The organism is Proteus faecis, assembly GCF_030286765.1.
GTDB classification, from domain to species: domain Bacteria; phylum Pseudomonadota; class Gammaproteobacteria; order Enterobacterales; family Enterobacteriaceae; genus Proteus; species Proteus faecis.
In genome coordinates this window covers 230,686-281,093 of record NZ_JASVWV010000004.1, presented here as the reverse complement: position 1 = coordinate 281,093, position 50,408 = coordinate 230,686, and the positions used below count along the sequence as shown (strand labels likewise).

The 50,408-nt window shown below is 36.3% G+C and carries 43 protein-coding genes, 6 tRNA genes and 1 pseudogene (1 of these 50 running past the window's edge); 34 read left to right on the top strand and 16 right to left on the bottom strand.

Going from position 1 to position 50,408, the window contains the following annotated elements; translation table 11 throughout:
- Window positions 1-87, top strand: a pseudogene (locus QSH13_RS08350) (RNA-guided endonuclease InsQ/TnpB family protein); the annotation flags it as partial.
- Between the two features lie 105 nt (window positions 88-192).
- On the opposite strand, the gene QSH13_RS08345 reads toward QSH13_RS08350, so the two are convergent.
- Window positions 193-981: a glucose 1-dehydrogenase gene (locus tag QSH13_RS08345; protein WP_109398387.1), complete on the bottom strand. Its 789-nt coding sequence runs from the start codon at window positions 979-981 to the stop codon at window positions 193-195.
- 252 nt (window positions 982-1,233) lie between these two features.
- On the opposite strand from QSH13_RS08345, the gene QSH13_RS08340 reads away from it, so the two are divergent.
- Together QSH13_RS08340 and QSH13_RS08335 are read left to right on the top strand one after the other, a co-directional pair.
- The gene (locus QSH13_RS08340; RefSeq protein WP_109398386.1) at window positions 1,234-1,938 is read left to right on the top strand and encodes an RNA ligase family protein; all 705 of its coding nucleotides are present in this window, start codon (window positions 1,234-1,236) and stop codon (window positions 1,936-1,938) included.
- Window positions 1,935-3,071, top strand: a complete 1,137-nt coding sequence (locus QSH13_RS08335) for an AAA family ATPase (RefSeq protein ID WP_109398385.1) — start codon at window positions 1,935-1,937, stop codon at window positions 3,069-3,071. The genes QSH13_RS08340 and QSH13_RS08335 overlap by 4 nt, the downstream gene beginning before the upstream one ends.
- A 127-nt stretch (window positions 3,072-3,198) precedes the next feature.
- On the opposite strand, the gene QSH13_RS08330 is transcribed toward QSH13_RS08335, so the two are convergent.
- Window positions 3,199-3,690, bottom strand: a complete 492-nt coding sequence (locus tag QSH13_RS08330; RefSeq protein ID WP_109398384.1) for a DUF4822 domain-containing protein — start codon at window positions 3,688-3,690, stop codon at window positions 3,199-3,201.
- 957 nt (window positions 3,691-4,647) lie between these two features.
- On the opposite strand from QSH13_RS08330, the gene QSH13_RS08325 reads away from it, so the two are divergent.
- The 4 genes from QSH13_RS08325 (at window position 4,648) to QSH13_RS08310 (ending at window position 8,761) form a co-directional block, all read left to right on the top strand.
- Window positions 4,648-5,868, top strand: coding sequence for a PfkB family carbohydrate kinase (locus QSH13_RS08325; protein WP_109398383.1), 1,221 nt, complete (start codon window positions 4,648-4,650; stop codon window positions 5,866-5,868).
- Between the two features lie 27 nt (window positions 5,869-5,895).
- Complete coding sequence (locus tag QSH13_RS08320; protein WP_286038980.1) at window positions 5,896-6,633, top strand: glutamine amidotransferase; 738 nt, start codon at window positions 5,896-5,898, stop codon at window positions 6,631-6,633.
- A gap of 129 nt (window positions 6,634-6,762) precedes the next feature.
- On the top strand, window positions 6,763-7,719 hold the full coding sequence (locus tag QSH13_RS08315; RefSeq protein WP_109398381.1) for a DMT family transporter: 957 nt from the start codon (window positions 6,763-6,765) through the stop codon (window positions 7,717-7,719).
- 10 nt (window positions 7,720-7,729) lie between these two features.
- Window positions 7,730-8,761, top strand: coding sequence for a phosphotriesterase family protein (locus QSH13_RS08310; protein ID WP_196544744.1), 1,032 nt, complete (start codon window positions 7,730-7,732; stop codon window positions 8,759-8,761).
- A 109-nt stretch (window positions 8,762-8,870) separates the two neighbouring features.
- On the opposite strand, the gene glpX is transcribed toward QSH13_RS08310, so the two are convergent.
- Entirely contained in the window at window positions 8,871-9,851 is a 981-nt protein-coding gene (gene glpX, locus QSH13_RS08305) for a class II fructose-bisphosphatase (RefSeq protein ID WP_109398379.1), read from the bottom strand.
- 206 nt (window positions 9,852-10,057) lie between these two features.
- Between glpX and QSH13_RS08300 the strand changes: the two genes are divergently transcribed.
- The 10 genes from QSH13_RS08300 to QSH13_RS08255 all read left to right on the top strand — a co-directional run bounded on the left by QSH13_RS08300 (window position 10,058) and on the right by QSH13_RS08255 (window position 17,706).
- A complete protein-coding gene (locus QSH13_RS08300) occupies window positions 10,058-13,108 on the top strand; it encodes a DUF2339 domain-containing protein (protein WP_196544745.1) in 3,051 nt (1,016 codons plus the stop codon).
- Window positions 13,109-13,204: 96 nt separating this feature from the next.
- A complete protein-coding gene (locus QSH13_RS08295; RefSeq protein WP_109398377.1) occupies window positions 13,205-13,609 on the top strand; it encodes a GFA family protein in 405 nt (134 codons plus the stop codon).
- Window positions 13,610-13,846: 237 nt separating this feature from the next.
- Window positions 13,847-14,410, top strand: a complete 564-nt coding sequence (locus QSH13_RS08290; RefSeq protein WP_286038981.1) for a LuxR C-terminal-related transcriptional regulator — start codon at window positions 13,847-13,849, stop codon at window positions 14,408-14,410.
- On the top strand, window positions 14,394-16,226 hold the full coding sequence (uvrC, locus tag QSH13_RS08285; RefSeq protein WP_109398375.1) for an excinuclease ABC subunit UvrC: 1,833 nt from the start codon (window positions 14,394-14,396) through the stop codon (window positions 16,224-16,226). Before QSH13_RS08290 ends, uvrC begins: the two co-directional genes overlap by 17 nt.
- A 55-nt stretch (window positions 16,227-16,281) precedes the next feature.
- Complete coding sequence (gene pgsA, locus QSH13_RS08280) at window positions 16,282-16,830, top strand: CDP-diacylglycerol--glycerol-3-phosphate 3-phosphatidyltransferase (protein ID WP_075674025.1); 549 nt, start codon at window positions 16,282-16,284, stop codon at window positions 16,828-16,830.
- Window positions 16,831-16,971: 141 nt separating this feature from the next.
- A tRNA-Gly gene (locus tag QSH13_RS08275) sits at window positions 16,972-17,047 on the top strand.
- Between the two features lie 25 nt (window positions 17,048-17,072).
- Window positions 17,073-17,146: transfer RNA gene (locus tag QSH13_RS08270), tRNA-Cys, on the top strand.
- 5 nt (window positions 17,147-17,151) lie between these two features.
- Window positions 17,152-17,238, top strand: a tRNA-Leu gene (locus tag QSH13_RS08265).
- Between the two features lie 126 nt (window positions 17,239-17,364).
- A tRNA-Leu gene (locus tag QSH13_RS08260) sits at window positions 17,365-17,451 on the top strand.
- Between the two features lie 168 nt (window positions 17,452-17,619).
- Window positions 17,620-17,706 (top strand) — tRNA-Leu (locus QSH13_RS08255).
- A gap of 119 nt (window positions 17,707-17,825) precedes the next feature.
- Here QSH13_RS08255 and QSH13_RS08250 read toward each other — a convergent pair.
- A complete protein-coding gene (locus QSH13_RS08250; RefSeq protein ID WP_194294884.1) occupies window positions 17,826-18,857 on the bottom strand; it encodes a glycosyltransferase family 9 protein in 1,032 nt (343 codons plus the stop codon).
- Between the two features lie 273 nt (window positions 18,858-19,130).
- Window positions 19,131-20,300 (bottom strand): iron-containing alcohol dehydrogenase, encoded by a 1,170-nt coding sequence (locus QSH13_RS08245; RefSeq protein WP_286038982.1) that lies wholly within the window; start codon window positions 20,298-20,300, stop codon window positions 19,131-19,133.
- A gap of 629 nt (window positions 20,301-20,929) precedes the next feature.
- Between QSH13_RS08245 and QSH13_RS08240 the strand changes: the two genes are divergently transcribed.
- The 4 genes from QSH13_RS08240 (at window position 20,930) to QSH13_RS08225 (ending at window position 23,850) form a co-directional block, all read left to right on the top strand.
- Complete coding sequence (locus tag QSH13_RS08240) at window positions 20,930-21,349, top strand: hypothetical protein (RefSeq protein ID WP_286038983.1); 420 nt, start codon at window positions 20,930-20,932, stop codon at window positions 21,347-21,349.
- 462 nt (window positions 21,350-21,811) lie between these two features.
- Window positions 21,812-23,041 carry a sugar transporter gene (locus QSH13_RS08235; protein ID WP_109398372.1) on the top strand — a complete coding sequence of 410 codons (1,230 nt, stop codon included), beginning with the start codon at window positions 21,812-21,814 and terminating at the stop codon, window positions 23,039-23,041.
- A gap of 134 nt (window positions 23,042-23,175) precedes the next feature.
- Complete coding sequence (locus tag QSH13_RS08230) at window positions 23,176-23,508, top strand: SMR family transporter (RefSeq protein ID WP_006532970.1); 333 nt, start codon at window positions 23,176-23,178, stop codon at window positions 23,506-23,508.
- A 33-nt stretch (window positions 23,509-23,541) separates the two neighbouring features.
- Complete coding sequence (locus QSH13_RS08225) at window positions 23,542-23,850, top strand: putative hemolysin (protein ID WP_109397689.1); 309 nt, start codon at window positions 23,542-23,544, stop codon at window positions 23,848-23,850.
- A gap of 84 nt (window positions 23,851-23,934) precedes the next feature.
- Here the strand turns inward: QSH13_RS08225 and dsbB are convergent, their stop codons facing one another.
- Together dsbB and nhaB are read right to left on the bottom strand one after the other, a co-directional pair.
- Complete coding sequence (gene dsbB / locus QSH13_RS08220) at window positions 23,935-24,459, bottom strand: disulfide bond formation protein DsbB (protein WP_286038984.1); 525 nt, start codon at window positions 24,457-24,459, stop codon at window positions 23,935-23,937.
- Window positions 24,460-24,637: 178 nt separating this feature from the next.
- Entirely contained in the window at window positions 24,638-26,182 is a 1,545-nt protein-coding gene (gene nhaB, locus QSH13_RS08215) for a sodium/proton antiporter NhaB (RefSeq protein ID WP_109397687.1), read from the bottom strand.
- Window positions 26,183-26,415: 233 nt separating this feature from the next.
- Here nhaB and fadR point away from each other — a divergent pair, with 233 nt between their 5' ends.
- The 5 genes from fadR to QSH13_RS08190 all read left to right on the top strand — a co-directional run bounded on the left by fadR (window position 26,416) and on the right by QSH13_RS08190 (window position 33,240).
- A complete protein-coding gene (fadR, locus tag QSH13_RS08210; RefSeq protein WP_072064116.1) occupies window positions 26,416-27,135 on the top strand; it encodes a fatty acid metabolism transcriptional regulator FadR in 720 nt (239 codons plus the stop codon).
- 474 nt (window positions 27,136-27,609) lie between these two features.
- A complete protein-coding gene (locus QSH13_RS08205) occupies window positions 27,610-28,914 on the top strand; it encodes a D-amino acid dehydrogenase (RefSeq protein ID WP_109397686.1) in 1,305 nt (434 codons plus the stop codon).
- Window positions 28,915-28,927: 13 nt separating this feature from the next.
- On the top strand, window positions 28,928-30,040 hold the full coding sequence (gene alr / locus QSH13_RS08200) for an alanine racemase (RefSeq protein ID WP_109397685.1): 1,113 nt from the start codon (window positions 28,928-28,930) through the stop codon (window positions 30,038-30,040).
- A 49-nt stretch (window positions 30,041-30,089) separates the two neighbouring features.
- Window positions 30,090-32,393 (top strand): carbamoyltransferase HypF, encoded by a 2,304-nt coding sequence (gene hypF / locus QSH13_RS08195; protein WP_109406187.1) that lies wholly within the window; start codon window positions 30,090-30,092, stop codon window positions 32,391-32,393.
- Window positions 32,394-32,487: 94 nt separating this feature from the next.
- Window positions 32,488-33,240: a MipA/OmpV family protein gene (locus tag QSH13_RS08190; RefSeq protein WP_109406188.1), complete on the top strand. Its 753-nt coding sequence runs from the start codon at window positions 32,488-32,490 to the stop codon at window positions 33,238-33,240.
- A gap of 99 nt (window positions 33,241-33,339) precedes the next feature.
- Here the strand turns inward: QSH13_RS08190 and QSH13_RS08185 are convergent, their stop codons facing one another.
- A complete protein-coding gene (locus QSH13_RS08185) occupies window positions 33,340-34,224 on the bottom strand; it encodes a D-hexose-6-phosphate mutarotase (protein ID WP_286038985.1) in 885 nt (294 codons plus the stop codon).
- Window positions 34,225-34,338: 114 nt separating this feature from the next.
- Window positions 34,339-35,334 carry a glyceraldehyde-3-phosphate dehydrogenase gene (gene gapA / locus QSH13_RS08180; protein ID WP_072064109.1) on the bottom strand — a complete coding sequence of 332 codons (996 nt, stop codon included), beginning with the start codon at window positions 35,332-35,334 and terminating at the stop codon, window positions 34,339-34,341.
- Between the two features lie 343 nt (window positions 35,335-35,677).
- Here gapA and msrB point away from each other — a divergent pair, with 343 nt between their 5' ends.
- A complete protein-coding gene (msrB, locus tag QSH13_RS08175) occupies window positions 35,678-36,115 on the top strand; it encodes a peptide-methionine (R)-S-oxide reductase MsrB (RefSeq protein WP_109397681.1) in 438 nt (145 codons plus the stop codon).
- 80 nt (window positions 36,116-36,195) lie between these two features.
- Window positions 36,196-36,477, top strand: coding sequence for a YeaC family protein (locus tag QSH13_RS08170; RefSeq protein ID WP_109397680.1), 282 nt, complete (start codon window positions 36,196-36,198; stop codon window positions 36,475-36,477).
- A 113-nt stretch (window positions 36,478-36,590) separates the two neighbouring features.
- On the opposite strand, the gene pncA is transcribed toward QSH13_RS08170, so the two are convergent.
- The 3 genes from pncA to sppA all read right to left on the bottom strand — a co-directional run bounded on the left by pncA (window position 36,591) and on the right by sppA (window position 40,381).
- Entirely contained in the window at window positions 36,591-37,235 is a 645-nt protein-coding gene (gene pncA, locus QSH13_RS08165) for a bifunctional nicotinamidase/pyrazinamidase (protein ID WP_286038986.1), read from the bottom strand.
- Window positions 37,236-37,257: 22 nt separating this feature from the next.
- Entirely contained in the window at window positions 37,258-38,280 is a 1,023-nt protein-coding gene (gene ansA, locus QSH13_RS08160; RefSeq protein ID WP_109397678.1) for an asparaginase, read from the bottom strand.
- Between the two features lie 244 nt (window positions 38,281-38,524).
- Entirely contained in the window at window positions 38,525-40,381 is a 1,857-nt protein-coding gene (sppA, locus tag QSH13_RS08155) for a signal peptide peptidase SppA (protein ID WP_286038987.1), read from the bottom strand.
- 533 nt (window positions 40,382-40,914) lie between these two features.
- On the opposite strand from sppA, the gene QSH13_RS08150 reads away from it, so the two are divergent.
- Genes QSH13_RS08150 through QSH13_RS08140 form a run of 3 tightly spaced genes read left to right on the top strand, consistent with a single transcriptional unit; the run spans window position 40,915 to window position 44,493 of the window.
- Entirely contained in the window at window positions 40,915-41,466 is a 552-nt protein-coding gene (locus tag QSH13_RS08150; protein WP_072064103.1) for an NAD(P)H nitroreductase, read from the top strand.
- Between the two features lie 17 nt (window positions 41,467-41,483).
- Entirely contained in the window at window positions 41,484-42,527 is a 1,044-nt protein-coding gene (gene selD / locus QSH13_RS08145) for a selenide, water dikinase SelD (protein WP_109397676.1), read from the top strand.
- A gap of 4 nt (window positions 42,528-42,531) precedes the next feature.
- Window positions 42,532-44,493, top strand: a complete 1,962-nt coding sequence (locus QSH13_RS08140) for a DNA topoisomerase III (RefSeq protein ID WP_286038988.1) — start codon at window positions 42,532-42,534, stop codon at window positions 44,491-44,493.
- Window positions 44,494-44,560: 67 nt separating this feature from the next.
- Here the strand turns inward: QSH13_RS08140 and xthA are convergent, their stop codons facing one another.
- Entirely contained in the window at window positions 44,561-45,367 is an 807-nt protein-coding gene (gene xthA / locus QSH13_RS08135) for an exodeoxyribonuclease III (RefSeq protein WP_286038989.1), read from the bottom strand.
- A 436-nt stretch (window positions 45,368-45,803) separates the two neighbouring features.
- Here xthA and QSH13_RS08130 point away from each other — a divergent pair, with 436 nt between their 5' ends.
- Window positions 45,804-46,667, top strand: a complete 864-nt coding sequence (locus QSH13_RS08130) for a helix-turn-helix domain-containing protein (protein WP_109406203.1) — start codon at window positions 45,804-45,806, stop codon at window positions 46,665-46,667.
- Between the two features lie 33 nt (window positions 46,668-46,700).
- Here QSH13_RS08130 and QSH13_RS08125 read toward each other — a convergent pair.
- From QSH13_RS08125 to QSH13_RS08115, 3 genes are all read right to left on the bottom strand, one after another.
- A tRNA-Tyr gene (locus QSH13_RS08125) sits at window positions 46,701-46,785 on the bottom strand.
- A gap of 254 nt (window positions 46,786-47,039) precedes the next feature.
- Window positions 47,040-47,888, bottom strand: coding sequence for a formyltetrahydrofolate deformylase (purU, locus tag QSH13_RS08120; RefSeq protein ID WP_072064098.1), 849 nt, complete (start codon window positions 47,886-47,888; stop codon window positions 47,040-47,042).
- 38 nt (window positions 47,889-47,926) lie between these two features.
- On the bottom strand, window positions 47,927-48,400 hold the full coding sequence (locus QSH13_RS08115) for a YchJ family protein (protein ID WP_109406204.1): 474 nt from the start codon (window positions 48,398-48,400) through the stop codon (window positions 47,927-47,929).
- Between the two features lie 149 nt (window positions 48,401-48,549).
- Between QSH13_RS08115 and rssB the strand changes: the two genes are divergently transcribed.
- Window positions 48,550-49,569 (top strand): two-component system response regulator RssB, encoded by a 1,020-nt coding sequence (gene rssB, locus QSH13_RS08110; RefSeq protein ID WP_286038990.1) that lies wholly within the window; start codon window positions 48,550-48,552, stop codon window positions 49,567-49,569.
- 179 nt (window positions 49,570-49,748) lie between these two features.
- Window positions 49,749-50,408, top strand: the 5' portion of a protein-coding gene (gene galU / locus QSH13_RS08105) for a UTP--glucose-1-phosphate uridylyltransferase GalU (protein ID WP_006536427.1). It continues 249 nt past the right edge of the window; only the first 660 of its 909 coding nucleotides appear in the window; the start codon lies at window positions 49,749-49,751; its stop codon lies beyond the right edge, outside the window.

The window sequence follows — 50,408 nt, the reverse complement described above, 5'->3', positions numbered from 1 at the left end:
GGCATGCTGGAATTACAAGCGGCGGGACTCGTCGTTTCTGCCCATGGAGGCCAGCGTAAATCCGTCACACAGACGGTTGCGGTCTAAGAAGTGGGAAGCCTCGCCCGACAGGGCGGGGAGCAGTCACAACGAGAATAATTAATGATGTATCCCACTTTCTAGTAATAAAGAAAGTGGGAACTTTATTGTCAATTAACCTTTACCAGATTGAAAAGAGGAATAAAGTGTCATCCCTCCATCAATAAAAATAGTTTGTCCGGTGATATAGGTTGATTGTTCAGATGCTAACCAAGCGGCTACATTGGCAACGACTTCTGGCTCAGCAGCATATTTCATGGGGATCATCTCTTCTAATTCTTCACGAAGCGTATCATCTTGCATTTTTTCTTGGTTGATTGGGGTATTTATTGCTCCAGGCCCAATTGAATTAATTCTAATACCCTTACTTGCATATTCAAGAGCGAGAGATTGAGTCAGCATTCTTACTCCACCTTTACTTGCTGCGTAACTTGCAAACGTGGGCCAAGGGATAATTTCATGAACTGAAGACATATTAATGATATTGCCTTGAATTTTATTTTCTACAAAATATCTTAACGCGGAGCGGGCGGTAAGAAAGTAACTAGTTAAATTCACATCTATAATTTTACGCCAATCAGCTAAATCAACGGCATGAGAAGGTGTTTGTGTTTCAATACCAGCATTATTAATAAGAAGGTCGAGCTTGCCAAAATGGTTGATGGCACAATAAATAAAATTATGAGCAACATCTTCGTTGCTAATATCACCCCCAAAAATAATGGCTTTACCTAAATTTAATTTATTTAAATCATCGGCAAGGCATTGAGCCTCTTTTTTATCAGAATGATAGTTAATCACGACATTCATTCCTTCAGCGACTAATCGTGACACAACAGCAGCACCAATTCCTCTTGATGATCCTGTAACGACTGCGACTTTTCCTTGAAGATCGTTGTACATACTTCCTCCGATATTCGATTTGAAAATTAAGCAAAAAGTAATATAAGAGATAAAAAGGATTATTTATCTAGCACTCTACTAATCTTATGGTTAATATAGCCACTTATTTATTTTTCACTTCTCTTTATTGTAGGTTGTTATTATGTAATACGCATTAAGGCACTGAAGGAATCGTGCAAATACAGAAAAATTAACGTACCGAGTTTATTTTAAAATTTGGTAGAGATTCTGTTACTTAATGAGTATTAAATAATGAATAATCAATCACAAAAATATGATAGAACCTATCACTATCCTTTTTCACCTGGCACAACAAATGACGATCGTATAAATGCGCAATGGTGGCAGGATATTTGTCAAATAAAACAACTTATCCATACAGAAAAACTAGATGGAGAAAATAATTGCCTAAATAAAATGGGGGTTTTTGCACGCTCGCATGCAACCCCAACACAATCAGCATGGACATCTCAATTACGCCAACGTTGGCAAATGATGAAAAATGATTTAGGTGAATTAGATATTTTCGGTGAGAATCTATATGCCATTCATTCTATTGAATATGCACACTTAGAAGAATATTTTTATGTATTTGCAGTTCGTTATAAAGATAAATGGCTAAGTTGGGAAGAAGTACAGTTTTATGCTTCTTTGTTTGATCTTCCCACTGTACCAGAAATTAAACTGCCTAAGTGTCAGGATAAAACCGATTTTGAAAAAATGATTGTTTCACAAGCCAAACAGGCAAGTTTTTTTCAATCGCATGATGTTTTAACGCAAAAACCAAGTCCAATGGAAGGTATTGTTACACGAGATGCACAGTCATTTTCGTTAGAGGATTTTTCACATCGTGTTTTTAAATATGTTAGAAAAGACCATGTTAAAACAGATGTTCATTGGAAAAAAAATTGGCGACGAGCCCCTTTAATTTGGGAAAAAACACAGGAGTCTCAATGATGCTTCATAAGAAACTACATACTGAAATGTCATGGGAACACCTTTGTGAACTGTATGATGAAATAAATGATATGGCTGGTGTTATGCAAGATCCAATTCATCATGCAGAAGGCGATGTGGCGATACATACACAAAGAGTAATCAATTCAGTTAAATCATTGCCAGAATATACAATGTTAACTGAAAGAGAACAGCAAATTTTATGGATCTCGGCACTACTTCATGATGTAGAAAAACGCTCTACAACTCGGGAAGAGGAGGGACGTATCGTTTCACCAGGTCATGCGCGTAAAGGTGAATTAACAGCACGTCTTTTTCTGTATAAAAAAGTACCTTTAAGCTTTGCTGATAGAGAGCAAATAGCAGCTTTAGTTCGTTTTCACGGTTTACCGTTGTGGGTGATGGATAAACCTGATCCTAAAAAAGCCTTGCTTGCTGCATCACTGAGAGTAGATTGCTATTTGTTGGCATTATTGGCTAAAGCAGATGTTTTAGGGCGAGATTGTGAAGATAAACCCGCTCTTTTTGATAAAATCGCGTTATTTACACTTTATTGTGAAGAGTTAAATTGTTGGCGTAGGGCTGCTCCATTTCCATCAAGTGATGCTCGTTTTCACTATTTTTATACAGAAAATAGTACAGATTGTAATTATGAGCCTTATCCTGAAAAAGGAAGTGAAGTGACCGTGTTATGTGGATTACCTGGTATGGGAAAAGATACTTTTATTCGCCAACATTGTGCAGACTTTCCGATTGTGAGTTTAGATGATCTCCGTCGCCAACATAATATTAAACCTGATAACAGAGATGCTAATGGTTGGATAGCACAGCAAGCAAAAGAACAAGCTCGTATTTATTTACGAGAGCATAAACCTTTTGTTTGGAATGCCACCAATATTACAAGAAAAATGCGAGATCAACTTATCTCTTTATTTTATCGCTATAATGCAAAAGTGACATTGATTTATATTGAAGTCCCTTATGTGCAATGGCAGAGGCAAAATAATGCAAGAAACGAAGCTGTGCCAGCTAAAGTAATGGAACGCATGTTGAGTAAATTGGAAGTACCAACACCAGAAGAAGCGCATAAAGTGATTTATTGGATTGAAGGTCAATCTCAGACCATATTTTAATTATTTGATTAAATTCGGTGAAATGATAATCCGGTTATAAAATAAAATGAGGGTTACTTATAAAAATAAGTAACCCTTTTTTATTTATTGGATAGGACTAATTTACAGGTAAAACAACGTATTAAATTTACTTTTTAACGTGATGGATAATATCGAAATAGACATTACGATCATCAGCATTTGGATAAATACGATAGGTATACTCATCATTTTTAACTGTGATATTTTCTACATCTCGGGTAAATAGCGTTTTACCTTCAGTATCTTTGGCAACTAAGGTACGTATTTTACCATCGTCTGACATTGACCAGTCACCTTGCATCTTTTGTTTTCCTTCTGGCGTAAACATAATAAATGTGCCATTAGGGTAGTATTCTGCAAGTCCAAAATAGTTGCTAACTTGGGCATTATCTGGAGATGTTTTATTTCCTTTTTCATCGATAGCATCAGTTGTTATCCAAACTTTTTCTATCATGACTTTTTCATAGTCGTTAAGTTCTTTTTGAGCCTGAATAACACCTTGAGTTTGAATATTAGTAGTAGTTGATGAACTCTCTGCAGCAAAAAGAGAAAAACTAGCGCTTAGTAATGAGATTGCGATAAGTGATTTTATTTTCATTGATATATCCTTATTGTACGTTGTGCTTTTTGTCAGTAATTTATGTTATGTCTGACGGTATGAATAAATTTAAGTATAAAATGGGAAAAGTGCGAGGAAAGAAGTATGTCTAAATGTTTCGTATAAAAAGACTTTTTGACAAAAATAAAGGGTTTAAAATATCAAGTGATCTATATTTATTGGTATTATTATCTGCTTTTATCCTTGTTCTAGATATAATTGCTATGAATAGAGTAATTAAAAAAACAAATGCTATTTATAGAGAGTATGGAAAATAGATAAAAAACTTTATTGATTTACAATATGAACTCAAAGATTGACTCATTGGTGAACTAAATAGACAAGATGATGACATTTTTATCTAACATAAATGTTATTTAGATCACAAAAATGAAAGATGAGAATTGAGTGTGTTTTAAGCATTGCTTTTGCATTACTTAAGTAATTTATGTTCTTTGTTAAAAGGGTATCGTTCTCTTTGGTCTTTAATGATCAAAAATTCTTTATGATAAATGTGTTTTAGAAATCGACGGCGATAAAAATAATTAATGCATTACTCGATTCAATTCGATTGTATTTTATTTAAGCATTATTACTAATACTTTATAGGAATATAAAGTGTTTTTTTATAATTCCTTATTTATAAAAGCGAATTCTATTTTTAAATTTCATCTTTTAATATTATTTATCGAGTGTAAATAAAAAGTAATATTAAATTTACTTATGGTAAATAAGTTGAAATGGCGTTATAAGTTGATTCCTCCTTTTCTAAAAAAGAAATAAATCTTAAATTTATTTATTAAATAATCTTACTGTTATCATTGTTTATTTCTGCTTTTTTTGTTTTTTTATTTTTGTATTTCTGCTTTTTTTTGCTTTTAATAAATAACATATGATTGTAATCACAATCCCATAACAACTAATAAACTAAAGTTGTTGCCATAGAGGTAACATTAAATGAAAGCAGAACGTCATAAAAAAATAATTAATCTGATCAAAGGTCATGGTGCAGTAAAAGTTTCTGTTTTGGCTAAAGAACTTGATGTTACCAAAGAAACAATACGATCAGATTTAAATACACTCGCAGAAAAAGGAATTATAAAAAGATGCCATGGAGGCGCTTTTATAGAATTTGAAACATTAGACAAAGTAGCTAAGAAAGAAATTATACAATTTCTAGAATGTAATGATCAAATTGATAAAAACGATTTAGCAAATAAAACAGCAATAAATAAGGTGTGCGTACTGGGTTCATTTAATGTTGATATGATTAGTTATCTTCCTAGACTGCCAGAAGCCGGGGAATCCTTATTATCGAATAAATTTATCTTTTCACCAGGAGGTAAAGGTTGTAATCAAGCATTGGCAGCGAGTTATGCTGATGCACAGGTGCATTTTATAACGAAGATAGGTACTGATCAATTTAGTGATTATGCAGTTAATTTTATATCGTCATCAAGAATAAAAACATCAACGATATATCAAACTGAAAATTATCAAACAGGAACTGCATCTATTTTTGTTTCGGAAGAGAGTGGAGAAAATATTATCTCTATTTACTCTGGTTCTAATATGGATATTTCTGCTGATGAAGTCAAAATACAAAAAGATAAAATTATTGATGCAGATATAATTTTACTTCAATTAGAAACGAATATTGAAGCATTAAAAGAAATTATTGCTATTGGAAACGAAAATAATATACCTATTATTCTTAATCCAGCACCTTATAACAAAATAGTTAATGAATTACTTCCAATGATAGATGTATTAACACCTAATGAAACGGAAGCTAGTTTATTATCTGGAATAGAAGTACTTGATTTAGAATCTGCAAAAAATGCTGCAGTTTCTATTTATCAACAAGGCGTAAATAAAGTGGTTATTACGCTGGGTAGTAAAGGTTCGTTAGCTTATGACGGATATAAGTATATTTATTCGCCAGCATATCCGGCAGTTGTAAAAAATACAGCAGGGGCAGGTGATGCTTTTAATGGTGCGCTCGCTGCCTCGTTGGCAAAAGGAAAGCAGTTTTCTTATGCGTTACGCTATGCATCAGCTTTTTCATCACTAGCTGTTGAGACGAGTAATGCTTCAGAAATGCCTGAAGATATTAATGTCATGCATCGCATCAATCAAACAACATATTCACAGATTGTCACCCAATCCCCTGAATAAATAGTCTTTTTTGAAAGAGGAATAAAAATGAAAATCTTATTTATTGGTGAGTCATGGCACATTCATATGATCCACTCCAAAGGCTACGACAGTTTCACTTCCAGCAAATATGAAGAAGGTTCAACGTTCTTATTAAGTTGCTTAAGAGAAAAGGGTGTTGAAGTTGATTATATGCCTGCTCATACCGTTCAGGTTGCATTTCCACAAACGGCTGAAGCATTGGCTAAATACGATGTCATTGTTATTAGTGATATTGGTGCAAATACGTTCCTTCTGCAAAACGATACTTTCTATAACATGAAAGTTATTCCTAACGCATTAGGGTTAATTAAAGAGTTTGTAGTTAATGGCGGTGGCTTATTAATGATTGGTGGTTACCTGTCATTTATGGGTATTGAGGCTAAAGCAAACTACAAAAATACATTACTTGCAGAAGTTCTGCCTGTTGAAATGCTGGATGGTGATGATCGTGTAGAAGCGCCTGAAGGTGTATTTGCAAGTGCTGTAAATGCTGATCATGCATCAGTAAAAGGTTTTGGTGAATGGCCTATGTTCCTTGGCTATAACAAAGTTTCAGCTAAAGAGAATACAGAAACTGTTTTAAATATTGGCGAAGATCCATTGCTGGTATTTGGTCAGTTCGAAAAAGGAAAAACAGGCTGCTTTATGAGTGATTGTTCTCCTCATTGGGGTAGCAAAGAGTTTTTAGCATGGCCTCATTATGCGGATATGTGGGTTAACATTCTTAAACAAATTGCTCGTTAATTAGAATTAAGAATAACAGTCATAAAAAGTAAAAAAGCGCAGAGTTGTCGCTCTGCGCTAATAAAAACCGATTACTTGAAAAATAAAAAAAGAAATCACTCATAGCCAATAATCCAAAAGGAACATCTTATGAGTACAAAAAATTTATCAACACCATTGCTGATGTTAGCAACTGTGTTAGCTGGTATGCTATCACCAATGCAGTCTGCGGTGAATGGGCAGTTAGGGCATGTTTTAAAAGATGGTAATGCGAGTGCAGTTATCTCTTTTGCCAGTGGTTTAGTGGTAATGTTTTTTATCATTATGTCAAAAAAACAGTATCGCCAGCAATTTGCTTCAATTCCTAGTTTAATTAAAACGCGCAAAATTCCATTATGGAACTGGTTTGCAGGCCTTTGTGGTGCAATGGTTGTTTTTTCTGAAGGGGCTTCTGCAAGCGCGTTAGGAATTGCAACATTCCAAACAGCATTAATTTCAGCACTCTTATTATCAGGCTTACTATGTGACCGCTTTGGTGTAGGTGTTGATGAGAAAAAATATTTCACACCATATCGTGTATTAGGTGCAATATTAGCTGTTGTTGCAACTTTATTTGTAGTTTCTCCACAATGGCACTCAACCTCATTTATTTATTTAGCAATCTTACCTTTCCTTGCTGGTTTATTAGCAGGCTGGCAACCCGCAGGTAACGCTAAAGTTGCAGAAGCAACAGGTTCTATGATGGTGTCTATCACTTGGAACTTTATTGTTGGTTTCACTGTTTTAACGATTGCTCTTATTGTTCGCATGGCATTAGGTCATCTCACTCTTGAATTACCAGGTACTTGGTGGATGTATTTAGGTGGTCCTTTAGGACTTATGTCTATCGCATTAATGGCTATTTTAGTTCGTGGTTTAGGCTTACTGATGTTAGGTGTTGCTTCAACAGCGGGTCAGTTATTAGGTTCTGTATTAATTGACTTATTATTACCATCATTAGGCAATACCGTTTATTTAGTGACAATCATCGGTACATTATTTGCGTTAGTGGGTGCGATTGTAACTACAATCCCTGAATTCAGAGCGACTAAGTCAGCAAAAGCGTAGGAGTATCGTAATGAAAGGTTATATTCAAACCGTAACTGGCCCCGTGAAAAAAGAAGATATGGGGTTAACATTGCCCCATGAACACCTTTTTAATGATCTCTCAGGTGTTGTTGATGAACCTTTTTATGAATTCTCGCATGTGTTAGTTGATAAAAAAGTGAGTGCAGATATTCAGTGGGGACTTAAATACGATCCATATTGCTGTTGCGATAATATGGATAAGAAGCCTATCGAAGATGTTATTTTTGAATTAAATAACTTCAAAGAGTTAGGAGGCAGAACAATTGTTGATGCAACTGGATCTTCATCAATTGGACGTGATATTAGAAAATTAAGACAAGTTGCAGAAATAACCGGCATTAACGTTGTTGCATCTTCAGGACTTTATATTGAAAAATTTGAAGGGAAGCGTTTGGCTGATGATATTGATGCAATGGCAAAAATCATTGATGATGAATTGAATGTAGGTATCGATGGTACTGATATTCGTGCTGGTATGATTGGCGAAATTGGCGTTTCTCCATTCTTTACTGATGGTGAAAAAAATAGTTTACGTGCTGCTGCTATTGCGCAAAATAGTAATCCTCATGTTTCAATGAATATTCATATGCCGGGTTGGCAACGTCGTGGTGATGAAGTTTTAGATATTCTATTAACAGAAATGGGATGTAACCCCGCTAAGATTTCATTGGCACACTCTGATCCATCAGGTAAAGATATTGATTATCAATGCAAAATGTTAGATCGCGGTGTTTGGCTTGAGTTTGATATGATTGGTCTGGATATCTCTTTTCCTAAAGAAGGCGCTGCACCAAGTGTTATGGATACCATAGAAGCTGTCGCAACCTTAATTGAAAGAGGTTATGGTAGCCAAATCGTATTAAGCCATGATGTGTTCTTAAAACAGATGTGGGCGAAAAATGGGGGAAATGGTTGGGGATTTGTTCCTAATGTATTCCTTTCATTATTGGCTCAACGTGGCATTGATAAATCTATTATTAAAAAATTATGTGTAGAGAATCCAGCTAATTTGTTGGCTTAAATCTGAAGTGAGTAAATAACAATAAATATACCCCTTGAAGTAAATTTAGCGGCATCTTAATAAAGTGCCGCTTTTTTATGTCTCAAGGAAAAGAAGACAAAATGAGGCATTAACGTAAATGGAAATTTTCAATATAACGTAATGTATGCGTTGAACCATTAATGACCAAAGAGTGTGTTTGTAGGTATTGAGCTTGTTGATTAACGCCAGATAAGAAATCACCTTTGGTAATTGCTGTTGCTGCAAACATAACATCTTGGTTACGTACTAATGTGTCTAATGACAATTTAATATTTACATCTGTACCCATTTTATGACAACGTGCAATTTCAGAGACCGCATATTCTCTATTTTCTGCACTATTTCCCTTTGCAATATCCCGAGTAATCAAACGTGCTTGCATATCACCGCCTAATGCTTTAGCGATAGCCGCACTAATTACTCCCTCAGGTGCTCCACCAATACCATACATAACATCAATACTGTTATTAGGCATTGTGGCATATAAAGAAGCTAGAACATCACCATCAGGGAGTGTAATTACATTAATACCTTTCGCGCGTAGATCTTTAATAATATCGTGGTGACGTGGTTTATCTAAAATAGCAAGAGTTAGTTGTTCAATAGGTTTATTTAATGTTTGAGCAATAGCGTCAAGGTTATATTCAAGACAATGGTTAAGATCAATCACACCTGCAGCTTGCTTACCAACAATTAATTTTTCCATATACATGTCGGGAGCTTGTAAAAAACTGCCTTCAAAGCCAGCGGCTAAAATAGCTAGGGAATTATTTTCACCCATAGCTACCATACGTGTACCGTCAATAGGGTCAACCGCAATTTCTATTTTATCGCCTTTCCCATTTCCTACTTTTTCGCCAATATAGAGCATAGGTGCTTCATCTATTTCACCTTCACCAATGACAATTTCACCATTGATATTTAGGTTATTTAAACGTTCACGCATGGCACTGACAGCAGCATCATCTGCTGCATTTTTATTTTGTTTGCCAATCCAAGGCATTGCTGCAATAGCTGCTGCTTCTGTTACAGAAGCGATAGCATTAGTTAATTCGTCATTTAATTTCATATTATGAGTGTATTTTGCGATATAAATGGAAGATTAAGTTAGGTTACCGATCATACCTTTTTTTCGAAATTGTGTGCTAGGTTTAAATCAAGAGTTCTCGAAATAGATTATTTAGGAATAAACTAAGATAAATCTGTGAAAATTAAAGTATAACTAAGGGGAAGAGATTAAAACTATGTGATGCTTAACGCAAAAGGATTAGGTTTATGGACGACTTTTTGACGCTCATTGTTACAATATTTGTCGTGGTATCTTTGTATTGGCAATATCACGCTTATATTAATAGCAATTCATTGTTACATCGAATTAAACAGCTTGAAGAAAAGTTTACTGAGCAACAAGAGAAATTATTTAAGTTATTAAATAAAGATAACGCTGTGGATATTCGCACAGAGCTTGATACTCAGAAATGTGAAGTTAAGGATTTATCCCGTGATATAAAAAGAGAGCCTCAACCAACGGGTCCAACTTATCAATCTAAAACAGTTGAATCTATTGACACAATAGAACCGGTGCAAAATAAGGCGGAGAATAACGGTACACCTGTATATCAACATGCACAAGCATCACAAGAAAAGGCATTTAATAAAACTTTTCCTAATGAAGAAAATCCATCTGTGCAATCTTCTAGGGTTAATGATATTAACCTTGAAAACAAACAATCTAGTAAGCCAGAAATATCAACAGCCCCTACACCTAAAGAGCCTGAACCATATCGGCCGAAGGTAGCAACAAGCCGTTTTGCTCATCATTACCAAAAAGAGGTAAAACAAACATATGTTGAACCAGCATCAGATCTGCTTATGGAGAATAGAGCGGGTGTGGCAAGTGCAAGCCTTACGAGATCTGAAACCAGTCATTCAGAAAATGCTACACCTCAAGTAAATCGACCGGCATCGCAATATAGACCTAATTTAAATCCTCGCTCAAAACGTCAACAGAAATCGATTTTGGGACTTATTTGGAATTGGGTAGTAACAGGAAATCCGCTGGCTAAAATAGGGATGTTATTACTCTTTTTTGGTTTATCTTATTTACTTAAATACAGTATTGATAATGAGCTTGTCTCAGCATCAACACGTTTAATGATGGCGGGAACAGGATGTTTAGCCTTATTAGGTATTGGTTGGTGGCTTAGAAAGAAAAATCTGATATATGCATTAATTTTACAAGGTGGCGGTATTGGTGGGTTTTACATCACTATTTTTGCTGCGACTAAAATTTATGATTTTATTCCTATTGGCATCGCTTTAGCCATTATGGTCTTGATTTGTATTGTCAGTGTTATTTTAGCGGTTCTTCATCGAGCAATTAGTTTAGCTGTATTAGCCTCATTAGGCGGATATTTAGCTCCTGTTTTATTGTCCACGGGAAGTGGCAATTATATAGCTTTGTTTAGTTATTACCTTATTCTTTCAATTGGTATTCTTATTATTAGCCATTGGCAAGTTTGGCGTTTATTAAATCTGATTGGTTTCGCTTTCACTTTTGGTATTGGTTTTATATGGGCAATACCAAATTACACTCATGCGGATTATTTACCTTGTCAGTTATTTTTAATTGCGAATTGGTTGATTTTTGGTATTGCAACAGAACTTTCAACACTGAAAAATAAACTGAAACTTAATATTCCTTTTGATGCCACATTACTATTTGGTACACCATTAATTGGTTTTATTTTCCAATATCGATTAGCCTCAGAATGGCCATATGGAGTTGCTATTGCCTCATCTCTTTATGGATTAGCTTATTTTGCACTAAGTTGGTTTGCACTTAAGCGTTATCGTGAAGAGGGTAAATTACTGGCAATTGCCTTCTTGATGCTTTCTGCTACTTTTGCCACTTTAGCCGTACCATTTGCATTCTCTGCTGAATGGACATCGATTGTATGGGCAATTGAAGGGGTGATGATCCTTGCATTTTCTGTTTTACAGCAGCAAAAGAAACCGGCTATTGCAGGGACTATTTTAGTTGCAGTTTCTTTCGTTTTATTATTTAACATGCCTATTATCTCGTTAGGTGATTGGTTAATGCTTGTAACACAAGTCATTGTTGTATTTGCTGTCGGAGTACTGTGGTATCGAGCTCAATTTACTCATCTTGATAATCGAGCTATTGGATATGTGACACTCTTTATCTCTACTGTAAGTTGGGGATATAGCGTATTACTTTTACAAGAATATGGTGAACATTGGCTCTCTCCAGAAGTAAAATCTATTACCTTTGCTTTTATTCTTATTAGTTGCTGGGGTATGTTCTTTGCAGGGAGAAAAGCTCAATTTTCTGAGTTAGCAAGTTGCTCTATTTTATTCTGGCCGATGTCGGCGCTTATTATGTTGGTGTATATCTATCTTTCAGGTTCGTTAATTGATAATGGGTTAAGTACAATTATCTGGATCACAATTTTTGCGAGTGGTTTCTACTTACTTAAAGTAAATACGTTATTGTCGAAACAAAGGATCAATAAAGCATTAATCCACAGTATGCATCTTATCTTTATTGGTCTTTTCTTATTTACTGAATTTATTTGGTTAATGGATGTTACGTACCTTTATGTGAGCCTACATTTTGCAAGTATTATTTTGGGTATAAGTTTATTTATCGCAATAAGTTACATACTAGCAATGAAAGTGAATTGGATAAAAGAGTACCAAAATGCTTATTGGGTAGTGACTTTGCCCGCTTTAGGTTTACTGGTTCTTTCTTTGATCTTTGCAAACTTTAATGACGGAACTGAAAGTGGTATTAAATTTATTCCATTATTTAATTTGATGGATCTAATCGGGATTATTGGAATATGGATTGGCTATCAATTTATTTCAGTAATAAAATGCTCACCTAAATATCAAGCATTATTGAAAAATAACTTGCCTATATTGAATTACATTATTCCTGCGATGATTTTTTGGTGGGCAAATGGCATTTTATTAAGAGGATTAGTCTTTGCAACAGATATTGATTGGTCGAGTTATGCAATAATTAATTCCAAAGTGATCCAAACAGTATTAGCAATTATTTGGGCAATTACTGCGCTAGTGACTATGGTGATGGCGACACGTAAGAAGTCACGTTCACAATGGTTTATTGGTGGTGTATTGTTGGCGGTGGTTATCGCTAAACTTTTCCTAATTGATACATCATTAAGTAGTGGATTACTTAGAGCATTAGCCTTTATTGGTGTTGCAATACTGATTTTATTAATTGGATATTTCTCACCATTACCACCGAAAAGGCAAAGTAGCAATACAGGCGTGTAAGCAATAATTATGCTTGCATTGTGTTTATTTTATAAATTAAATCATGCATATAATCTTAAATGATTAATGCATGATTTAATGGAAAGGAGAACTATAATGCATCAAGGTCAATGTTTATGCGGTAAAGTTAAATTATCAACAGCACAAGATATCTCTGCGCTCAGTGTTTGTCATTGTAGTATGTGTTTACGTTGGAATGGAGGACCAGGTTTTTCAATTGATTGCAAATCAGATTTGAAGATTGAAGGCGAAGAAAATATAACACGTTATGATTCATCTTCATGGGGAGAGCGAGCATTTTGTAAGTATTGTGGCTCTCATCTTTTTTACCATTTAAAAGAACCCCATACTTACTATGTGTCAGCAGGGTTATTTCCTGATGCGAAAGAAAGCAAACTGACAATGCAAATTTATATAGATAGCAAGCCTCATTATTATAATTTTGTAGAAAAAACACCAATGCTAACAGAGCAAGATATTATGAATATGTTCAATCAATAATATCTTATTTATTGATTTTTTATATTTTTAAAGGCTCTTTTCTATATGAGCCTTTTTTATTATAGTGTAATAGTCATGTTAAGGCTTATAAAAATTGATTTAACATTCTTTGTTATGTTTTAATTTAAAAGGAAAGAGTTATTGATAAATACATTGATAATAAGTCGAGTTGAAATATTTAACTTGGGAATAAAAACACTGCTTAGTCAGATTAAAAAAATTAATATCCGAAAGGTAATGAATGATGAAAGTGATGCATTTCGCTATTGCCGACAATTTTCGGTTAATCTTATTATTTTTTACTCAACGCCTTCAGTCTCATTAATTGACTCTATAAAAAGAATAAAGCGTTCTTCTTTATCAATTAAAATAATTGTTATTTCACCAAAAACAGACTCTATATTATCAATAACACTTCTTCAATTGGGTATTGAGGGTTTTATTGTTGTTGATACTTCTTGTGACAATATTCTGCAAGCTATTCGACAGGTTTGCATCGGTCAACGGTATATAAGCCAAGAGTTAGCGATGGAAATCGCACTAACAAAATTACAGCAAGAATTAAATCCTTTGCATCATCTGTCTGAAAGAGAATTGCAGATTATGTCGATGATTATCAGAGGGAAAAAAATCACACAAATCGCCAGTGAACTGAATATTAATACAAAAACAGTAAATAGCTATCGTTACCGAATGTTTAGTAAACTTAAAATCTCAGGTGATGTAGAATTAACTCATATAGCAATACGCTATGGGTTAATTGAGATAGAGAGTCATTTAAAAAGTGGAAGACAAATTTGACGCCAAAGCATTTTTAAGCCGACTCACTGATAAACCAGGTGTGTATCGGATGTATGATGCGACAGACACAGTAATCTATGTCGGTAAAGCTAAGGATCTGAAAAAAAGGCTTTCTAGCTATTTTCGTACACAGGTAAATAGCCGTAAGACTGAAGCTTTAGTGAAGTGCATCGCAAATATTGATGTTACGATCACCCATACAGAAACGGAAGCTTTATTGCTTGAACATAGCTATATCCAGCGTTATCAACCTCGCTATAATGTATTGTTACGAGATGATAAATCCTATCCTTATATCTATTTAAGCAGTGATAAACACCCTAGACTTGCTAGTTACCGTGGTGCAAAACATGCCAAGGGTGAATATTTTGGCCCCTTTCCTAATTCATTCGCAGTAAGAGAAACATTGGCATTAATGCAAAAATTGTTTCCTATTCGTCAATGCGAAGACAGTGTTTATCGCAATCGTTCAAGACCTTGTTTACAATATCAAATTGGCCGTTGTCTTGCTCCTTGCGTAAAAGGTTATGTTTCTGATGAAGAATATGCTCAACAAGTTAATTATGTGAGGCTTTTCCTTTCAGGTGATGATACACAGGTTATTGACGGGTTGGTTAAACGTATGGAAGAAGCTAGCCAAGAATTACGTTTTGAAGAGGCAGCTCGCATTCGTGACCAAATCCAAGCTGTAAGACAAGTGACTGAAAAACAATTTGTCGCCAATATTGGTGATGATCTTGATGTGATCAGTGTTGCTTTTAATGGTGCGATTGCTTGTGTTTATGTTCTCTTTTTCCGCCAAGGTAAGGTGTTAGGAAGTCGGAGTTATTTTCCTAAAGTTCCTGCAAATACTTCAATTGATGAAGTTGTTCAGACTTTTATTGGTCAATTTTATTTACAAGGTAGTGCAATTCGCACTTTGCCAACTGAAATTTTGCTCGATTTTAATTTAGAAGATAAGGCGATCCTTTCTGAATCTATATCTTCAATTGCAGGGCGAAAGATTCAAATTCAAACAAAACCGCGTGGTGATAGGGCGCGCTATTTGAAATTAGCTAGAACAAACGCAGCTACGGCATTGGCTTCAAAACAAGTTGAGCAATCGACAATTTCACAACGTTATACCTCTTTGATGTCTCTTCTTGATATGAAAGAGATAAAACGAATGGAATGTTTTGATATTAGTCACACTATGGGAGAGCAAACTGTGGCTTCATGTGTAGTATTTGACATGAATGGCCCATTAAAATCGGAATATAGACGCTATAATATCAGTGGTATTACTCCTGGTGATGATTATGCAGCGATGAATCAAGTGTTAACTCGACGTTATGGTAAATCATTAGAAGACAGTAAGGTTCCTGATATTATCTTTATTGATGGTGGTAAAGGGCAATTAGCACAAGCAATAGAGGTATTTGATTCTCTTAATGTTGATTGGGACAAATCACACCCGAAATTAATTGGTGTTGCAAAAGGGAGTGACCGTAAAGCTGGGCTTGAAACCTTGTTTTTTGTGCCAGAGGGGGAAGGAATGGCGTTGCCTTCTGATTCGCCTGCGTTACATTTGATCCAACATATTCGTGATGAATCGCATCGTCATGCGATAACAGGGCATCGTCAACGTAGAGCAAAAGTAAAAAATACCAGCTCACTGGAGTCTATTGAAGGTGTAGGACCTAAGCGTCGTCAAATGTTGTTGAAATATATGGGGGGGCTACAAGCTTTACGAGATGCAAGTGTTGAAGAAATTGCGAAAGTTCCGACAATTTCGACTGCATTAGCAGAAAAAATTTTTAATGCGTTGAAACACTAAGTGTATTGATGCACCATATTAATAACTCTCACTTTTCTAGGTCGTGTAGAACGCTATGCAACTAAATATCCCAACTTGGCTAACTCTATTTCGTGTCGCTCTAATTCCATTCTTTGTTTTGGTGTTTTATTTACCATTCAAAGATGCTCCATTAGTCTGCGCTATTATTTTTATGGTAGCAGCTGCAACAGATTGGTTTGATGGTTTTTTAGCACGTAGATGGAAACAAACTACCCGCTTCGGCGCTTTTCTTGACCCAGTAGCGGATAAGGTAATGGTTGCAACAGCACTTGTTTTAATTACTGAGTACTATCATGAGTGGTGGATAACCTTACCAGCAGCAACAATGATTGCTCGTGAAATTATTATCTCTTCATTAAGGGAATGGATGGCTGAATTAGGAAAACGTAACAGTGTTGCTGTTTCTTGGATAGGAAAAGTGAAGACGACCGCACAAATGGGATCGTTGGTTGTGTTATTATGGCGTCCTACGGTTGAAGCAGAGTGGTTTGGATTCGCTTTATTATATATCGCAACAGTGTTGACTTTCTGGTCAATGTTTCAATATTTGAGCGCTGCGTGGTCAGATTTGCGCGAAGGTTGATCGAAATGACTGAAAATTCACCGAACAGTCAAAAAGATGCAAATATAGTGTTGACTAGATTCAGGAAATCAGTAGAATGCAACGCATCGAAAGGCACAACGGTTTACAGAAATAAATAAGTAAATCAGCAAGTTCGGTAAAGCGGGAATAGCTCAGTTGGTAGAGCACAACCTTGCCAAGGTTGGGGTCGCGAGTTCGAGTCTCGTTTCCCGCTCCAATCTCTTATGAGATTGAGCAGTTGAGGCGCGTTGGCAGAGTGGTCATGCAGCGGATTGCAAATCCGTGTACCTCGGTTCGATTCCGGGACGCGCCTCCATTAATGCCCAGGTGGTGAAATCGGTAGACACAAGGGATTTAAAATCCCTCGGCTGTAAGGCTGTGCGGGTTCAAGTCCCGCCCTGGGCACCATCTCTTTTAGATAGAGAGTTTGGTGCAAAAAGAAAGTCCATTCTAAATGGCAGTGAAAAGTAAATAAGTCGTCCATACCAGTATCTCTCTTAGTAGTAAGAATTTACGGACGCACCACAGAATTTAGCCCAGGTGGTGAAATCGGTAGACACAAGGGATTTAAAATCCCTCGGCTGTAAGGCTGTGCGGGTTCAAGTCCCGCCCTGGGCACCATATAAATAGCGGACCTTAACTTAGGTCCGTTTTTTCTTCCTCTAGCGATAAGTTAGTGAGAGAAAAGCAAAAAACTAAAGTTAGCAGTTTTAGACGTAAATGCTTTAAATTTATTTGTTATTTAGTTTGTATAAGCAAGTATTATGCATAACAAGTAAATACAATTTAGCCCAGGTGGTGAAATCGGTAGACACAAGGGATTTAAAATCCCTCGGCTGTAAGGCTGTGCGGGTTCAAGTCCCGCCCTGGGCACCATATAAAAAACGGACCTCATTGAGGTCCTTTTTTTGATCATAAAAAATGAAAATCACTTTATTAGTTGTAGTAATAAGGTAATTTTCATTTAAATACTGTTTTTTATGAGTAATCGGTGATTAGTTCTTTGTATCTAAAACAGTAACTCGATTTCTTAATGTAATAAAACGAGTCAATACATCCTCTACCGTAAGAAGCCCTACAGTATCTTCAGGTGCTTTCAGTACTTCACTGGCAATATGCCATGGTCCCCAAAAATCAGCATCGCTATTACCAAACATGGCTACTGTTGGCACACCAACACCAACTGAAATATGTAATGCGCCACCATCGCTGGTTAGCATCTGATCACATAAAGACATACCCGCCATTAATTCTCGAAGATTTTGTGTAGGTACTGGCGTAATAGGGATATCTTTGCATTGTTCGAGTATAAACTGTGCTTTTTCATCATCACCAGGATGTTGCTTATTATCATTGCTTCCTGGCGACCAAAAGAGAAGAATATGGCATTTTTCGCGTTGTGTTAATTGGTGCGCTAACGCGATAAATTTTTCTGCTTGCCAACGTTGTTGTGGTTTACGTGAACTGATTTGTAAGCCGTACACAGGAACATTTTCAGTTATTTTAATGCGTTGACGAATTGTAGAGATCTCTTCGTCTTTAACATACAACTTTAAAGGACCTGCTTTTTTCTCTATTCCAAGAGGGTGGGCTAGTTGACAAAATAACTCAGCGATATGACCTTTGTTAGATGGTGTTGGGATGGGATCTGTCACTGCTGATGGTGCATCATCGCCAATAGCGATAATTCGTTTAGCACCGGATAATTTTGCCCATTGTAATGCTCTTTTGGCCCAATGATCACGAGCAACAATTGCAATGTCATAATGCTGACGACGCATATCAAAAATAATTTTTAAGCGACTTAGAATGAGCTTTAAGGACGATTGTCCTGATTTTTTATGATGTAACTTACTGTAAATATGTACATTTCCGACAGAAGGGTTACCTTCTAAGATTGCTTGATTGTAAGAATTTACGAGAAGATCAATTTTTGTATTGTATTCACGGGAAAGAGCATCAATTAATGGTGTTGTAAGTATTAAATCACCAATGTTATCTCTTTGTATTATTAATATTTTGGGCATAATTAGATTTATTTATACTCGAATGAAAAAATAACACTGTAAGTAATAACTTAAGTGTTAATCATAATCTATGGTTATGATTATAAACTATTCGATATGTATAGGCATTACTATCAAAAAATTAATTACTTTTTTGAATTGGAAATGCGTAATTATTATGCTGATTTGTAGAAAGCAAGGTGATTATCTATAAATGATCACCTTGCTTATGATAAATCTTGATATGCAATTTTTTTTAACAACTTACATAATATTCATTTTTTAAGATTATGTTTAAAAACAGGCTTCTAAAATATCTCGCACATCTTTAGTTGTTAGCTTTTTATAGCCTTTGCCAATAATTGTGGTTGACTGTGCAATTTCTGGAAGCATCTCTCTTGTTGCACCTAAGGCTTCTAATGAAGTAATAATGCCACATTCCTTTGTAAAACGTTCTAGTGCATCAATACCCTCAAGGGCAATTTGATCTTGTGTTTTTCCTTCAGGGGAAACTCCCCATACCTGAGTTGCAAAGCGTACAAATTTTTCAATACCAAACTTATAGATAAAACGATAATAAGGTAGAGAAATTGCAGCGAGTCCCATTCCATGTGCACAATCTGTATAAGCCCCTAATTGGTGCTCAATCATATGAACTTGCCAATCTTGAGTTTTGGATAATCCTGTGAGGGTATTTAATGCAAGTGTTGCATTCCACATAAGATTACTTCTTGCTTCGTAATCCGTTGGATTTTTAAGTGCGATACGTAAGTTATCAATAGAAGATTTTAATAAGCTTTCAATTAAGTAATCGGTTGTATTTGCACCTTGATCAGAAAAGTATTGTTCCATTAGGTGAGACATTGTGTCATATACACCACTCACCATCTGGTATTGAGAAACTGTAAAAGTATATTCTGGATTTAAGATTGAAAACTTTGGAAATACATTGGCAGGAAATAAACGCCCAATTTTATATTTAGTCTCTTCATGGGTAATGACCGAGCCCCCATTCATTTCAGAGCCTGTACCTACCATGGTAAGAATTGATGCGACTGGAACAATTTTATTTGTCACATCTTGATATTCAATCCAATATTTTTGAAAAGGATCTTCATTTTCACAATAAGCTGAAATGGAAATGCCTTTCGCACAATCAATAACGGAGCCACCACCAACCGCTAATATTAAACTGACATTGTGTTCGCGAACTAAGTGAACACCTTCCATCATTTTTTTATACGTTGGGTTTGGCATAACACCTGGTAACTCAACCACTTTTTTACCTGCATATTTTAGTATTTCTATGATTTCATCATATAAGCCACTAGACTTGATTGCATTACGGCCATACATCAACATAACTGTTTCGCCATAACGCGGTAATTCATCATTTAATTTAGCAAGGGAATTTTTTCCAAAATAAATAGTTGTCGGATTGTAGTAAGAAAAGTCGAGTTGCATTTTGATATCCTATTGAGATAATAAGTTAATAATCATCCTAATTAAATATAGCTTATGTTTTAACATCAAAAGAGATATTGATACATATTTATTGAGATAAATGTTATCGCTAAGATCCTTTAGGCAATTAAGCTTATTCCTGATTTGTAAGTATGGTTAATAATTTGTATAGAAGACGCTTCGTGTGTCAGTGTTTATTTAGGAATTGAGTTTCAAATTGATTACTTTTATGAGTTCATCTTTCAATTTGCATGGTTAATTTCTGTGTTGAAAATATAATATTTTCAATCTCTTTAGATGGGCTCTATACGATATAAAATAATTAATATTGCCGTGGTCAAGTAATTATAAAGCATGAATTAACTAGTTGAATATTATTTATTTTTTTATAAGGATGTTAGAAGGTAAACATGAAAAATAAGATAGGTTGTGTTTAATAAATGACACTCTTATCGATTTATTATTTGTTGTTCTTTCAGAGGTAAAAATAAATAGAACTGTATACCTCCGTAATAAAATGTAAAAAATAAAAAGAATCGTAATTCAGATTGAACCTGGTTTATTTAAACTATATATATTAAAAAGAAATATTAAAAAAGATATAATTTATATGTGATGTGGGGTTTTATATGAAACAGATACTTATTATTACAGGAGGGGTATTATCGCTGACAATTATGCTAGCTATTCTTGTCGCTATTTTAATGGTGTCTGTGATTAAAGAAAATACAGATGAGTTTTGGAGTGAAAGCCGCGAAGTGATTGAAAATTCATCATCAACATTACGTGAAACTCTTTCTACCGTAGAAGCAAAACACGATACGCTTATGGCTCTTTATCAATCTAAAGATAATAATGGAAGTTGCCAGCAGTTAGCTGAAAAACTAAACGATGTTGAAAAAGCTCTTTCTAATGGAAATTTAGTGTTACCACGACCAGCAAAAGAACAAATTTCGACTATCAAAAATGCTTTTAATGGTTCAATATCGCCTACGAAAAACATTGCTTGTGAGCAAGCACTTCAAGTTATTAATGACTTAAGTCAGTAATCTCAATATCCTTTCTATTTTTATTTATCTTTTATCCAACAGTAAGATTATTTTCGGTTATTAAATTAATATATCTTAACTTAATTCAATGAATACACGATATATTTTTATTAAAAAGAGTAAATTTTTATTCTTCAACATAAAGTAGTAACCGATCATTTATATCTACATTTTTACTATTAGTAGATTATGTTAACGTTAAAAAGAAGTTGCTAAGGGGATTTAAAGTTGCGATATGAATATGCTAAAATTAATAGCTGATTCGCTTTAGCAATAAAGTTTAGTGATAATTTGGTTTATTTTTTGTTTCTAATAAAATGCATTTTTATCTTTATGCTATTTTTTATTTTCAATGTAATAAATCCATTTTATAGCTCAAGTAAGAAAAGCAAATCAGATAAAAGCTGCTACAAAAAAGCATGGTATATATATCAATATAATTTAAGAAAATATCAATTAACTATGAATATCGCAACATCAAACGTAAATGAAGTTAGCCGTCAAACAGCATGGATCAGAGTAATAATATTATCATTCGCGGCTTTCGTTTTTAATACAACAGAATTTGTTCCTGTTGCTCTGTTAAGTGATATTTCTGAAAGCTTTGGAATGATCCCAGCTCAAACAGGTTTAATGATCACGATATATGCTTGGGTTGTTGCTTTAATGTCTCTACCTTTAATGATAATGACCAGTAAAGTTGAGCGACGTAAGTTACTTATTATTTTATTTATAATCTTTATTTTAAGTCATGTTTTATCTGGCGTAGCATGGGATTTTAAATCTCTGATCGCAGGGCGTATTGGTGTCGCTTTTTCTCATGCTGTGTTTTGGTCTATTACCGCATCACTGGCTATTAGGGTGGCGCCTGCCGGTAAACGAGCTCAGGCATTAGGTCTATTAGCGACAGGAACTGCGTTAGCAACGGTACTTGGTTTGCCTTTAGGTCGTGTTGTTGGGCAGTGGTTAGGATGGCGTGCAACATTTATGGGAATTGGCGTTTTAGCTTTAATTACCATGTTTGCGTTAATGCGTTATTTGCCTTTATTACCGAGTGAACATTCAGGATCATTAAAAAGTGTGCCTGTGTTATTAAAACGTGCTCCATTAATGGGGATTTTTCTGCTAACGGTCATAGCAGTTACAGCACACTTTACAGCTTATAGCTATATTGAGCCTTTTGTTATTGATATTGCAAAGTTAGATCAAAATTTTGCAACCTTGGTTCTACTTATTTTTGGTGGTGCAGGCATTATTGGTAGTGTGTTATTTAGTCGTTATAGTGCCAAGATGCCAACATCATTCTTATTTTTTGCTCTTGTTTTACTCACTGCGTGTTTAGGTTTATTAATGATAAGTAGCCAAAATTTAACAACATTTATTGTGTTGATTATATTTTGGGGAATTGGTTTTATGTGTATTGGCCTTGGGATGCAAGTCAAAGTGATTGATTTAGCGCCTGATGCAACAGATATCGCTATGTCTATTTATTCTGGTATTTTTAATATCGGTATTGGTGCTGGGGCATTGATTGGTAATCAGGTTATTTTACATGCCGGTATGACAAATCTTGGCTATGCAGGAACAATATTAAGTATTATTGCAGTGGTTTGGTGTGGTTTTATCTTTAATCGCTATCGCGTTTCTATGGGCGGAGAGCCCCGTAAAAAGAATCAACTCCATCAACACTAACTAAGCACTCACATAATATAAAGGCACTTATTCAATAGAAAAAGTGCCTTTTTTATTTGTTGTAGATGAATATCCTTAATCTCGCTTGTGATAGAATTCACAAAATTGACTTTGTATAGGATTAAGACTAAAAAATGAATGGATTAACTTACCTAATGTTGGCAATTATATCTGAAGTCATTGCGACAACAATGTTGAAAGCTTCTGATGGTTTTAGCCGATTATATCCATCTATTGTAGTCGTCATTGGTTACTGTTTTTCTTTTTGGGCGCTTTCTCAAGTGGTAAAAGTTATGCCATTAGGTATTGCTTATGCTATATGGAGTGGATTAGGGATAGTTTTAGTTTCTGTTGCAGCGGTGTTTCTCTATCAACAAAAACTCGATTTACCAGCTATTGTTGGTATGACTTTAATTATTGCTGGTGTTTTAGTTATAAATCTACTTTCAAAAAGTGCTTCACATTAATAGGAATAACTGGAAGAAATTAGGGTGTCTTTGATGCAAAAGAAATTTAAAATAGCTTGTTATCTATCAATGTTAACTAGCTTTGCTTTTATTGCAGGATGCAGTAATTCAGCGCAGACACAACATCCATCTACACAAATAGTGAGTAAAAATCGGACAATACCGATAACGAGTCCTGATATTCCCTTAGAAGAGTCAGCCAAGGCTACTTGTGTCTTTTCTGGTGGCGTGCCGTCTTTAAACTATGAATTGCATGGGGGGCAGACACCAGTGTGTCAATTTGCTAATGGTAAGCGTTGTAGTGAACAAGCTTTAATTGAAGGAGCTTGTATTCCAGGTTAAAGTTTGTTTTTGGTTGAATATTTAATCGCTACGTTTCTATTATAAAAATAGCCCTTAGTTTATCGCTAAAGGCTATTTTCTTTTTTATTCTTTTGTTCTAAAAGAATTTGTTATTTGGCTTACTAATACTAATAAACCTACAACAAAATAAGCAGAGAAAATAATAAGCATCCATTGTGGCATTTCTAAAGTTAAGAATTGCCATTGGCTGACAGAACAATCACCGGTTGCTTGGAATACAGCAGGGAACCAATCTTGCAAGGCAAACCAAGAAGGCAAAGTGACAAAAAAGTCACAGGTTGCAAAAGGTGAGGGGTTCAGAATAAGTTGTGTATGCTCCCAAGAGAGTTCAATTCCTCGGTATGCAGAATAAATCCATATAAAACCACCTGCCATACGCATAAGTGCCATTTTAGGTGCGGATGCGCCAATCAATGCAGCAACTAAGATCCCTAATACTGCGATGCGTTGATAGACGCACATTACACAAGGCATTAATTCCATTCCGTACTGAAAATACAATGCAGCACCTTCAAGACCTATTGCTGTTAATGCAAGCAATAGCCATGAAAAACGGCTTTGGGACCAGTGACGAAGAGATGTCAGCATAATAATATCCATTTAAATATTAAATAAAATAAGTGTCTATTCTGCCCAAAAATCAAGCGCAAAAAAAGTTAAAACCCGTTATTTCACAAATATTTACATTGAAGCTTGTTTTTATGAAGGAAATAGGACTTTTATCGAATAAAAGTCCTATTTATGTGGTGTAACTGTGGATCAATTGTTATGGAATAGCAACTAAACCAATGTCATAGAACCAATGTGTTGCAGGGACAAGCCAAAACTCAACGGCCAGTAAACCAAGTAATGTCATTACGATTGTATATGGCAGTGCCATTATTACCATACGACCATATGATAAACGGATGAGTGGTGATAGTGCTGATGTTAATAAGAACAGGAATGCAGCTTGACCATTTGGGGTAGCAACAGAAGGTAAGTTTGTACCTGTATTAATAGCAACACCAATATGCTCATATTGTGATTGGCTAATTAATCCATCTTGCAATGCTGTTAAAGCTTCACTGATATAAACCGTACCCACAAACACGTTATCTGATATAGCAGATAATAGACCATTAAAGAGGTAAAAAAGAGACAGTTGTGAGGATTCGGAAGCTTGAAGAACAAACTGAATAATAGGGCCAAATAATTGTTGATCAATAATAACAGCAACAATAGAGAAGAAAACGGTCAATAATGCAGTGAAAGGCAAGGCCTCTTCAAATGCTTTACCAAGTGCATGTTCTTCTGTGATCCCACAAAATGCAGTGGCGAGAATAATAACAGATAAACCGATAATACCGACTTCTGCTAAATGAAGCGCTAAAGCAACAATCAACCAAATACCAATTAATGCTTGGATTATCAGTTGTGCTTTTTCTTGAGAAGTGCGTTTTTCACTGTTTTTCTTGTCGTATTCAGTGAGAACTTTACGAACTAAATCAGGTAATTCAGCACCATAACCAAAGAGCTTAAAGCGTTCAACAAAGTAGCACACAGCAAGACCAGCAAAGAAGACAGGAATAGTCACAGGTGACATTCTGATAAAGAAGGTCACGAAATCCCACTCTAAATGTTTCGCAATAATCAGGTTTTGTGGTTCACCTACCATGGTCATTACGCCACCTAACGCAGTACCGACACCGGCATGCATCATTAAGCTACGTAAAAAGGCACGGAATTGTTCTAAAGTTTGTTTTTTTTCTGCGGTATCAATAAACCCATCATTACTTAATTCTGTACCTGATTGATTAGATGCAAAATTATGATAAATAGAGTAGAAACCGAGAGAGACACTGATTACAACCGCGATAACGGTTAAAGCATCTAAAAAGGCAGATAAAAATGCACTCGCAAAGCAAAAGGCAATAGATAACATTCGTTTAGAACGAATAGATAACAGTAGTTTAGTAAAAGCAAACAGTAATAATTGCTTCATAAAATAGATACCTGCAACCATAAAGACAAGAAGCAAAATCACTTCAAGGTTGTTGGCAATTTCATGACCAATCTGTTTTGGGCTAGTCATACCAATGATGACGGCCTCAATAGCAAGTAATCCTCCGGGTTGTAATGGGTAACACTTTAGTGCCATAGATAGTGTAAAAATAAATTCTACAACTAATAGCCAGCCGGCAACAAAAGGGTCAATAAAGAAAAAAATCAGTGGGTTGATAATTAAAAAAGTAAGAATAGCAAGCTTATACCAATCAGGGGAGTTCCCCATAAAGTTCTTTAGTAGTGCTTGTCTTATACTCATGTCCATTAGGTTTCTCATCCTCCAAATAGAGATTTTTAGCGCAATGATACGCAATCTAACCATAGTACGCGCTAATCGCTGTGAAATTAAGCTCATTAGTCATAATTAATTGGCAAAACGACATCAAGTTTTATGATGCCATTCACTATTTAATGATGGTTGAGCTATATCAAAATTACGCATTCTGATATTATATTTTTCATTATTAGCAGAAAAGTCGCTTCGGAAGAAATAAAAATATGGTTATTAAGGCTCAAAGCCCCGCAGGTTTTGCGGAAGAGTATATTGTTGAAAGCATTTGGAATAATCGTTTTCCTCCTGGATCTATTCTTCCAGCGGAACGTGAGCTCTCTGAATTAATTGGCGTTACAAGAACCACATTAAGAGAAGTGTTACAACGTCTTGCTCGTGATGGTTGGTTAACTATTCAACACGGAAAGCCAACGAAGGTAAACAATTTCTGGGAAACATCAGGCCTTAATATCCTTGAAACAGTCGCTCGCCTTGATCATGATCGAGTACCACAATTAATAGACAACTTATTGGCTGTCAGAACTAATATCTCAGCTATTTTTATACGTACAGCATTTAGAAATAGTCCTGAAAAATGTATTGAAGTTTTAAATCATGAGCTTACGACTGAAAATAGTGCTGATGAGTTTAGTGAACTGGATTACAACATTTTTCGTGGATTGGCGTTTGCATCAGGTAATCCAATTTATGGTCTTATCTTAAACGGTTTAAAAGGGCTTTATACCCGTGTAGGTCGTTATTATTTCTCAAATATTCAAGCCAAAGAACTCGCGTTAGCATTTTATAAAAAACTGGCTGTATTATGTGAGCAAAAAGATGTCGAGCATGTCATGGAATGTGTTCGCCAATATGGTAAAGACAGTGGTATTATCTGGCAAAGTTTACAGTCACCATTACCGAGTGACCTAGAAGAAGTAAAACGCTAATTAAGTTTGTTGCGTTATCACAATAAAAAACCAGTATTTACATAATTTGTGATACTGGTTTTTTTATGCATTTAAAAAGCCCAATAGGTCATTTTTTTAGGCAATGCTTTAAATAGATTATTTTTAGTAAAAAGAATAACCAAATTGAGATAATTTAAGAATTATAATCTAAAATTTAAATTATTTTTGGATTTTAATAAAACCCTTATTCTCTTTTCCTACACATAAAACTTTCTTCAATTTAAAATAATTTATTAAACAATATTTTTATAAATTATAGTAAAAATTATATCTTGTTGATTTTATGTGTTAATTCAATATTTTTTTTTGAAAATCACTTATCGAATAACAATCAAGTGTGACTTAACTCTAAAATCTGTCTTTTTATTGGCCTAGATGATTATTCTATATTGGCTTTTTGTGTATGGAATATTATTCTTATGTTATATCAATGTAAATTATTGGAGTCTTGCCATGAAAGTGATCATCTTAGGTGGCGGCGTTATTGGTGTAACGAGTGCGTGGTATCTTGTGCAACAAGGCCATGAAGTTATTGTTGTTGATAGACAAAATAGTGCAGCAGAAGAGACTAGTGCTGGTAATGCAGGTCAGATATCTCCGGGGTATGCAACGCCTTGGGGAGCGCCAGGTATCCCATTAAAAGCAGTAAAATGGATGTTCCAAAAGCACGCACCATTAGCGATTAAGCCTGATGGCTCTCTTTTCCAATTACGTTGGATGTGGCAAATGTTACGTAATTGTGATGCATCACATTACACCATGAATAAAAGTCGCATGGTGCGTATTGCCGAATATAGCCGTGATTGCATTCGTCAATTACGCCAAGACACTGGCATTGAATACGAAGGTCGTCAAGGTGGTACTCTGCAACTGTTTCGTGATCAAAAGCAATTTGATAATGCAGCCAATGACATTGCTGTATTAAAGCAAGAGGGAGTTGCTTATGAATTGTTAACGGCAGATCAACTAAAATTAGCAGAACCTGCACTTGAGCATGTTAGTCACAAATTGACAGGTGGTTTACGTTTACCAAATGATGAAACGGGTGATTGCCAAATTTTTACGAAAAAACTCGCTAAAATGGCAGAAGATGCTGGTGTCACATTCTTGTTTAACAAAGAAATCAAACATTTGTTATTTGATGGTGATAAAGTAGCGGGCGTTCAATGTCATGATGGGTTATTAACTGCTGATCATTATGTTGTTGCTATGGGCTCTTATTCAACAGAGTTTTTGAAAAACAAAGTCGCCATTCCAGTTTATCCCCTTAAAGGTTATTCGCTTACGATGCCGATTATTGATGCTTCAAGAGCACCAACATCCACTATTTTAGATGAAACTTACAAAATTGCGGTAACACGTTTTGATGAGCGAATTCGTGTCGGTGGAATGGCCGAGGTCGTTGGTTTTAATCTGAATATTTTAAAATCACGCTGTGAAACATTAAAAATGGTTGTACAAGATCTCTATCAAGGTGGTGGTGATATTGAGAAAGCTACATTTTGGACAGGTTTAAGGCCTATGACACCTGATGGTACACCGATTGTCGGGCCTACGGCTTACCGCAATTTATCATTAAATACCGGGCACGGCACATTAGGTTGGACAATGGCATGTGGCTCAGGGCAATTATTGGCTGATTTAATATCAGGGAATAAACCGGCTATTGCTGCTGATGATTTATCTGTATTTCGGTATATCGATGGCTTTAATACTAAATTGCTCTTACCGGGGCAAAAACTTGATGCAGCTTATTAATTGAGGAAAAACCATGTCCAGACCCACAAAAATAACCATTAACCTCGATGCATTAAGCCATAATCTGTCTGTTATTAAAGAGAGAACTAAAGGCAGCAAAGTGTGGTCTGTTGTGAAAGCAGATGCTTATGGACATGGATTATCCTGTGTTTGGCCTGCATTAAGTCATACAGATGGTTTCGCATTAATTGAGTTAGATAAAGCTATCATGTTAAGAGAGCAAGGATGGGTAGGGCCTATCCTTTTGCTGGAAGGTTTTTTTAGGCCAGAAGATGTTTATTTATTAGAGCGTTATTCTCTGACAACAGCAGTGCATTCTGATTGGCAATTTGATGCCATAGAAAATGCACAATTAGAAAAACCGATTAACATCTATCTTAAACTAAATAGTGGAATGAATCGGTTGGGTTACCGACCAGACACCTATAAGCAAGCAATTGATCGTGCAAAAAGTATTAAAAATATTGGTTCTATTATCCAAATGTCGCATTTTGCTAATGCTGATACTGGATTGAATATGAATACACAAAAGGCCACCATTAATCAGGCCATGGTAAATGATTTACCTCGGTGTTTGGCAAATTCAGCTGCAACGTTATTTGATCCTGAAACTTATCACGATTGGGTGCGTCCTGGCATTATTTTGTATGGTGTTTCGCCTTCGGGTATTTGGCAAGATATTGCTGATTTCGATTTACAACCTGTAATGACATTTAATAGTGAAATATTAGCTATTCAACAAGTCAAAAAAGGTGAGCAGATAGGTTATGGTAGCCGATATACCGCTGAGCGTGATATGCGGATTGGTGTGGTTGCCTGTGGTTATGCTGATGGTTATCCAAGACATGCGCCAGATGGTACACCTGTTATTGTTAATGGGCATAAAACACAATTGGTAGGGCGTATTTCTATGGATATGCTAACTATTGATGTGACAGATTTTCCTGATGTCAATTGCGGTAGCCCAGTTGAATTATGGGGGGAAGAACTTTCTGTCGATGATGTTGCAACGGCTTGTGGCACTATTGGTTATGAATTATTGTGTGCAATAGCGCCAAGAGTTACTGTCGAAGTGATGATAAATTTACCTAATTCCACTTTTTCTGATCTAAATGAAAGTTGTTGATAATCACTAAACTAGAATAAGATTAAATTTATTTTGATTTGGTGATCCTATGAGTAACGGCATTGCATTGCGTGTGAAAGGAAAGGTTCAAGGCGTTGGTTTTCGTCCATTTGTTTGGCAATTAGCTCATCGTTTTGGTTTATTAGGGCAAGTGAGTAATGATAGTTTGGGTGTATTGGTACATTTAACGCCTTCACCTAAAAATGCGCTCTTTATAGAAGCATTAAAAGAAGAATGTCCTCCATTAGCACGCATTGAACGTATAGAAGAATCACCCTATCAATGGGAACAGCTACCTACTGATTTTATTATTGTAAAAAGCGGTGGTGGCGAAATGGATACACAAGTTGTTCCTGATGCAACAACTTGCCAAGCTTGCATTGATGAATTGTTTGATCCACAAAATCGTCGTTATCATTATCCTTTTATTAACTGCACACATTGCGGCCCTCGTTTTACTATCATCAAGAAAATGCCTTATGACAGGCCTTTTACTTCAATGTCTGAATTTCCATTCTGTCCTGAATGTAAACGCGAATATGAAGATCCTTCAGATCGGCGCTTTCATGCCCAACCTAATGCATGTCCTGTATGTGGGCCTCATATCTGGCTTGCAGATAATCAGGGTAAAGAATTAGTCACAAAAGAGGATGCATTAACTCAAGCCTGTGAAGCGTTACTTGCTGGAAAGATTGTTGCAGTTAAAGGTATTGGTGGTTTTCATTTAGTGTGTGATGCACGTAATAATGAGAGTGTTGCATTATTACGTGAACGCAAATATCGACCCGCGAAGCCATTAGCGGTGATGCTCACAGGCATTGATCAAATTAAAGCAGATGAGCATGATCCGGATTTTCTTCCAACAGCTATTCAAACATTGCAAAGTACGGCAGCCCCAATTGTATTAGTTCCTAAAACTGTTACACCTAAACTTGCGGATCTTATTGCGCCAGGATTAACTGAAATAGGTGTAATGTTGCCGGCCAATCCACTACAACATTTATTAGCGCGTGGTACGAACATTCCTCTTGTTATGACATCAGGAAATGCCTCAGGTCATACACCAGCATTAAGTAATGAAGAGGCCTTAATGCAATTGAAAGAGATTGCAGATTTATTCTTAATGCATAACAGAGAAATTATACAAAGAGCTGATGATTCATTAGTTCGCATTGAGGGTAAACAGAGCGTGATGATCAGACGCTCTCGTGGTTATGTTCCTGATGCAATTTCACTACCGGAAGATTTTGGAGCACAACCCTCAGTACTTGCTATGGGCGGTGATCTCAAAAATGTATTTTGTTTATTACGTCAACATCAAGCGATTATGGGGCCTCATTTAGGCGATCTTGATGATTTAAGTGTGAGACAGCAGTTGGTAAAATCGTTGGTTCTTTTCCAACAAATTTATCGGTTTACACCTAAAGCTATAGCAATAGATGCACATCCTAACTACATCAGTCATCAGTTGGGTAAGCAGTTTGCTCAAGAACAAAATATTTCTGTTATTGAAGTCTCTCATCACCATGCACATATTGTTTCTTGCCTTGCAGAACATGGCCATACTCATCGACAAGGTGCTGTCATTGGTATTGCTCTTGATGGATTAGGTTTTGGGCAAGATGGCTCGTTATGGGGGGGGGAATGTCTGCTGGTGGACTATAAAAGCTCAGAGCGGATTGGTGGACTTCCAGCTGTTGCGATGCCCGGAGGTAATCTTGCCTCTATTCAACCTTGGCGAAACTGGTTCGCACATTTAGCTACTTTTTCTAAAGATTGGCGAGGTAGTGTGATTGCCCAAATGATACCTAACCATGATTTACAGATATTAAGTAAGGCCTTAGAACGTGGCTTAAACTCACCTAAAGCCTCTTCTTGTGGCCGTTTTTTTGATGCGGTTTCGGCATCATTAGGATTAGCGCCTAAAGAAATAAGCTGGGAAGGTGAAGCCGCCTGTTATCTACAAACTGCTGCATTAGCATGTCATAAAGAAAAACAGGCAGAAATAATTGAGCGATATGGGCATTTGATGCCTGTAAAAAATAGTGTGCTTGATTTGGGCGTTTTTTGGTCGCAATGGGAAAGTATAAAGCTTAATGTTAGTGAAAAGGCATGGCTATTTCATTATTTATTAGCTGAAAGTTTGGGCGATATTGCATTGCAATATGCAGATAAATACCAGATTGATACCGTTGTACTAACAGGAGGGGTATTAAATAATACATTACTCAAACGCCTGTTTAAGAAAAAATTAAACAATAAAAAAGTACTCGCCCCTAAGATATTACCAGCAGGAGACGGTGGTATTGCATTAGGGCAAGCACTGATTGCTACACATTTAATGCAAAACTAAAATGATTATAGGTAAAATAATAATAATTTTAGTTATTTGTGACTGAAATAGGTTTTTGGTTGCTACTTTATTAATGACAATATGGAAAATCATCGTGAGTAATAAGAAGATTATTATTTCTTTAGCTGTTATCGCAGGGCTTAGCACGCCAGCAGCATTTGCTGGAGAATGGTCAATAGGTGGTTCAGTCTTAGCGCAAGTCACGCCTTATAAAGGGGCTAAATCAAAAGATTATTTATTGCCAGTACCTCAAGTTAATTACCAATCAGAGAATTTTTATTTTGCGACGTTAGCTGCGGGATATTACCTGTGGAATACACCCAAAGATCAACTCTCTGTTGATTTACACTATTATCCTCAGGCTTATAAACCAAGCGATAGTGACGACGAGCAAATGAAAAAACTGAATCGTCGTCGTGACACAATGATGGGTGGCTTTACTTATAAACACCATGAATCATGGGGTAGCTTAAGAGCAATCGTATCGGGTGATATGTTAGGCAAAAGTAATGGCATTATCGCTGATGCTGCTTATTTATATCCTTTCAAATTGGGTAACTGGTCTTTACAACCTGGTGCAGGTGTTGTTTGGGAAAATAAAAAGCAAAACCGTTATGCTTATGGAATTAGCCAAGCAGAATCACAACGCAGTGGTTTAGCAGAATATACGCCAAATGATAGCTGGAGACCTTATTTTGAAATCTCAGCTAACTATAAATTTGCAGAAAAATGGAATTTCTTTGCGATGGGACGTATCGACCATTTACCAAGTGAAGTGAAAGATAGCCCTATGGTGAATAAATCTGTGACTGCAATTATGTGGACTGGTGTGACTTACACATTCTAACTAGCTAAAATCTAATTAGAATTTAGTGAGATTTACAATAATAAAAAAGCTTCGATTTAAATTCGAAGCTTTTTTATTGTGTTAGATATCGGCAATAGTTTATTTTTCAGCTATATTTTTACGAACACGAACGACCAGAGATAAACGACCAGGATGAACGTTATCTGGTTTTAATGGTTGGTGAATACGAGCAGTTTCTACACAAGCCATTTTACGATAGCCACCTGTGCTCATATCTTTCATTGAGCTTGCAAGCTCTGCACCGGGATTCCAGCACACGACATCACTATGATGGTAATGGTGAACTTCAATCGTACGATCCCAACCGTCATCATGAATAAGATTAAAATCTTCAGGCTCAGTATACAGCCTGTCAGTACGCCCATTAAAGCGCAATGAGGTTTCATCAGTGTAAACCTCTTTATCTGCCACTGTGTCAATGTAGTGGCTTCCTAGGCCGGTTACAGAAACATTATCAATGTCACTCACATTAAAATAAGAGTGAAGGGCAGCTGTTGCTTCATAATCACCGTAAGATTCTAATTCAACCTCACAGGTTGCTCCTAATTTAAAACGAGCAATAACAGTAAAGGGATGAGGCCAATATTTTTGTGTTTGTTGGTTCTCTTTTAATGTCATGGTGATGAGAACACCATCATCTTGTTCTGTATGTGCACTAAATTCCCAAGGAAGAATTCGCGCAAATCCATGGCTTGGTGTGCCAGCTGAAGCAAACCAAGGCCAGCAAATAGGAATACCGCCACGAATGGCAACGCCAGGAGTGAAGAGAGAGGCCTCACTTACCCAAAATACAGGATGTTCTTGTGCGGGTTGCCAAGCAATTAAATGTGCGCCTTGAAGACTGATAGCTGCGCGTACTTTAGGGTGTGAAATAACAAGAATAGGAAGCTCGCCTAATTGCCGACGACTTAAGTAAGGTGATATTTGTTCAATAATCGGCAAAGAAAAAATTTTCTCATTCATTATCTTATGACCTTATGTCACTGACTATTTCAATACAATAAACTGACTGGCTAGAAAATAAAAGAGCCACCGAAAAGGTGGCTCTAAAAGAAATCGTGACTTTCTAAACTCTAATTATTTAGAGATGTGAGAAATCAGATCCAGAACTTTGTTTGAATAACCAACTTCGTTATCGTACCAAGCAACTAATTTAACAAAGTTGTCGTTCAGAGCGATACCTGCTTTAGCATCAAATACTGAAGTCAGAACTTCGCCATTGAAGTCAGTTGAAACAACTGCATCTTCAGTGTAACCCAGAACGCCTTTCAGTTCACCTTCAGCTGCAGCTTTGATAGCGTCACAGATTTGAGCGTAAGTTGCTGGTTTTTCCAGACGTGCAGTCAGGTCAACAACAGAAACGTTAGGAGTAGGAACACGGAAAGACATACCAGTCAGTTTGCCGTTCAGCTCAGGAATAACTTTACCTACAGCTTTAGCTGCACCAGTTGATGATGGGATGATGTTTTGAGAAGCACCACGACCACCACGCCAGTCTTTTGCAGATGGACCATCAACAGTACGTTGAGTTGCAGTTGTTGCGTGAACAGTAGTCATCAGACCTTCAACGATACCGAAGTTGTCGTTGATAACTTTAGCTAAAGGCGCTAAGCAGTTAGTAGTACAAGATGCGTTAGAAACGATGTCTTGGCCTGCGTATGATTTATGGTTTACGCCCATAACGAACATTGGAGTGCTGTCTTTTGAAGGACCAGTCAGAACAACTTTTTTCGCACCAGCTTGGATGTGTTTACGAGCAGTTTCGTCAGTTAAGAACAGACCGGTTGCTTCTGCAACAACATCAGCACCGACTTCGTTCCATTTCAGATTTGCTGGATCTTTTTCTGAAGTTACGCGGATGGTTTTACCATTAACAACGAGGTGGCCATCTTTTACTTCAACAGTACCGTTGAAACGGCCATGAGTTGAATCGTATTTCAGCATGTATGCCATGTAGTCTGCGTCTAACAGATCGTTAATACCTACGATTTCGATATCTGAACGTTCTTGAGCAGCACGGAAAACGATGCGGCCGATACGACCAAAACCATTAATACCTACTTTGATAGTCATATGTATTCCACCAGCTTTAATTTAGTGAATTAAAAAGTTGATTCTAAAGTTACCAAAACCGCGCCAATCGTCAAGCGGAATCGTGTCAATAATTGCAAAAAATCAATTAAAAAAACACTTTTCGCTTAAAGATTGGTCGTTTTAGACAAATGTTACGCTGTGTATTATCGGGATCAACGCCGATAAATGAAGTTACCTTTGCTCTGTTATGTGAAACTCATCACATTTCAAAAACTAAAGATTACTCTTAGTGATTTTAGACTATATTTTTCAGATTTGTTGTTAAATCTTTGTTATCATTCACTGTTGTTTTAAAAAGCATTTTTCTGGGCAAGAGGTCTATATGGCAGATAATGAAAAGAAAGTGAATATTTCAAGTAATAACAATCACCTTGATTTATCAACACTCAACGAAATGCAACGTTATGTGACGCAACAACAAGGTACAGAACCTCCATTTAGTGGTAAATTATTACACAATCGTGAAACAGGGATTTATCACTGTTTATGCTGTTCTGCTCCTTTGTTTTATTCAGATACCAAATTTGATGCAGGGTGTGGTTGGCCTAGTTTTTATCAACCCGTTAGTGATGATGCAATTCGTTATGTTGATGATTTTTCTCATAATATGAAGAGAACAGAAATACGTTGCCAACAATGTGATGCACATTTAGGCCATGTTTTTAATGATGGTCCAGCCCCAACAGGGGAGCGTTATTGTGTTAATTCAGCATCTCTTTCATTTACGAATAGTGAAACAGGCGAAAAACAAGCAGGTTAATTTATCGAATTAACAAAATAATAACAACTGAAAAAACGATTCAGCTATTTCAAGTGATTATTTAGCTTATGGAGTAATCAATGGAAGTTAATGAACTTATTTCGATGGTAACACCAGAAATATATCAGCGTATTTCAACCGCAGTTGAACTGGGTAAATGGCCTGATGGCGTTGCATTGACTGCTGAGCAAAAAGAGCATTGTATGCAGATTGTTTTATTATGGCAGGCGAAAAATAACCATACACCTGAACATATGACAGTAGGAACTAATGGGCAAATTACCATGAAGAGCAAACAAGAATTAAAAGCTCAGTTTCAATCTGAACGTTTAGCAACGTTAACGCCAATGGATGATGACTAAAACCAGTGTTAAATGAATAGAATAGAGATAAAAAGGGGATATTTATTAACCAAGTTGGTTAATAGTATCTCCTTTTTCATTTAATGATGATAAAAAACGAAACGACTGCGAAATTATTGATTGTTACGATTAAGCCAATGCGCTGAATCAATTAATGTCGCCCCCTTTGCTTGCATCTCTTCTAGCGCTTTTTCGCTATCGTCATCTTGAATATTTACACCGCGACAACCGTCTGTAATGACTGAGACCTGATATCCTAATAATAACGCATCTAGCACTGTAAATTTGACACAGTAATCTGTAGCAATTCCTAAAATATAAAGATGTTTTATATTGAGCGTCTGTAAAAGTGTGTGTAAGCCTGTTTGATATTCATGGTCGTTATCAAAAAAAGCACTATAACTATCAATAAGGGGGTTTTGCCCTTTATAAATAATGTGATTAATTACTTCTTGGTTTAATTCAGGATGAAATGCAGCACCATAAGAATGTTGTACGCAATGAACTGGCCACCAAACTTGTGGCAATCCATTTAGTGTACCGATTTCTCCCACCATAGTGCCTGAATTTTCAGCAAAACTAAGATGATCGGCTGGATGCCAATCTAAACTGGCGATAATAGGATTTTTAGATTGCTTGAAATTATGAATAAGTTGGTTGGCTGTTTGTATAACCATGTCGCTTTCATTAACAGCTAATGCACCACCTGTACAAAAATCATTTTGTATATCAACCAATAATAGGGCGGAATTTTTCACCAGTTTTACCTTTAGATTAAACTTAGTCGTTATCGTCTAATGTCATTTCACCGCGTAGGTTTTGTTGCATTAGTCGACAGATTTCAGTGTAATTATATTGTTGGCTAAGGAGATAATGCAGTTTAGTTAATGTTGCTTCAAATGTCATATCAAAGCCACTGATCACACCCACTTCCACTAATGCTTGACCTGTTGCATAACCTTCCATATTTACGCGGCCAGAAATACATTGTGTAAGGTTGATAACAACAATACCACGCTCTGTTGCTTCACGTAGGGTAGAAAGGAGAGCTGGGTGTGATGGGGCATTGCCGACACCATAAGAGCGCAATATTAAGGCTTTCACTGGTTGCATCAGGATATTTTTCACCACTTCATCGGAAAGACCCGGATAAATTGTGACAACACCAATAGGCTGAGGCGTAATATTATGTGTAGTAAATTTACCATTTCCTTTTGGAAAAGAATTAATTTTAAATTGTTTAATATTAATGCCAGCTTCGAGTAGCGGTGCGCTATTCGGCGATGCAAAGGCATTAAAACCATCAGCATGTGCTTTTACTGTGCGGTTTCCGCGATACAGCGTGTTATTGAAGAAGAGTGCTACTTCATTAATGGGATGATGTGCAGCGAGATAAAGCGCATTTAATAGGTTTGTTTGTCCGTCAGATCGTAAGGCTTCTAAAGGAATTTGAGAGCCAGTAACGATAATTGGCTTGCTAAGATCCTCAAACATAAAAGAGAGTGCTGATGCGGTAAATGCCATGGTATCAGTGCCATGAAGAATAACGAATCCATCATAGTTGTGATAATTTTCATTTATATCATCAGCGATAGATTGCCAATCTTCTGGTGTGATATTTGAAGAATCAATTAAAGGAAGGTGCTCTTTGATTGTAAAATCAGGCATTTCCTCACGGTGGAATTCTGGCATTTTAGCTAATTGGCGTTGTAAATGTCCTGATACAGGAATATAGCCATGTTCAGAATGTTGCATACCAATAGTACCGCCAGTATAAACAACGTAGATTGATTTCTTTTGCATCAGACAAAGCACTCTTATTAAGCTGTGAGAAATACCTGATTATAGGGAGTTTGCAGAATAAAAAAAGGAAAGGATGCTAAAAAAGAAAATAGAGAACAACTAATATTTTCTTTAAATCATTGTGTTAAAAATAGCGTAGATATAAATGAGTGAATATTGCTCATCAGAGTATTGTGCTATAAAAAGTGAGAAAAAATGGATAAATACACCTGCTCAGTGTGAGCAGGTGTATGAGTGGAAAAGATTATTGAATATCCCCACAAGATAAACAGTACGCATAGCGGTTTAACGGATCGTTCATATTGCGATAAAACTCTGTCTGTGTTTTCACTTCTTTTAAAACAGGTGCAGGTATATACGCTTGTAATGGATCAGGAAGGAGCGCTTTTGCATTAGACGATAAACTCATTATGATCTGCTCTGACAGGCTTAATTCAGGTTTCATCCAATCAACAACAGGTTGGTCAATTTTTGCCATTTTAGCCGCAGCATCAATAGCATCATCAAAATCACCAAACTCATCGACTAAACCTACATTTTTTGCATCTATTCCTACCCACACTCGACCTTGAGCAATACGGTCAATTTGAGCTGGTGTTTTTTTGCGAGATTCTGCTACTAAATTAATAAACGTTTTATAACCACTTTCGATATTTAATTGTAAAAGTTCTGCAAACTCTTCAGGTAGTTTATTTGTGACAGATAATCCTGCTAATGGTGAAGTCGTGACACCATCAGTATAAACACCAATAGACTCTAGACTATTTTCAAAGGTATTAATAACGCCAAAAATACCAATTGAGCCAGTTAATGTTGATGGGCTGGCAATAATCTTATTTGCAGGGGTTGAAATCCAATATCCACCTGATGCGGCTAAACCTCCCATTGAAACAACCACATGTTTTTTCTGTTGTTTAAAGGCGGCAACTTCACTGCGTATTTGCTCTGATGCAGAAACACTACCTCCAGGGCTATTTACACGTAATACGAGTGCCTTAATATTCGGATCTAAACGTGCTTGGCGAATTTGATTAGCAATAGTTGACCCCCCAGCAGAACCGGGGATACTTTCACCATCAATAATGGCTCCTTGAACAACGACTACAGCAATATTTCCTTCGTCATTTGCAGGTAATGATGAAGTCAATGTATCAGCATAATCATAAATGCTGATATTGTTAAATTGTTGGTTCTCTTTATCCCACTGGAAAGTTTCTGTCATATCTGCTTCAAATTGAGCGTATGAGCTTACAGAATCCACTAATTTACGATTTAGCGCATAAGTTGCGTTATCACCATCTGCATTGCGTAGCTGTGCAATCATCTCTTTTGCACCAGGGAAAACATCTTCTTTGGTAATGCTACGGTTTTCTGCAACTTGGGTTAAATAAGTAGACCACAGTGAATTAACTAAACGTAATGAAGCTTCTCGCGATTCTGCAGACATGTCATTACGCATTAATGGTTCAACCGCGGATTTATATGTTCCTACGCGGAAAATATGAGTACTTACTTTTAAATTTTCTAACAGTGTTTTGTAATAGAGATTTTGAAAGCCAAAACCATAAACGCCCACGGCACCTTGAGGAGTGAGATAAATTTTATCTGCATAAGAAGCGAGATAATACTGTGGTTGACTGTAATAGCCACTTACTGCAAAAATCGGTTTGCCTGTCTTTTTAAATTCATTAAGTGCCTTACCAATATAATTTAGCGAAGGCTGGTCTGCGCCTGCAAATTCATCAAGTTTAAGCACCATACCTTTAATTTTGGGATCTTGTGTTGCTCGTCGTAACGTATCGACAACTTCAAATAATGAATTTTCTTGGAGCTGGCTACTAGAAACGCCTAAAAGTTCACGTCCAACTTCTCCTAAGGGATTTTGGGTTGCAGTTTGGTCAACAATTACGCCTTTAAGGTCAACAAGAAGGGCACCTTCATAATCCATCGGTTTTTGTGCTTCCTTGCTAATTAAGAAAATACCAATAACCATAAAGAGAAGGAAAAAGAAAATAACGTTTAAGATTAATTTCCTGATAAAGTTAATGGCTTGCCAACTGAATTTTAATATTGCGCCGATTAACTCCATAATTTTATTCATATTATCTCCACATCATGTAAAGCTAAAATTTAATCCTAAACAGTCATGCTAGAATTATTGGTAAGCAGGTTACATCCACATAATCTCATACTATTAAAACAAAGAATGTTGTTAGCAATAGAGAGAATAGCAATAACAATAAAGGAATATTCTAATATAGCTTTTATTGAATGTCTGTCATTGATTTTTAGGAAACCACGAATGATAACTTTTTGCTTAAGGTGTTATTAAGTAAACAGTTATTTTACGTAAAAATAGTCAAATAAATTCACACAAAAAGGCATCAAACGAATATAAGAAATCGTCGAATTAGAGATCAAAATAAACTTAAATTAATGGAGTAGGCTGAGGTTAATCATTTTATGAACAATAATTTACGATTAAATAACCATATTGCTGATTTTTAGAAAAATTTCCGCCTAAATTTGTGGATGGTGGTAATATAACAGTTTGTTATACTGCGAATTGATAAGAACTGTCCATCCCCATAAGAATGGGATCTTGCTAAAATAAAATGCTGACAGGAGAATAAAATGGATGCATTAACACTGCTTTTGAACCGCCGTTCAGCTTCCCGACTGACTACTCCAGCCCCTGATAGTGAAGCCCTCAATACTATTTTACAAGCGGGTATGCGCGCGCCTGATCATGGTGCACTCAAACCTTGGCATTTCGTTGTGATGCAAAATGAAGGCATTGAGCGTTTTAGTCAATTGCTGCATAAAGCTGCAGTTGTGAGTAATTTAGGCCCCGAGGTTGAAGAAAAAGCAAAAAATGCACCTTTTCGTGCCCCACTGATCATCACGGTGATTGCGAAAGTGAAAGATCATCCTAAAGTTCCTGAATGGGAGCAAGTTGTTGCAGCGGGTTGTTGCGTACAAGCAATGCAAATGGCCGCTGTTGCTCAAGGATTTGGGGGGATTTGGCGTTCAGGCTCTTGGACTCATGATGCTGTGGTAAGAGAAGGACTTGGCTGTGGTGAACACGACCAGATTATTGGTTTTCTTTATTTAGGCACGCCAGCTTTAAAAGCACCAATGACGGTTTCTCCTGCTGACTTAACTGATTTTGTGACTTATTTTTAAAAAAAGGATGGCATGTTATGTCTGAAGCAATTCGTTTAACACAATACAGTCATGGTGCAGGTTGTGGTTGTAAAATCTCGCCAAAAGTTTTAGAAACCATTTTACATAGCGAACAAGCTAAATTTCATGATCCTCATTTACTTGTTGGTAATGAAACCAAAGATGATGCCGCTGTTTATGATTTAGGAAATGGTACAGGTATTATTAGCACCACCGATTTCTTTATGCCAATCGTTGATAATCCTTATGATTTTGGGCGCATCGCTGCAACAAATGCAATCAGCGATATTTTTGCAATGGGTGGAAAACCTATTATGGCGATTGCTATTTTAGGTTGGCCAATTAATAAACTGGCACCGGAAATTGCACGAGAAGTGATTGAAGGTGGTCGAGCTGCTTGTCAAGAAGCGGGAATTTCATTGGCTGGTGGTCACTCAATTGATGCGCCAGAACCTATTTTTGGTCTTGCTGTAACGGGTGTCGTGCCTGTGAGCAAAGTGAAGAAAAACAGTGAAGCTAAAGCAGGATGTCAGCTTTTTTTAACTAAACCTTTGGGTATTGGTGTATTAACAACTGCAGAGAAGAAAGGTCTATTAAAACCAGAACACCAAGGTTTAGCGACAGAAATTATGTGTCGCATGAATAAAGCCGGTTCTGATTTTTCAGATATCGATGGTGTCACTGCAATGACCGATGTTACTGGCTTTGGTTTGTTAGGGCACTTAAGTGAAATCTGTGATGGCTCTGGCGTACAAGCGACTATTCACTTCTCACAAGTACCAAGGTTGCCAGAAGTCGAGTCTTATATAGAACAAGGCTGTGTTCCGGGGGGGACAAATCGTAACTTTGAAAGTTATGGTCATTTAATTGGTGAGATCACTGAAATGCAACGCAAATTACTCTGTGATCCACAAACATCAGGTGGCTTATTATTAGCAGTATTACCTGAAGCGGTTGAACAAGTGAAGGAAGTTGCCTCACGTTTTAATATCGAATTAACTTCTATTGGTGAACTAACTGCGCCAGTAGCTGGAAAAGCGTTGATTGAAGTGACTAACTAACGTAATGAGATTATTTATTGCAGAAAAACCCAGCCTTGCTCGGGCTATTGCTGATGTATTGCCAAAGCCTCATAAACGGGGCGATGGCTTTATTCTTTGTGGTGATAACCAGTATGTGACGTGGTGTGTTGGTCACTTACTTGAACAAGCTGAGCCGGATGCATACGACCCGCGGTACGCCCGCTGGTCGTTAGATGATTTGCCCATTATTCCTGAAAAATGGCAACTCAAGCCCCGAGCTGATGTTAAAAAACAGTTGGAAACCATCAAAACACTGCTTAAACAGGCACAAGAAGTGATCCACGCGGGTGACCCCGATCGTGAAGGTCAGCTCTTAGTAGATGAAGTGCTTAACTATTTAAATATCAGTGAAGAGCAAAGAAAACAGGCGCGTCGTTGCTTAATTAATGACTTAAACCCAGCCGCAGTGACGCGTGCTATTGATAAACTACGGTATAACCATGAATTTGTACCATTATGCGTATCTGCGTTGGCACGAGCAAGAGCAGATTGGCTTTATGGTATTAACATGACGCGAGCCTATACACTTTTAGGTCAGCGCAATGGTTACCAAGGTGTATTATCAGTAGGGCGTGTACAAACGCCTGTATTAGGTTTAGTCGTTCGTCGTGATGAAGAAATTGAAAACTTCGTTCCTAAAGATTTCTTTGAAGTTAAAGCACATGTTGTCACATCTGCTGATGAACGCTTTACCGCGATTTGGCAACCAAGTGAACATTGCGAACCTTGGCAAGATGAGGAAGGGCGATTATTAAATCGTAAACTTGCCGAGCATGTTGTTGAGAGAATTAAAGACAAACCTGCGTATGTAACGGATTATCAAGATAAGCAAGAGTCTGAAATAGCCCCACTTCCTTTTTCACTCTCTGCATTACAAATTGAAGCGGCAAAACGTTTTGGTTTAAGTGCACAACAAGTCTTGGATACGTGCCAACGCCTATATGAAACGCATAAGTTGATCACGTATCCGCGTTCTGACAGTCGTTATCTACCTGATGAACATTTTGCTGGTCGCCATGCTGTTATTAATGCGATTAGCACACATGATCCAAGCCTATTACCGCAAGAAACCCTAGATATTGATAAAAAAAATCGTTGTTGGGATGATAAAAAAGTTGATGCTCACCATGCGATTATTCCAACGGCAAAAACGGGTAATATCTCATTAAGTGAAAATGAGAAAAATATTTATTATCTCGTTGCTCGCCAATATCTAATGCAATTTATGCCTGATGCTGTTTATCGTAAATGCGTTATCGAACTTGATATTGAAAATGGTAAGTTTATTGCTAAAGCACGTTTTTTAGCGCAATCAGGATGGCGAGCATTATTAGGGGCAAAAGAGCAAGATGCTGAAAATGACGGTTCTGCATTGCCAATAGTCGCTAAAGGGGATGAGTTACTGTGTGAAAAGGGTGAAATTGTTGAAAAGCAAACGCAGCCCCCAAGACCGTTTACTGATGCAACTTTGCTTTCGGCTATGACTGGAATTGCGCGCTTTGTTCAAGATAAAGAACTTAAGAAAATCCTAAGAGCGACAGATGGATTAGGTACTGAAGCGACAAGGGCGGGGATCATTGAGTTATTATTTAAACGTGGTTTTTTGCAAAAAAAAGGGCGAGCCATTAATTCAACGCCGGCAGGTAGGGCATTAATTCATGTATTACCTGATATGGCAACTTTACCGGATATGACCGCACATTGGGAATCGATACTCACACAAATCAGTGAGAAACAATTTAAATATCAAGATTTTATGATGCCATTAAATAACACCTTGATAGAATTGATTACACAAGCGAAACGGCGTCCGAATATTCAAGCTTTCAGAAATCTTCCTGCACCAGCGCATAATAAAAAGCGCAAAGCGGTAACTAAAGGAAGTCATAAAGCAAGCGCCACAAAAAATAAAACGCAGAGTAAAGAAGCAACTACTGATAGTTAAGCACAAATAAAAAGCACTTCCTCTATTAGTTAGGGAAGTGCTTTTACTGAATTAAGATTTCATTTGATTAGATTTTAAATTCAGCCCAAACTGGTGCGTGATCAGAAGGTTTTTCCATTCCACGGATCTCGTAATCAATTCCTGTTGAAATACAATTATCTGCTAAGCAGCGACTTGCTAGAAGTAAGTCAATACGTAAACCTCGGTTATCATCGAATCCTTTAGAACGATAGTCAAACCACGAGAATTTATCATTAGCTTCAGGGTGCTGTTGGCGGAATGTATCTGTTAATCCCCAACCCATTAAGGTTGCCAGCCATTCCCGCTCTTCTGGTAGGAAAGAACATTTGCCTGTTTTTAACCAGCGTTTCATATTATTTTCGCCAATGCCAATATCTTTATCTGTTGGGCTAATATTTAAATCACCCATAATAAGTACTGGAGAGGTCGGTTTTAAGCTGGTAGTCAGGTAATTTTGAAGGTCGGTATAAAATTTTTCTTTTGCTGGAAATTTAGTTTCATGATCACGGCTTTCACCTTGAGGAAAATAACCGTTCATCACTGTCATTAAACCCGCTGGTGTTTCGATATCTGCCATGATCATGCGACGTTGTGCATCATCGTCATCACCAGGAAACCCTTTACGTATTGCGACAGGTTTTTCTTTTGTGAGTAAGGCAACACCATAATGTCCTTTTTGGCCATGATAGAAAACATGATAACCCAAGGCACCCACTGTATCTAATGGAAACATATCATCATGAACTTTTGTTTCTTGAAGTCCAATAACATCCGGCTGATGTTTTTCTATGATAGCTTCAAGTTGGTGAGGACGAGCGCGTAAACCATTAATATTGAAAGAGACAAATTTCATGTGACTGTAACCATTTATATATTGAATAATAGGATGCCTTATACTAACAGGATCATAAAATGAATGTAAGCAAATCACTGAAATGATGGTATAGCTTATCAAGAGAGAGATAAAATAAAGATTATTAAATAGAGTGCGCTAATTTAATAAAAATAATTAATTACATAACAAAAAATATTAATTAAACAAACTAGAAACATAAACTAATCTTTGATAGAAGAATATAAGTATTATTATTCTTTATATGTGAAGAATGATGACATAATAAAAATAATATTGTAGTTATAAATTGTATTCATTAAAAGGAGGTAAAAGTATATTTATATAAAACTGCTTTTATATAAAATTAATTTTTAAATTAATTAATCATTATTTCATTTACATCAAATGAATTAATGAAATTATTTTATTCTACACAGCTAAGGAATGGTGAATTATGTTTTTTTCTCGTAAGTTAGAAGCCTTTATGGCCGTAGTCGAAAATGGTTCATTAAGTAAAGCTGCTCGGGTGATGAATCGCACAACGCCTCCCGTTGCTAAATCTATAAAAGACTTTGAAGCCGTATTAGGAAAGCGTTTATTTAAACGAGAGAAGTTTGGCATGAGTTTAACCCAAGAAGGGCTTGAGCTTTATAATGATTTGAAATCGCTCTATTTGCAGGAAAAAGAGATAACTAAAAAACATATATCGGGTATTATAAATAATAGCATTCATGTTTATTATGATTGGGGAAAAAGTCAATATTTAACTCAGTTTTATCAAGCCGCAAATAAAAATTATTCCCATATAAATATAATGCGATTCTCAAGAGAAAACTTTGAAGAAATACCTGATTATGATGGTAATACATTAATATTAAGTTCTGATAAAATTATTAGTGAAAAATTTAGCCTTCTTCATAAAATAGAAAATAAATACTTGGGTATTTGTTGTCAAAAAACACTTGTAAATGGTGTCAATAATAATCTTGATAGACTTTTGAGTGAAAATATTTGGTTATGTGATCCGGCATTATACAAAACAGCTAAGATAAAAAAATTAGAGAGTGAAATTGGGGATAGAGGAAAGGCTGTGTGTGTTAGAATAATGGATGATCTTAATTGCTGTTTGAATTTTATTCAAACGCATAATTCTCTTTTATTAACAGATGAAAATCCATTTAAAGATGAGTATGAAGCAGACTTATGCTTTATACCATTAATTCAACCTGAAGTACGATATAACTGTTACATCTATAAATCTAAGTATCACTCGAGTGTATTGAATCGATTTTTAGATTTAATTAATAAAATGGAATGAAAAGGATTTTTCTAGAGTAAAACGGATAGGAGATGGTGGTGGGAGAAGGATTCGAACCTTCGAAGTCTGTGACGGCAGATTTACAGTCTGCTCCCTTTGGCCGCTTGGGTATCCCACCAACATTAAATTGTTTTGCTGTCCGTGACAGCGGGCGCAATAATACCAAATACCTGAGATCTGTAAAGCGCTATTTTACTAAAAAGAGTCTGACTGCTGTAAAAATGTGCGTATCGTTCAAGCTTTATGCGCTATCATGTTGATTTTAATTAATATCATCTCTATTTATATAAGATAAAAATAAACCGCGATATGCTTGTTATCGCGGTTTACATTTAGATAGTTGTAATACTTGCGTTATTAGTGGCAGAAAATTTATAAAATGATTGTTCTGTTACCGTAAACGAATACACGTTGTGAAAGAACCCAATATAATGCATGACTAAGAACATTCTTTTCAACATCTCGGCCCGCTCGCATCATATCTTCAGCAGAAAACGTATGGTCAACGTTGATCACATTTTGAGTGATGATTGGACCTTCATCTAAATTATCGTTTACGTAGTGTGCTGTTGCACCAATGATTTTAACACCGCGTTCATAAGCCTGATGGTAAGGACGTGCACCAATAAAGGCGGGTAAGAATGAGTGGTGAATATTAATAATTTGGTTTGGGAAGTTTTGTACAAATGCAGGTGTTAATACACGCATATATTTTGCGAGTACAACATAATCAGGTTTGTATTGATTAATTTGTGTAATTAACTTTTCATCATGTTGATCACGGGTTAAGCCTTCATGGCTAACAAGATGGAAAGGAATACCAAATTGTTCTACTAAGTGTTTTAACGTATCGTGATTACCAATGACGGCGGCAATTTCAACATCCAAATCACCAAATGCACTTTTCATTAATAAGTCACCCAAGCAGTGTGCTTCTTTTGTCACCATAATGACAATACGACGACGGCCTGCGGTATTTAACTCACGTTTGGAGCCTTGTGGCAAAGCATCATCTAAATCGGCAAGAAAGGTTTCATCGTTAAAGATACCTTCAAGCTCAGTACGCATAAAAAAGCGACCCGTACGATGGTCAACAAACTCACTATTTTGAACAATATTTAATTGATGTTTATAACAAATATTGGTGATTTTAGCGATAAGTCCTTTTGCATCAGGGCAAATTGTACGTAGTATTTTTTTTTGAATATTTTGGTGTTGCATGTATGGATAAATCCTTTCTTTTACTTCTGTGTTTGCCGTTATTTGATGTTATTTTCACAACATTTTTTGTATTTACGTCCTGAACCACAAGGGCAGGGATCGTTTCGTCCCACTTTCGGTTTCACACCGTCAATATAAAACCAACAGTCATCTATTTTTAGAAAACGAGAGCGTTCATGTAAGTACTGTTTATCATCGGCATTTCTTTCAATAAAGCAAGCTGAGAATTCAACATATGCCTCATTTTTATTTGTGCTCGCTTGCGATGAGATAACATTGAGTCCAAGCCATTGTGTATTTGGAAAGCCTGAAGTTAATTCATCATATAAAGATGTAACACGACAAGAGGGATGCCACGTTTTTATTAAGTAATCCGCATTATGCTTAACGAACGCACTATAACGCGAACGCATCAATGCTTCTGCTGTTGGGGCGTTTTTTTGACCTAGATGGTAAGGCTCGCAACAATCAGAGTAGAATAATTGGCTATTGCAGGGGCATAAACTCGACAAAATAATGTCCTAATTCACGTTATCTGTATGACGATTACCCATAGATTGAAAAAAGTAACGATTGGGAATAATTAACGTCAATGTTGAACTAAACTAATAATGTAGCGCTAATTTATCAGCATGTGAAACGATAGTTACCGGAGTCACCAATGAACAAAGCCTTAGTGGGTAAAAAAATTTTAATAATTGATGACGAGGTCGTTTTTCGCACAATGTTGACGGAGTATTTTTCACATGAGAAGGCCTGCGTTTATACAACAGATAACGGTAGCCAAGCATTATCTTTATTAGAAGGGGGATTGCTTCCTGATCTTATTTTATGTGATATCCGTATGCCGATAATGAATGGTCCCACTTTTTTGTGTCATCTTGAACAACTTAAATTGGCTATTCCTGTTATTGCTATTTCATGTACAGATAATATGGCTGAAATAGATGATATGTTGCGTTTAGGGGCACAAGAGATTTTCCTTAAACCAATAACACATCTTGATAAATTAAAACAAAAAGTCATTGAAGTATTATGCCCTGGTTTTTTTGAATCAGTATTAATAGAAGGTATACATTTAGAACCACTTTGGAATAGCTTACGAAAAGATACTCATTATATTCAATCGTTCATAAAACAGATGCAGCCTCAAGTTAAGCAGGTTGTTGCAGGATATTGTGTTAATTATCGTCAATTAAATGATATAGCTAAAATGGGTTTGCTATTTGATATTGCAGCTTTATCAGAAGATCAAATTATTTTCTATTGTGTGGATATATCGAGAGATGATGAAAATGGGCTTTTGGTCGCTTTACTCTTACGGGTTGTTTTTAATGATGTATTAAAGTCATCAGAAAAAGCACGAACTTTGCCAAGTATGTATAACATGTTGAATAAATTAAATAAAATGATTAATGAGATAGGGGTGAAAGGACAATTTCCTATCACACTTGGTTATTATCATACTCAGAAAAAAAATATTCTATTAGCTTCAGCAGGTTTAAAAGCTGAAATAAAAACAGAAAGTAAAAAATTCGAATTAAATAGCGGTGTTCCTTTAGGTACATTGCAACTTTTATATATTAATCAAGTAAAATGTGAGGGAACAATTTGGCAATGTAAAATTTGGGATAACACAAATCAGATTAAATTAATGTTTTCACCTATCTATAAAAGTTAAGTTTAGATTAAATAAAAATAGAATATCGTGCATATATTAAACATAAATGAAGAACTATCTCAATTAACGAGTAGGAGTCTGTTTATCCTTAGATATTAGCTGGTATACTCTGGCGATTATTTTTAATTGTACCCATTCACATCTGAAAGTAGAACGGTACGAATTGCAGGAGAAATATAATGTCATCAGCAGTGCGTAAAGTTAGAAAAGCGGTGATCCCTGTTGCTGGATTAGGAACAAGAATGCTACCTGCAACCAAGGCAATTCCAAAAGAGATGTTGCCAGTGGTTGATAAGCCTCTTATTCAATATGTAGTGAATGAGTGTATTGCGGCAGGTATTAATGAAATTGTACTTGTTACACATTCATCTAAAAATTCAATTGAAAACCATTTTGATACGAGTTTTGAATTAGAGGCGATTTTAGAAAAACGCGTTAAACGCCAGTTATTAGAAGAAGTACAAAGCATTTGTCCAAGCCATGTCACTATTATGCAAACCCGTCAGGGAATAGCAAAAGGATTAGGCCATGCTATTTTATGTGCTAAGCCATTAATTGGTGATGAGCCTTTCGCTGTTATCCTGCCTGATGTCATTTTAGATAGATACAGTGCCGATTTAACGAAAGTTAACTTAAAAGAGATGCTTTCTCATTTTGAACATTCCGGCGCAAGCCAAATTCTTGTTGAACCTGTTCCTGAAGATGAAGTTTCTAATTATGGTATTGTTGATTGCATGGGTGAAAGTTTATGCCCGGGTGATAGCAAACCCATAACTCGTGTTGTTGAAAAACCTAAAAAAGAAGAAGCACCTTCGAATTTATCTATCGTAGGACGTTAT

Excerpts from the sequence above, each read along its gene's own strand:
- QSH13_RS08345 (WP_109398387.1), bottom strand. The coding sequence starts at position 981 with ATGTACAACGATCTTCAAGGAAAAGTCGCAGTCGTTACAGGATCATCA.
- QSH13_RS08340 (WP_109398386.1), top strand. The coding sequence starts at position 1,234 with ATGAATAATCAATCACAAAAATATGATAGAACCTATCACTATCCTTTT.
- QSH13_RS08335 (WP_109398385.1), top strand. The coding sequence starts at position 1,935 with ATGATGCTTCATAAGAAACTACATACTGAAATGTCATGGGAACACCTT.
- QSH13_RS08330 (WP_109398384.1), bottom strand. The coding sequence starts at position 3,690 with ATGAAAATAAAATCACTTATCGCAATCTCATTACTAAGCGCTAGTTTT.
- QSH13_RS08325 (WP_109398383.1), top strand. The coding sequence starts at position 4,648 with ATGAAAGCAGAACGTCATAAAAAAATAATTAATCTGATCAAAGGTCAT.
- QSH13_RS08320 (WP_286038980.1), top strand. The coding sequence starts at position 5,896 with ATGAAAATCTTATTTATTGGTGAGTCATGGCACATTCATATGATCCAC.
- QSH13_RS08315 (WP_109398381.1), top strand. The coding sequence starts at position 6,763 with ATGAGTACAAAAAATTTATCAACACCATTGCTGATGTTAGCAACTGTG.
- QSH13_RS08310 (WP_196544744.1), top strand. The coding sequence starts at position 7,730 with ATGAAAGGTTATATTCAAACCGTAACTGGCCCCGTGAAAAAAGAAGAT.
- glpX (WP_109398379.1), bottom strand. The coding sequence starts at position 9,851 with ATGAAATTAAATGACGAATTAACTAATGCTATCGCTTCTGTAACAGAA.
- QSH13_RS08300 (WP_196544745.1), top strand. The coding sequence starts at position 10,058 with ATGGACGACTTTTTGACGCTCATTGTTACAATATTTGTCGTGGTATCT.
- QSH13_RS08295 (WP_109398377.1), top strand. The coding sequence starts at position 13,205 with ATGCATCAAGGTCAATGTTTATGCGGTAAAGTTAAATTATCAACAGCA.
- QSH13_RS08290 (WP_286038981.1), top strand. The coding sequence starts at position 13,847 with ATGAATGATGAAAGTGATGCATTTCGCTATTGCCGACAATTTTCGGTT.
- pgsA (WP_075674025.1), top strand. The coding sequence starts at position 16,282 with ATGCAACTAAATATCCCAACTTGGCTAACTCTATTTCGTGTCGCTCTA.
- QSH13_RS08250 (WP_194294884.1), bottom strand. The coding sequence starts at position 18,857 with ATGCCCAAAATATTAATAATACAAAGAGATAACATTGGTGATTTAATA.
- QSH13_RS08245 (WP_286038982.1), bottom strand. The coding sequence starts at position 20,300 with ATGCAACTCGACTTTTCTTACTACAATCCGACAACTATTTATTTTGGA.
- QSH13_RS08240 (WP_286038983.1), top strand. The coding sequence starts at position 20,930 with ATGAAACAGATACTTATTATTACAGGAGGGGTATTATCGCTGACAATT.
- QSH13_RS08235 (WP_109398372.1), top strand. The coding sequence starts at position 21,812 with ATGAATATCGCAACATCAAACGTAAATGAAGTTAGCCGTCAAACAGCA.
- QSH13_RS08230 (WP_006532970.1), top strand. The coding sequence starts at position 23,176 with ATGAATGGATTAACTTACCTAATGTTGGCAATTATATCTGAAGTCATT.
- QSH13_RS08225 (WP_109397689.1), top strand. The coding sequence starts at position 23,542 with ATGCAAAAGAAATTTAAAATAGCTTGTTATCTATCAATGTTAACTAGC.
- dsbB (WP_286038984.1), bottom strand. The coding sequence starts at position 24,459 with ATGCTGACATCTCTTCGTCACTGGTCCCAAAGCCGTTTTTCATGGCTA.
- nhaB (WP_109397687.1), bottom strand. The coding sequence starts at position 26,182 with ATGGACATGAGTATAAGACAAGCACTACTAAAGAACTTTATGGGGAAC.
- fadR (WP_072064116.1), top strand. The coding sequence starts at position 26,416 with ATGGTTATTAAGGCTCAAAGCCCCGCAGGTTTTGCGGAAGAGTATATT.
- QSH13_RS08205 (WP_109397686.1), top strand. The coding sequence starts at position 27,610 with ATGAAAGTGATCATCTTAGGTGGCGGCGTTATTGGTGTAACGAGTGCG.
- alr (WP_109397685.1), top strand. The coding sequence starts at position 28,928 with ATGTCCAGACCCACAAAAATAACCATTAACCTCGATGCATTAAGCCAT.
- hypF (WP_109406187.1), top strand. The coding sequence starts at position 30,090 with ATGAGTAACGGCATTGCATTGCGTGTGAAAGGAAAGGTTCAAGGCGTT.
- QSH13_RS08185 (WP_286038985.1), bottom strand. The coding sequence starts at position 34,224 with ATGAATGAGAAAATTTTTTCTTTGCCGATTATTGAACAAATATCACCT.
- gapA (WP_072064109.1), bottom strand. The coding sequence starts at position 35,334 with ATGACTATCAAAGTAGGTATTAATGGTTTTGGTCGTATCGGCCGCATC.
- msrB (WP_109397681.1), top strand. The coding sequence starts at position 35,678 with ATGGCAGATAATGAAAAGAAAGTGAATATTTCAAGTAATAACAATCAC.
- QSH13_RS08170 (WP_109397680.1), top strand. The coding sequence starts at position 36,196 with ATGGAAGTTAATGAACTTATTTCGATGGTAACACCAGAAATATATCAG.
- ansA (WP_109397678.1), bottom strand. The coding sequence starts at position 38,280 with ATGCAAAAGAAATCAATCTACGTTGTTTATACTGGCGGTACTATTGGT.
- sppA (WP_286038987.1), bottom strand. The coding sequence starts at position 40,381 with ATGAATAAAATTATGGAGTTAATCGGCGCAATATTAAAATTCAGTTGG.
- QSH13_RS08150 (WP_072064103.1), top strand. The coding sequence starts at position 40,915 with ATGGATGCATTAACACTGCTTTTGAACCGCCGTTCAGCTTCCCGACTG.
- selD (WP_109397676.1), top strand. The coding sequence starts at position 41,484 with ATGTCTGAAGCAATTCGTTTAACACAATACAGTCATGGTGCAGGTTGT.
- QSH13_RS08140 (WP_286038988.1), top strand. The coding sequence starts at position 42,532 with ATGAGATTATTTATTGCAGAAAAACCCAGCCTTGCTCGGGCTATTGCT.
- xthA (WP_286038989.1), bottom strand. The coding sequence starts at position 45,367 with ATGAAATTTGTCTCTTTCAATATTAATGGTTTACGCGCTCGTCCTCAC.
- QSH13_RS08130 (WP_109406203.1), top strand. The coding sequence starts at position 45,804 with ATGTTTTTTTCTCGTAAGTTAGAAGCCTTTATGGCCGTAGTCGAAAAT.
- purU (WP_072064098.1), bottom strand. The coding sequence starts at position 47,888 with ATGCAACACCAAAATATTCAAAAAAAAATACTACGTACAATTTGCCCT.
- rssB (WP_286038990.1), top strand. The coding sequence starts at position 48,550 with ATGAACAAAGCCTTAGTGGGTAAAAAAATTTTAATAATTGATGACGAG.